At 63.3% G+C, this 56005-nt stretch carries 52 protein-coding genes and 1 rRNA gene (1 of these 53 cut by a window edge); 35 read left to right on the top strand and 18 right to left on the bottom strand.

The features are described 5' to 3' along the window. From rnr to PG900_RS09355, 6 genes are all read left to right on the top strand, one after another. Nucleotides 1-1433, top strand: the 3' portion of a protein-coding gene (gene rnr, locus PG900_RS09380; protein WP_270798068.1) for a ribonuclease R. Its footprint begins 961 nt before the window's first position; 1433 of the gene's 2394 nt are visible here — the last part of the coding sequence; its start codon lies beyond the left edge, outside the window; it ends in the stop codon at nt 1431-1433. Next, a complete protein-coding gene (rlmB, locus tag PG900_RS09375) occupies nt 1430-2179 on the top strand; it encodes a 23S rRNA (guanosine(2251)-2'-O)-methyltransferase RlmB (RefSeq protein ID WP_270798067.1) in 750 nt (249 codons plus the stop codon). The genes rnr and rlmB overlap by 4 nt, the downstream gene beginning before the upstream one ends. Nucleotides 2180-2189: 10 nt before the next feature. Beyond that, nucleotides 2190-2756, top strand: a complete 567-nt coding sequence (locus PG900_RS09370) for a Crp/Fnr family transcriptional regulator (RefSeq protein WP_168968049.1) — start codon at nt 2190-2192, stop codon at nt 2754-2756. A gap of 57 nt (nt 2757-2813) precedes the next feature. Then, on the top strand, nt 2814-3263 hold the full coding sequence (locus tag PG900_RS09365; RefSeq protein WP_011704664.1) for a GNAT family N-acetyltransferase: 450 nt from the start codon (nt 2814-2816) through the stop codon (nt 3261-3263). Between the two features lie 218 nt (nt 3264-3481). After that, on the top strand, nt 3482-4342 hold the full coding sequence (locus PG900_RS09360) for a DMT family transporter (RefSeq protein WP_029301975.1): 861 nt from the start codon (nt 3482-3484) through the stop codon (nt 4340-4342). Between the two features lie 120 nt (nt 4343-4462). Next, on the top strand, nt 4463-5299 hold the full coding sequence (locus PG900_RS09355) for a DMT family transporter (RefSeq protein ID WP_270831345.1): 837 nt from the start codon (nt 4463-4465) through the stop codon (nt 5297-5299). A gap of 33 nt (nt 5300-5332) precedes the next feature. On the opposite strand, the gene PG900_RS09350 is transcribed toward PG900_RS09355, so the two are convergent. Further along, on the bottom strand, nt 5333-6223 hold the full coding sequence (locus tag PG900_RS09350; RefSeq protein WP_196245949.1) for a hypothetical protein: 891 nt from the start codon (nt 6221-6223) through the stop codon (nt 5333-5335). 63 nt (nt 6224-6286) lie between these two features. Next, the gene (locus PG900_RS09345; RefSeq protein WP_016349448.1) at nt 6287-7510 is read right to left on the bottom strand and encodes an Nramp family divalent metal transporter; all 1224 of its coding nucleotides are present in this window, start codon (nt 7508-7510) and stop codon (nt 6287-6289) included. 237 nt (nt 7511-7747) lie between these two features. Between PG900_RS09345 and rpsF the strand changes: the two genes are divergently transcribed. From rpsF to PG900_RS09325, 4 genes are all read left to right on the top strand, one after another. Then, nucleotides 7748-8134, top strand: coding sequence for a 30S ribosomal protein S6 (gene rpsF / locus PG900_RS09340; protein ID WP_005308887.1), 387 nt, complete (start codon nt 7748-7750; stop codon nt 8132-8134). 30 nt (nt 8135-8164) lie between these two features. Beyond that, nucleotides 8165-8395, top strand: a complete 231-nt coding sequence (gene rpsR / locus PG900_RS09335; RefSeq protein WP_005308890.1) for a 30S ribosomal protein S18 — start codon at nt 8165-8167, stop codon at nt 8393-8395. 52 nt (nt 8396-8447) lie between these two features. Continuing rightward, complete coding sequence (gene rplI / locus PG900_RS09330) at nt 8448-8894, top strand: 50S ribosomal protein L9 (protein ID WP_011704669.1); 447 nt, start codon at nt 8448-8450, stop codon at nt 8892-8894. 101 nt (nt 8895-8995) lie between these two features. Continuing rightward, entirely contained in the window at nt 8996-9736 is a 741-nt protein-coding gene (locus PG900_RS09325) for a ferredoxin--NADP reductase (protein WP_270798064.1), read from the top strand. A gap of 52 nt (nt 9737-9788) precedes the next feature. On the opposite strand, the gene PG900_RS09320 is transcribed toward PG900_RS09325, so the two are convergent. Continuing rightward, the gene (locus PG900_RS09320; protein ID WP_270798063.1) at nt 9789-10100 is read right to left on the bottom strand and encodes a hypothetical protein; all 312 of its coding nucleotides are present in this window, start codon (nt 10098-10100) and stop codon (nt 9789-9791) included. 302 nt (nt 10101-10402) lie between these two features. On the opposite strand from PG900_RS09320, the gene PG900_RS09315 reads away from it, so the two are divergent. Continuing rightward, nucleotides 10403-11401: a Preprotein translocase subunit SecY gene (locus PG900_RS09315; protein ID WP_270798062.1), complete on the top strand. Its 999-nt coding sequence runs from the start codon at nt 10403-10405 to the stop codon at nt 11399-11401. Nucleotides 11402-11450: 49 nt separating this feature from the next. On the opposite strand, the gene PG900_RS09310 is transcribed toward PG900_RS09315, so the two are convergent. Continuing rightward, on the bottom strand, nt 11451-11618 hold the full coding sequence (locus PG900_RS09310; RefSeq protein ID WP_005308905.1) for a hypothetical protein: 168 nt from the start codon (nt 11616-11618) through the stop codon (nt 11451-11453). Nucleotides 11619-11674: 56 nt separating this feature from the next. On the opposite strand from PG900_RS09310, the gene PG900_RS09305 reads away from it, so the two are divergent. The 5 genes from PG900_RS09305 (at nt 11675) to PG900_RS09285 (ending at nt 19044) form a co-directional block, all read left to right on the top strand. Next, nucleotides 11675-12649: an NADP-dependent oxidoreductase gene (locus PG900_RS09305; protein ID WP_270831344.1), complete on the top strand. Its 975-nt coding sequence runs from the start codon at nt 11675-11677 to the stop codon at nt 12647-12649. Further along, nucleotides 12646-13083 carry a YqaA family protein gene (locus PG900_RS09300; protein WP_029304641.1) on the top strand — a complete coding sequence of 146 codons (438 nt, stop codon included), beginning with the start codon at nt 12646-12648 and terminating at the stop codon, nt 13081-13083. The genes PG900_RS09305 and PG900_RS09300 overlap by 4 nt, the downstream gene beginning before the upstream one ends. A 19-nt stretch (nt 13084-13102) precedes the next feature. Then, on the top strand, nt 13103-15916 hold the full coding sequence (locus PG900_RS09295) for a M16 family metallopeptidase (RefSeq protein WP_270831343.1): 2814 nt from the start codon (nt 13103-13105) through the stop codon (nt 15914-15916). Between the two features lie 60 nt (nt 15917-15976). After that, complete coding sequence (gshA, locus tag PG900_RS09290; RefSeq protein ID WP_270831342.1) at nt 15977-17575, top strand: glutamate--cysteine ligase; 1599 nt, start codon at nt 15977-15979, stop codon at nt 17573-17575. Nucleotides 17576-17829: 254 nt separating this feature from the next. Beyond that, nucleotides 17830-19044, top strand: coding sequence for an aldose 1-epimerase family protein (locus PG900_RS09285; protein WP_270831341.1), 1215 nt, complete (start codon nt 17830-17832; stop codon nt 19042-19044). A gap of 82 nt (nt 19045-19126) precedes the next feature. Here PG900_RS09285 and PG900_RS09280 read toward each other — a convergent pair whose 3' ends face one another. Then, a complete protein-coding gene (locus PG900_RS09280) occupies nt 19127-20917 on the bottom strand; it encodes an AMP-dependent synthetase/ligase (RefSeq protein WP_270831340.1) in 1791 nt (596 codons plus the stop codon). A 186-nt stretch (nt 20918-21103) separates the two neighbouring features. Here PG900_RS09280 and PG900_RS09275 point away from each other — a divergent pair, with 186 nt between their 5' ends. Then, nucleotides 21104-21649: a hypothetical protein gene (locus PG900_RS09275; RefSeq protein WP_103827797.1), complete on the top strand. Its 546-nt coding sequence runs from the start codon at nt 21104-21106 to the stop codon at nt 21647-21649. Between the two features lie 37 nt (nt 21650-21686). On the opposite strand, the gene rimI is transcribed toward PG900_RS09275, so the two are convergent. Continuing rightward, the gene (gene rimI, locus PG900_RS09270; RefSeq protein ID WP_024944545.1) at nt 21687-22136 is read right to left on the bottom strand and encodes a ribosomal protein S18-alanine N-acetyltransferase; all 450 of its coding nucleotides are present in this window, start codon (nt 22134-22136) and stop codon (nt 21687-21689) included. Nucleotides 22137-22186: 50 nt separating this feature from the next. Beyond that, a complete protein-coding gene (locus PG900_RS09265; RefSeq protein ID WP_270831339.1) occupies nt 22187-22666 on the bottom strand; it encodes a DNA polymerase III subunit psi in 480 nt (159 codons plus the stop codon). A gap of 238 nt (nt 22667-22904) precedes the next feature. Between PG900_RS09265 and PG900_RS09260 the strand changes: the two genes are divergently transcribed. Further along, entirely contained in the window at nt 22905-24512 is a 1608-nt protein-coding gene (locus tag PG900_RS09260) for an ATPase RavA domain-containing protein (RefSeq protein WP_270831338.1), read from the top strand. A gap of 52 nt (nt 24513-24564) precedes the next feature. After that, nucleotides 24565-26019 (top strand): ATPase RavA stimulator ViaA, encoded by a 1455-nt coding sequence (gene viaA / locus PG900_RS09255; protein ID WP_016349461.1) that lies wholly within the window; start codon nt 24565-24567, stop codon nt 26017-26019. A gap of 9 nt (nt 26020-26028) precedes the next feature. Here viaA and PG900_RS09250 read toward each other — a convergent pair whose 3' ends face one another. Then, the gene (locus PG900_RS09250) at nt 26029-27033 is read right to left on the bottom strand and encodes a sensor domain-containing diguanylate cyclase (RefSeq protein ID WP_270831337.1); all 1005 of its coding nucleotides are present in this window, start codon (nt 27031-27033) and stop codon (nt 26029-26031) included. Between the two features lie 223 nt (nt 27034-27256). Here PG900_RS09250 and PG900_RS09245 point away from each other — a divergent pair, with 223 nt between their 5' ends. The 3 genes from PG900_RS09245 (at nt 27257) to PG900_RS09235 (ending at nt 31471) form a co-directional block, all read left to right on the top strand. Next, nucleotides 27257-29119, top strand: a complete 1863-nt coding sequence (locus PG900_RS09245) for a diguanylate cyclase (protein ID WP_333563442.1) — start codon at nt 27257-27259, stop codon at nt 29117-29119. Nucleotides 29120-29374: 255 nt separating this feature from the next. After that, nucleotides 29375-30964, top strand: coding sequence for a peptide chain release factor 3 (gene prfC / locus PG900_RS09240; RefSeq protein ID WP_085946238.1), 1590 nt, complete (start codon nt 29375-29377; stop codon nt 30962-30964). 168 nt (nt 30965-31132) lie between these two features. Continuing rightward, the gene (locus tag PG900_RS09235; protein WP_270831335.1) at nt 31133-31471 is read left to right on the top strand and encodes a nuclear transport factor 2 family protein; all 339 of its coding nucleotides are present in this window, start codon (nt 31133-31135) and stop codon (nt 31469-31471) included. A gap of 66 nt (nt 31472-31537) precedes the next feature. Here PG900_RS09235 and PG900_RS09230 read toward each other — a convergent pair whose 3' ends face one another. Beyond that, nucleotides 31538-32032, bottom strand: coding sequence for a MarR family winged helix-turn-helix transcriptional regulator (locus PG900_RS09230; RefSeq protein WP_270831334.1), 495 nt, complete (start codon nt 32030-32032; stop codon nt 31538-31540). A gap of 62 nt (nt 32033-32094) precedes the next feature. Between PG900_RS09230 and PG900_RS09225 the strand changes: the two genes are divergently transcribed. After that, nucleotides 32095-32553, top strand: a complete 459-nt coding sequence (locus PG900_RS09225; protein ID WP_194759116.1) for a carboxymuconolactone decarboxylase family protein — start codon at nt 32095-32097, stop codon at nt 32551-32553. A 59-nt stretch (nt 32554-32612) separates the two neighbouring features. Here the strand turns inward: PG900_RS09225 and PG900_RS09220 are convergent, their stop codons facing one another. Further along, nucleotides 32613-33551, bottom strand: a complete 939-nt coding sequence (locus PG900_RS09220) for a bifunctional helix-turn-helix transcriptional regulator/GNAT family N-acetyltransferase (protein WP_029301998.1) — start codon at nt 33549-33551, stop codon at nt 32613-32615. 204 nt (nt 33552-33755) lie between these two features. Next, the gene (locus PG900_RS09215; RefSeq protein ID WP_270831333.1) at nt 33756-34793 is read right to left on the bottom strand and encodes an alkene reductase; all 1038 of its coding nucleotides are present in this window, start codon (nt 34791-34793) and stop codon (nt 33756-33758) included. A gap of 188 nt (nt 34794-34981) precedes the next feature. Here PG900_RS09215 and PG900_RS09210 point away from each other — a divergent pair, with 188 nt between their 5' ends. Then, nucleotides 34982-35548: a TetR/AcrR family transcriptional regulator gene (locus PG900_RS09210; RefSeq protein WP_270831332.1), complete on the top strand. Its 567-nt coding sequence runs from the start codon at nt 34982-34984 to the stop codon at nt 35546-35548. A gap of 196 nt (nt 35549-35744) precedes the next feature. Here PG900_RS09210 and PG900_RS09205 read toward each other — a convergent pair whose 3' ends face one another. After that, a complete protein-coding gene (locus tag PG900_RS09205) occupies nt 35745-36698 on the bottom strand; it encodes a LysR family transcriptional regulator (protein ID WP_270831331.1) in 954 nt (317 codons plus the stop codon). A gap of 153 nt (nt 36699-36851) precedes the next feature. Between PG900_RS09205 and aguA the strand changes: the two genes are divergently transcribed. Both aguA and PG900_RS09195 read left to right on the top strand, forming a co-directional pair. Continuing rightward, entirely contained in the window at nt 36852-37949 is a 1098-nt protein-coding gene (gene aguA / locus PG900_RS09200; protein WP_270831330.1) for an agmatine deiminase, read from the top strand. A gap of 126 nt (nt 37950-38075) precedes the next feature. Continuing rightward, nucleotides 38076-39779 (top strand): amidase, encoded by a 1704-nt coding sequence (locus tag PG900_RS09195; RefSeq protein ID WP_270831329.1) that lies wholly within the window; start codon nt 38076-38078, stop codon nt 39777-39779. 201 nt (nt 39780-39980) lie between these two features. Here PG900_RS09195 and PG900_RS09190 read toward each other — a convergent pair whose 3' ends face one another. Further along, a complete protein-coding gene (locus PG900_RS09190) occupies nt 39981-40826 on the bottom strand; it encodes a DUF5677 domain-containing protein (protein ID WP_270831328.1) in 846 nt (281 codons plus the stop codon). A 409-nt stretch (nt 40827-41235) separates the two neighbouring features. On the opposite strand from PG900_RS09190, the gene cphA reads away from it, so the two are divergent. Then, entirely contained in the window at nt 41236-42000 is a 765-nt protein-coding gene (cphA, locus tag PG900_RS09185) for a CphA family subclass B2 metallo-beta-lactamase (RefSeq protein WP_442866155.1), read from the top strand. Between the two features lie 165 nt (nt 42001-42165). After that, nucleotides 42166-43458: a lipopolysaccharide biosynthesis protein gene (locus PG900_RS09180; protein ID WP_270831326.1), complete on the top strand. Its 1293-nt coding sequence runs from the start codon at nt 42166-42168 to the stop codon at nt 43456-43458. Nucleotides 43459-43532: 74 nt separating this feature from the next. Here PG900_RS09180 and PG900_RS09175 read toward each other — a convergent pair whose 3' ends face one another. Beyond that, entirely contained in the window at nt 43533-44783 is a 1251-nt protein-coding gene (locus PG900_RS09175; protein WP_270831325.1) for a DEAD/DEAH box helicase, read from the bottom strand. Between the two features lie 102 nt (nt 44784-44885). Next, entirely contained in the window at nt 44886-45755 is an 870-nt protein-coding gene (locus tag PG900_RS09170; RefSeq protein WP_270831324.1) for a LysR family transcriptional regulator, read from the bottom strand. Between the two features lie 219 nt (nt 45756-45974). On the opposite strand from PG900_RS09170, the gene PG900_RS09165 reads away from it, so the two are divergent. Continuing rightward, nucleotides 45975-47207: an MFS transporter gene (locus PG900_RS09165; protein WP_270831323.1), complete on the top strand. Its 1233-nt coding sequence runs from the start codon at nt 45975-45977 to the stop codon at nt 47205-47207. Nucleotides 47208-47213: 6 nt separating this feature from the next. Here PG900_RS09165 and PG900_RS09160 read toward each other — a convergent pair whose 3' ends face one another. After that, on the bottom strand, nt 47214-47615 hold the full coding sequence (locus PG900_RS09160; protein ID WP_270831322.1) for a hypothetical protein: 402 nt from the start codon (nt 47613-47615) through the stop codon (nt 47214-47216). A gap of 171 nt (nt 47616-47786) precedes the next feature. Between PG900_RS09160 and PG900_RS09155 the strand changes: the two genes are divergently transcribed. Beyond that, the gene (locus PG900_RS09155; protein ID WP_039216060.1) at nt 47787-48695 is read left to right on the top strand and encodes an SAM hydrolase/SAM-dependent halogenase family protein; all 909 of its coding nucleotides are present in this window, start codon (nt 47787-47789) and stop codon (nt 48693-48695) included. Between the two features lie 193 nt (nt 48696-48888). Then, nucleotides 48889-51939 (top strand): cytochrome c peroxidase, encoded by a 3051-nt coding sequence (locus tag PG900_RS09150; protein ID WP_270831321.1) that lies wholly within the window; start codon nt 48889-48891, stop codon nt 51937-51939. Nucleotides 51940-52007: 68 nt separating this feature from the next. On the opposite strand, the gene PG900_RS09145 is transcribed toward PG900_RS09150, so the two are convergent. Further along, nucleotides 52008-52301, bottom strand: a complete 294-nt coding sequence (locus PG900_RS09145) for a hypothetical protein (protein WP_270831320.1) — start codon at nt 52299-52301, stop codon at nt 52008-52010. 145 nt (nt 52302-52446) lie between these two features. After that, a complete protein-coding gene (locus PG900_RS09140; RefSeq protein WP_005309014.1) occupies nt 52447-53007 on the bottom strand; it encodes a carbonic anhydrase in 561 nt (186 codons plus the stop codon). 230 nt (nt 53008-53237) lie between these two features. On the opposite strand from PG900_RS09140, the gene PG900_RS09135 reads away from it, so the two are divergent. The 4 genes from PG900_RS09135 to PG900_RS09120 form a co-directional block, all read left to right on the top strand. Further along, entirely contained in the window at nt 53238-53885 is a 648-nt protein-coding gene (locus PG900_RS09135; RefSeq protein ID WP_039216063.1) for a ribonuclease T2 family protein, read from the top strand. Nucleotides 53886-53953: 68 nt separating this feature from the next. Then, nucleotides 53954-54238, top strand: a complete 285-nt coding sequence (locus tag PG900_RS09130; protein ID WP_270831319.1) for a helix-hairpin-helix domain-containing protein — start codon at nt 53954-53956, stop codon at nt 54236-54238. Continuing rightward, nucleotides 54235-55296 (top strand): NAD(P)H-dependent flavin oxidoreductase, encoded by a 1062-nt coding sequence (locus PG900_RS09125; RefSeq protein WP_270831318.1) that lies wholly within the window; start codon nt 54235-54237, stop codon nt 55294-55296. The genes PG900_RS09130 and PG900_RS09125 overlap by 4 nt, the downstream gene beginning before the upstream one ends. 492 nt (nt 55297-55788) lie before the next feature. Further along, nucleotides 55789-56005 (top strand): 16S ribosomal RNA (locus tag PG900_RS09120); the annotation flags it as partial.

The raw sequence follows: 56005 nt of genomic DNA, 5'->3' as shown, positions 1-56005 counted from the left end.
GCAACTCGGTCTACTTCCCCGAATTCGTGGTGCCTATGCTGCCGGAGGTACTCTCCAACGGCCTCTGCTCGCTCAACCCGCAGGTTGACCGCCTCTGCATGGTGTGCGAGATGACCATCTCCGCCGCCGGCCGCATGTCCGGCTACAAGTTCTACGAAGCGGTGATGAACTCCCATGCCCGCATGACCTACACCAAGGTGGCTGCGATCCTGGAAGGGGATCCCAAGCTGCGCCAGCAGTACGAGCCGCTGGTGGGTCACATCGAAGAGCTCAACAACCTCTACAAGGCGCTCAAGCATGCCCGCCATCAGCGCGGTGCGGTGGAGTTCGAGAGCGAAGAGACCCGCTTCATCTTCAACGCCCAGCGCAAGATCGACCGCATCGTGCCGCTGGTGCGCAACGACGCCCACAAGATCATCGAAGAGTGCATGATCCAGGCGAACGTGGCCGCGGCCCGCTACATCGAGAAGAACGAGGCCGCCGCCCTGTTCCGGGTGCACGACCGCCCGGGCGAAGAGCGTCTGACCGGCTTCCGTGACTTCCTCGCCGAGCTGGGTCTGGAGCTCAAGGGGGGCCTGGAGCCAGAGCCGAAGGATTTCGCCGACCTGGCCGCCAAGTTCGAAGGCCGCCCGGATGCGGAGCTGCTCTCCACCATGCTGCTGCGCTCCATGCGTCAGGCCATCTATCAGGCCGACAACATCGGTCACTTCGGTCTGGCGCTGAAGTCCTACGCGCACTTCACCTCGCCGATCCGTCGCTACCCCGACCTCATCCTGCATCGTGCGATCAAGTATCAGACCGCCAAGGAGCAGCAGGCCAACCTGCGCCACAAGTGGACCCCGAGCGGTGGCTACCACTACCAGCTGGAAGAAGTGGACCCGATGGGCGAGCACTGCTCCATGACCGAGCGCCGTGCCGATGACGCCACCCGTGACGTGGCAGACTGGCTCAAGTGCGAGTACATGCTGGATCACGTAGGTGACGAGTTTGACGGCGTCATCGCCAGCGTCACCGGCTTTGGCTTCTTCGTGCGTCTGGCTGAGATCCACATCGACGGTCTGGTGCACGTCAGCACCCTCACCAACGACTACTACCAGTTTGACCCGCTGCACCAGCAGCTGATCGGCGAGAACTTCCGCCGCCGCTACCGTCTGGGTGACAAGGTGCGGGTCAAGGTGATGGGCGTGAATCTGGACGATCGCAAGATCGACTTCGTGATGGTGGAAGAGCCTCTCAAGATTACCGGCAAGAACGCCAAAGAGATGGCGCGCAAGCAGGCCGAGATCAAGAAAGAGAAGGCCAAGAGCGCACAGCGTCACGAAAAACGTAAAGAGGGCAAGGATCACGGCAAATCCGACAAGGGCGGCCGTGCCAAACCCAGCAACAGACGACCGAGCAAAAAAGCTCGCGACAAGGCCAAGAGCACTAAATGAGTACTGAACTGATCTACGGCATTCACGCTGTATCCGCGCTGCTGGAGCGCACCCCGGAGCGTTTCATCGAAGTGTGGGCCCTCAAGGGGCGCGATGACGACCGGCTGCAACCCCTGCTGGCCGAGCTGGATGCGCTCGGCCTCAAGGTGCAGAGCGTGAACCGCAAGACGCTCGACGACAAGGCGGAGGGCAACAATCACCAGGGCATCATGGCCCGGGTGAAAGAGGCGCCCAAGCTGGCCGAGCACGACCTGGCCAGCCTGCTGGACAAGTTGACCGAGCAACAGACTCAGCCCTTCCTGCTGGTGCTGGACGGGGTGACCGATCCGCACAACCTCGGCGCCTGCCTGCGCAGCGCCGATGCGGCCGGAGTGCATGCGGTGATCGTGCCGCGCGACAAGGCCACCGGCCTGACTCCGATCGTGCGCAAGGTTGCCTGTGGCGCCGCCGAAGTGGTGCCGCTCATTCAGGTCACCAACCTGGCCCGCAGCCTGCGCGAGCTGCAGGAGCGTGGTGTCTGGATCGTCGGTACTGCCGGCGAGGCGGATCACGACGTGTTCCAGGCCAAACTCACTGGCCCGATGGCGCTGGTGATGGGTGCCGAGGGCAAGGGTATGCGCCGCCTCACCCGCGAGCACTGCGACGAGCTGGTGAGCATCCCGATGGCAGGGGCTGTATCCAGCCTCAACGTCTCGGTAGCGACCGGCGTCTGCCTGTTTGAAGCCGTGCGTCAGCGTCGTGTCTGAGGCGAGCTGAATGGACAGACCCCCGTTTTGCCGGGATCGGGTCACGGATGAGCAGGAGGCCGCGCGCCTCCTCTCTTTTGCCCGGCCGCTGACCCTGAGCCCCCGTGCCTGCCTCTGGCATGCTGGCGATCGACCCGATCTGCTGGTCATGGTGGAGCAGGGGCTGCTGCGGGCCAAGGTGGTGCTGGCGGATGGCCGCGAGTACATCAAGGAGTTCTACTGGGAGGGGGACGAGTTTCTCGACTTCCACCACCTGCTCAGTGGCGAGCCGGCCCGCTACAGCGTGGAGGCGCTGGAGCCCTGTCGGCTCTTGCTGTTCAATCTGGCCGACCTGCACACGCTCTCCTGCTGGCCCGCCTGGTATCAGCATCTGCTGGCGGTGCAACTGCGCATCAAGGAGGAGAAGGAGCTGCTGCTGCTGACCGAAAGCCCGCAGGCCCGCTATCAGCACTTTCTGCGCAGTTTTCCCGCGCTGGAGGCCAGGGTGCCCGATCACCAGATCGCCGCCTACCTCGGCATCACCCCCATCAGCCTGAGCCGCATTCGCAAACGGCTGAAGGATCTTAACAAAGGTTAATGCCGGCTCGCGTGCGGCTGGCTATGCTGCCCTTCTCATCATGAGCAAGGAACCCCCATGAACTGGTCTCTCAAGTCTTTTGAACAACTCGACGTCAACGAACTCTATGAACTGCTCACCCTGAGATCCCGGGTCTTCGTGGTGGAGCAGACTTGTGTCTTTCTCGATCTGGACGGCGTCGACAAGCGCCCTGACGTGCTGCACCTGCTCGGCTGGCAGGATGGGGCTCTGGTGGCCTACGCCAGGCTGATGGCGCCCGGTGTGGCCAAGGCGCAGCAGGTAGTGATCGGCCGGGTGGTGACCGCCCCCGAGGCGAGAGGCGATGGTCTGGGTCATCGGCTGATGCAGCAGGCGTTGCAGGAGTGTGCCCGGCTGTGGCCCGGGGTCAGCATCTATCTGGGGGCCCAGGCACACCTGCAAGGTTTCTACGGTCGTCATGGCTTCACCGCCGTGGGTGAACCCTATCTGGAAGATGACATTCCCCACATCGGCATGAGCTCCTCTTAATACCTTTTAAGCATAACAATGAAATTATTATGTCTTGAGGTAGTAAAGAAAACGGGTGCTCGGCGCCATGTTAGTGGGTACCCTCTGAGTGATTAATCGGCAACAGTTGATGGATAGGTTTTAAAAATGGTCTTTTACCCCATTAATTCAGAACAAGATTCAGCGATTGAGCCGTTGAGCCATTTTATTAGCGTTCGCCACTCGAGCGGCTGTCGCTGATGGAGTTGTTGCGCAAGCGGTTCGCACTGGACCTGCAAACCTTCGCCATCATCACCCTGGTGCTGGGCAATCTGGCCCAGGCCTTCTCCGATGTGCTGGTCAAGCTGATCGGCCCCGGCTTCAGCCCCTTCCAATACATGTTCCTGCGCCAGCTGCTGACCCTGTTGGTGCTACTGCCCTTCATGTTGCGGGTGCCGCGCTCGGCCTGGGGGCTGGGTGCCTGGAAGTGGCACCTGCTGCGCGGCCACCTCTGCCTGCTCGGCGGGGGCGGCATGATGCTGGCACTGACCCAGCTGCCGCTGGCCACGGCCAACGCCATCTTCTACGTCTCCCCGTTGCTGACGCTGCCGCTGGCGGCCTGGTTGCTCAAGGAGAAAATCAACTCCCGCGTCTGGTTGCTGGGAGGTATGGGGCTGCTCGGCGTGGTGTTCGTGTTGCGGCCGGGGGATTTCCATCTGGCCGGGCTGGGCGCCCTGGTGACCGCCTTCACCCTGGCGCTGTTCAACATCACGGGGCGCAAGTTGCCAGCCGGGATCTCGGTGGTGGCGACCCTATTCTGGGCCAATCTGCTGGCCCTGCCGTTGACCGCCGGGCTGGCGGTACATCAATGGCAGCCGGTGGACTGGCGACTGCTGGTGCTGATCGGCGGCAGCGGCGTCATGCAGTTGCTCTATCACGCCAGCTGCTTCTACGCCTATCGCCAGGTAGAGGCCAACCGCATCGCGGCGACCGAGTACTCGGGCCTGATGTTCGTGGTGCTGCTGGGGGTCTGGCTGTTTGGCGAGATCCCGGCGTGGAACCTCTGGGTCGGGGTGAGTTTTATCCTGCTGGCCATTCACTGGCAGCGCCGGCTGCGCTGATGACATACCCATCGGCTGCAGGCCGATGGGTGAGAAAAGCAGGCATCTTATGAGGCTGCTCTCTGTCATCGCCGGGCAAACCGGCTATGCTGGGCGGCCTGTTGCTATCGGAACCCTGTCGTGACCCCTACCATCTTTGCTGCCATCCTGCTGGCCGCCCTGCTGCACGCGCTCTGGAATGCGCTGGCCAAACGCCAGGCCGAGGGGCGAGTCAGCGTCTTGCTGGTCTCTCTCTGCTCCGGCCTGTTTGCCGCCCCCTTGCTGCCCTTGGTGGGGTGGCCGGTGGCGGCCGAATATCCCTGGTTGGCGCTCTCCATTCTGCTGCACTGCGGCTACTGTCTTTTTCTCGGTCGAGCCTACCGGGTGGGTGAGTTCGGCCAGATCTATCCGCTGGCCCGGGGCAGTGCCCCTCTGGTGACCCTGCTGTTCGGTGCCCTGCTGCTGGGTGAAGTGCCGGGGATGGTGGCGGTGACGGGGGCCCTGGTGCTGGTGAGCGGCGTGCTGCTGATGGCGTGGCGCGGCGGTCTGCGGCTGGCGCCGGCAGCGCTGCAGGCGGTGCTCATCACGGCACTGTTTACCGCCTCCTACACCCTGTCCGATGGGGCGGGAGCCCGCTCGGCCGGTGAGCCGATACGTTACACCCTCTGGCTGTTCGCCCTCACCGCGCTGATGATGCCGCTGCTGATGCGCTGGCAGAGTCGCACCGCCTGGCGCGAGCTGGGGCCTGCGGCGTGGCGCAGCGGCGCCATCGGTGGCGCCCTGTCGCTGTTGGCCTACGGGATCGTCATCTGGGCCATGACCAAGACGCCCATCGGCCTGGTGGCAGCCCTGCGCGAGAGCAGCGTGCTGTTTGCGGTGCTGCTCTCCTGGGGCTGGCTGAGGGAGGCGCTGGGGTGGGTCCGGTTGCTGGCCGCCCTGGTGATCCTGAGTGGCATCCTGCTGATCCGTCTCGGCTAGGGGGAGGCGGCTTAAGGCATCCGGGCCGGCCGGTCAGGGAGTGACCCGGGTCGTGAGGGTGAACCCTTCCTCACAGGAGGCCAGTTGCACCTGGACCTGCCCCAGTTCGGCCAGGCTGCCCACATGGGTGCCGCCACAGGGGATGGTGACCTCCCGGCCTTCCAGCGAGCAGTGCCAGTAACGGGAGTCGATGATCGCCTCGCCGGCCCGGCTGCGGTGGATCTCACCACCGGCCGCCAGCCAGTCTGCCAACTGCTGGTTGATCCTCTCTTCTATCTGCGCCAGGTCTGCCAGCAGTGCCTCGCTGTTGACTCCCTTCTTGCGCAGGCTCTTGCCGATCCGGTACTGCTCGCGCGAACCCATGGGCTCGACCCGCGAAGTCTGGATGGCGAGGCGATCGAAGTCCGGCTGATCCAGCGCATCCCGCTCGCTGACCTCTTTGCGCCAGTAAGGCATCAGCGCCCGGTTGAGCGCGAGGGCTGCCAGATGACAGCCGCTGTGGCCCAGGCTCAGGGCGTGGCGGGCCTCGGCATCCACCCGCAGTGTCACCTGGCTGCCAGCAGGCAGCGCACAGTGACCGGCCAGCGGGTGCACCACCACGAAGCGCCACCCTTCTGCACCCCGCTTGACCGGGATCGCCTGATCGACGAACAGCGCCCCATCCGGGCTGATGGCCCCCATGCGGCAGGGGCCGACGGTCGTGTCGCCGCCCTCCCAATGCACGGTACCCACGTCACCCGGCTGATCGGGCCAGAGGTGGCTCTGGGGATGAAAGGGGGTGAGGTCGGTGACCAGCAGGCTGGTGTCGCCGCTCTGGCAGCAGATGACGCTGGCCTGCTCCTGATGGTGGCCCAGCACGAAGCTGGCTCGGGTATGTGGCATGGATGGCTCCCGCAAATCGAAGAGGAAGAGAGCCGCCAGCATACGCCAAAGCGCAGGCCGGCTCATTAACCTCGGTTAACGAACCGGCCTGAGGAGGGGGGAGGGCTAGATCATGGCGACCAGCAGGTAGGCGTTGAGCCCGATCACCAGGGCGACGATGAGGCGGCCGACCGCCTGTGTCACCGGGTGGTTGCGATACTCCCCCATCAGGGCGCGATCGCCGGTCAATATCAGCAGCGGGATCAGGGCCAGCGCGATGCCGAAGCTCAGCACCACCTGGCTCAGCACCAGGATCTCGGTGGTGTTGAGGCCCATGGCGATCACCACGAAGGCGGGAGCCATGGTGATGGCGCGGCGCAGCCAGAGCGGGATGGTGAAGCGCACGAAGCCCTGCATCACCACTTGGCCAGCCAGCGTGCCCACCACGGTAGAGCTGATGCCGGAGGCGACCAGCGAGAGGCCGAACAGGGTGGCGGCCGCCTGTCCCAGCAGCGGGGTCAGGGTCTGGTAGGCCGACTCCAGCTCCGCTACCTGCTGGTTGCCGGAGCTGTGGAAGGCGGCCGCTGCCATGGCCATCATGGCCAGGTTGACGAAGCCGGCGATGGTCATGGCGATGGCCACGTCGACCCGGGTGGTGTGCAGCCGCTGGGGTACCGAGCCCTGATCCTGGGTGTGCTGGGTCAGTGCCGAGTGCAGGTAGATGACGTGGGGCATCACGGTGGCACCGAGCACGCCGGCCGCCAGATAGACGGCGTCGCTGTTGGGCAGGCCGGGGAAGAGGGCGCCCTCCAGTAGGCTCGGCAGGTGGGGGCGGGAGAACACCAGTTCGACAATGTAGGCCGCCGCCACGAACAGCAACAGGCCGCCCACCACGAACTCCAGCGGTTTCTGGCCGCGGGACTGCAGCATCAGAATGCCCCAGGTGACCACGGCGGTGATGCCGGCCCCTTCCAGCAGGGTGACTCCGAGCAGCAGCTTGAAGCCGACCGCTGCACCGATGAATTCGGCCAGATCGGTGGCCATGGCGATGATCTCCGCCTGTACCCAGTAGGCCCAGACAGCCGGCTTGGGCAGTCGGTCGCGAATGTGTTCCGCCAGGTTCTTGCCGGTGACGATGCCGAGCTTGGCCGAGAGGGTCTGCACCAGCATGGCCATCAGGTTGGCCCACACCACCACCCACAGCAGCTGGTAGCCGAAGGTGGAGCCAGCCTGAATGTTGGTGGCGAAGTTGCCCGGATCTATGTAGCCGATGGCGGCGATAAAGGCCGGCCCGAGCAGGGTCAGTTTGAATTTGCGGGCCGGGATGGCCGTGGTCAGCGCGGGTTGCATGGTATCAGCCTCCATAAGTGCATGGAGATAGAATAGATCTAAATGATAATTATTATCAATTGAAGTTTTGTATTGTTCTCATAGATAAAAACATCGGTGGCGGCTGGTTGCAGTGGGGGATGGGATTTTGTACAATACGCCGCCCTAGAAAAGCAGCGTCTAAACACCATTATGTTCCTTGCCTCCGAGGTCTGGCTGCACCTGGGCGGAGGCTGAATTAATCCGTAAGGAGCTAAAATGCGTCATTACGAAATCGTCTTCATGGTTCATCCGGACCAGAGCGAGCAAGTACCTGGCATGATCGAGCGTTACACCGGCGCCATCACCACCTCCGGTGGTACCATTCATCGCCTGGAAGATTGGGGCCGTCGTCAGCTGGCTTACCCGATCGACAAACTGCACAAAGCCCACTACGTTCTGATGAACGTAGAAGCAGAGCAAGCCGTTATCGATGAGCTGGAAACCAACTTCCGCTTCAACGATGCCGTTATCCGCAACATGATCATGCGCACCAAGCACGCCGTGACTGAAGTTTCTCCGATGGCCAAGGCCAAGGAAGAGCGCTTCACCCGTCGTGACGACGAGCGCCGCGAAGAAGCTACTGAAGCTGCTTCCGAAGAGTAATTCTGGATCACTGACTAGAGGATAAAGGCCATGGCACGTTATTTCCGTCGTCGTAAGTTCTGCCGCTTCACCGCCGAGAACGTTACCGAGATCGACTACAAAGATATCGTTACTCTGAAAAACTACATCACTGAATCTGGCAAGATCGTACCGAGCCGTATCACCGGTACCCGCGCCAAGTATCAGCGTCAGCTGGCACGCGCCATCAAGCGTGCTCGTTACCTGGCTCTGCTGCCGTACACCGATCTGCACAACAAGTAAGAATCGGTCCGGCGCTTAAGCCTAACTCAACGAAATTTATAGAGGAAAGGTAATGCAAGTTATCCTGCTCGACAAAATCGCCAAACTGGGCGGTCTGGGTGACCAAGTTTCCGTGAAAGCTGGTTATGCCCGTAACTACCTGATCCCGCAAGGCAAAGCTGTTATGGCTACCAAGGCCAACATCGAGACCTTCGATGCTCGCCGTGCTGAACTGGAAGCCAAACTGGCTGCCGGTAAAGCTGCCGCTGAAGAGCGCGCTGCCAAGCTGGGTGAACTGGCTGCCGTTGTTATCGCCTCCAAGTCTGGCGACGAAGGCAAGCTGTTCGGTTCCATCGGTACCCGTGACGTGGCTGAAGCCATCACTGCTGCCGGCGTAGCCGTTGCCAAGAGCGAAGTCCGCATGGGCAACGTTCTGCGTAACACCGGTGACTACGAAGTTGTTGTTCAGCTGCACGCTGACGTCAAAGCAACCGTACAGATCCAGGTTGTTGCCCTGTAATAGCGACTCGCTTTTGCAGAAAAAACCCGCGCACTTGCGCGGGTTTTTTATTTTCAGGCCCGGGGTTAGAGTAAGGATCCGTTCTTCTGGAGGAGATCCCTATGGCCTGGGTCGAAGGTCGCGTCCTTGAGCGTATCGAGTGGACGCCCACCCTGTTCTCCCTGCGTGTGGCGGCCGAGCTGGCCCCCTACAAGGCGGGGCAATTCACCAAACTGGCCCTCGAGCAGGGCGATCGCCGCGTCCAGCGGGCCTACTCCTTCGTCAATCCTCCGTCAGCACCCTATCACGAGTTCTATTTCGTCGAGATCCCCGATGGGGAACTGACTCCGTCCCTCGGCTCCCTGCAAGCGGGCGACAGCCTGCTGGTGCAATCCCTGGCGACCGGTTTTCTGACCCTGGACGAGATACCGGCCGGGCGCGATCTCTGGCTGCTCTCCACCGGTACCGCCATCGGCCCCTTCCTCTCCATGCTGGCCGACGGGGAAGCCTTCGCCCGTTTCGAGAATCTGGTGCTGGTGCACGGGGTGCGCAAGGGGGAAGAGCTGAGCTACCGGGAGCTTATCGCGGGTTTTGCCGCCCGCCACGGCGAGCGTTTTCGCTATGTGCCCTTCGTCAGCCGGGAGGAATGGTCCGAGGCGATGGCGGGGCGGATCCCGGCAGCCATCGCCGACGGTCGGCTGCAGGCGCGGGTCGGGTTGGAATTCGCCCCCGAGCTGAGTCAGGTGCTGATCTGCGGTAACCCGGCCATGGTGAAGGAGACCCAGCAGACCTTGCTGTCATTGGGGCTGGCCAAGAACCTGCGGCGGGCGCCCGGCAACATCAGTGCGGAGAACTACTGGTAGAGAAATGGACACAGGGGCCTCGGCCCCTGTGTCAGGGTGACGGGGATGACGATCAATTCTTCTTGCCGTTGCCTTTCTGCTTGTTGTGGCCCTGGCCCGGGTTGTTGCCGCTGTGGATGCTGCGGTTGTAGTGGTCCCGGTATTTGCCGTCCATCTTGTCGCAGTTGAGCTGGATGCGGCTGTCGCCGATGCCGAGATCGAAGCAGTTATTTTGCCACCAGTCGTACTCTTTCTGATCCCAGTTAATGTCCAGCTTGATGTCGTCGGTGGAGAGTTTGACACCATCGTTGTTCTTGGAGGGGGGCGCCGCCATAGCCACGCCTTGGACGAGCAGCAGGGAGAGCAGCAGTATGGATTTGTGCATGATGACCTCGAGTGCGGAAGGATTGGTCTCAGTGTAGAAGCTGGCGCCTTAACCGGGCCGGAACCGGGCTCGACATCAGTTGGCGGGCATGTCATGCCGGCTTGCCGCGGGCGGGCATGCGATCAGGCTGGCGGGGATTGCAGCGGCAGACAACGGGGAAGCGTCGACAATTTGCCCAATCTGGTCGCAGCCTGTCCGTTTGTGAAGGTATCGGAGTCAATTCAAATGATTAGCCTTCATTCTGTGGCTCGGCTGACTATAATCGGCAGCCAACTTTTCCTGCATATCGCACCCCCTTCATCATGACTACACAGGCTTCTACCGTGCTGCGCTACCCCAAGGGGTGGTTCGCCTTGACCACGGTGTACAGTTTTACCGGGCTGGCCATTCTGGCCTCCATCGTCTTCTCCCTGCTGCTGTTTCTCTCCATCGACGAGAACCCCCTGATGAAGTGGCTGTTCGGCGGCCTGGCCATCATCTTCGAGCTGGGCAAGTTCTACGTCTGGTACGAGTACGGCGAGTGCAAAGCGCGGCGGGAGCTGAGCGGGGCCTTCTGGTCGCTGCTGTTTTACAGCGTGCTGGCTGCCATCTCCATCGGTGGCAGCATCGGCGGCATCAACAGCGCCACCAACACCATCCTCAACCAACAGGCGCGCCATGAGCGGGAGATCGCCCGCTTCGACGAGCAGATCGCCAGCATAGAGCGGCAGATCCAGCTCAACGAGGAGGCGGCCCGCAAGTATATCGAGATGGCGCGCATCTCCAGCGGTGTCAGCGGGTTGCAGCAGGCCAACACCAAGCTCAGGCTGCGTCAGGATGAACTGCGTCAGGAGCGCGATGCCAAGCCCATCAACGAGCAATCCTCCATGCTGGGGCTGATGAGCAGCCTGGCGGACGGGGTGGGAATGAGCATCAGCCAGGTGCAGTTTCTGCTGGTCTGCTTCCTCTCCGTGCTGCTCGACGTGTTTGGTGCCTTCTTCGTCAGCCTGATCGGCGAGGAGAACCGCTTTCGTCGCAGCTGGCTGTGGCAGCAGGCCAGGGAGCAGACCCTGGCCCGCCAGGCGCAAGCGGCGGCCATGGTGCCCGCCGTGATGGCCAGACCGGAGCCCGAGCCGGAGGTGGTGGCTCAGGTACGCAGTGCGCTGGAGAGCGGCGAGCTCAAGTGCAGCAAGCGGCGAGTCGCAGAGGCGCTGTCGCTGTCGCTGGAGGAGGTGGATCGGGTGTTCCAGCATCTGCTGGCCCAGGGGGTGCTGGGGCAGGGCAGCAACCGCCACTACCATCTCAGCTCGCAGGGGAGTTGATCATCAGGCCACCGCAGGGTGGCCTTTTTATTGCCGCGTGGGGGCTGTGCTAGTGGGTCAGCACCATCATCAGGCTGAGGAAGGCGGCCAGCCCGCCGCCGATGCCGATGATCCAGTAAAAGCCCTTGGCCCCCTGCTTGAGCGGGATGCGGAAGTAGAGCAGAAACGCCCACCACCCCAGGGCCAGCAACAGAGGAATAAGAAACATTCGAGCCATGGTGTCCTCGCTGTTATTCTGTTGACCCTTGATCAATCAACAGGATGGATTGTGCAATGACGCAGCTACAGATTACCGCATTCGGCGACCCCTCGGTACTTCGGCTCAACCCTTCCCTGGACAAGGTGCCAGCCGACGGCGAAGTGCGGGTGCGCATCTGTTTTGCGGGGGTCAACCCCATCGATGCCAAGACCCGGGCCGGCCTCGGCTGGGCGGCGGCCCAGAACAAGGACAAGCTGCCCTGGACGCCGGGCTATGACGTGGCCGGGGTGGTGGAGAAGATAGGCCCTGGTGTCGACTCGCTGGCCGAGGGGGACAGGGTGTGCGGCATGGTGGGCTTTCCCCTCGCCGCCGGTGGCTACGGCGAGTCCGTGGTGGCCCGCGAAGAGGAGCTGGTCAAGCTGGAGGATCTCGCTCTGAGGCAGGGTGCGGCGCTGCCGCTGGCCGGCCTCACCGCCTGGCAGGGGTTGTTCGAGCACGGCGCCCTCAAGGCGGGGCAACGGGTGCTGATCCTGGCTGGTGCCGGCGGCGTCGGCCATCTGGCGGTGCAGTTTGCCAGCGCCTATGGCGCCGAGGTGGTGGCGACGGCGAGCGGTGACAACCACAGCTTCCTGCACGCGCTGGGGGCCAGCAAGATGGTGGATTACCACGATGCGGACTGGGCCGCCCAGGTGGTGGCCGACGGTCTGGTCGATCTGGTGCTGGATCTGGTGGGGGGCGAGAGTGGCCAGGCGGCGCTGGCCTGCGTCAAGCCGGGTGGCCGGCTGGTGACGGTACCCACCATCACCGCCCAGCAGATCAAGGATGCCGCGGCCGGCAGCGCCATCGAGGTGCTTGGCATGCTGGTGCATCCTGACCGCCAGCAGTTGAGCCAGATGCTGATCCTGTTGCGTCAGGGGGAGGTGCAGATCACCGTCTCCGGCGAATTCCCGCTGGCGGAAGGGGCACTGGCCCATCAGGCCATCGAGCAGGGCCACGTGCGTGGCAAGCTGTTGCTGCGCATGCCCGCCGCGGACGCTCTGGCCGGATGAACGGCATCACCGAGCTGGGGCTCGGCTGGCTGTTTCTGAGCGCCTTCACCTCCGCCACCCTGCTGCCCGGCAGCTCGGAAGTGCTGCTGGGAGCCATGGCGACCAAGGGGGAGTGGAGCATGGCCAGCCTGCTGCTGTGGGCGACGCTGGGCAATACCCTCGGCTCCATGACCACCTGGTGGCTCGGCTGGCTCGCCACCTTCAAGAAAAAACCGGAAGATTTTCAAGGCCGTGGGGAACAAAAAGCCCTCGGCTGGCTCAAACAACATGGCCACTGGTGTCTGCTGCTGGCCTGGACGCCGGTGATCGGCGATGGTCTCTGTCTGCTGGCCGGCTGGCTGCGTCTCTCCTTCTGGCGCTCTCTCATTCTCATCGGGCTCGGCAAATTGTTGCGTTATGCCCTGGTCTTTCTGCTGGCCAGGCAGATCTTCTAGCTTCACTCACGAGGTAACTGTGAACAAACTCATTCCATTAAGCATGCTTCTGGGCTTCTCCCTGCCCGTGCTGGCGGCACCCACCCTGGTGTCGGAACAGGTCAAGGAAGAGGGCAAGCTCGGCATTCCCTACCAGATGTACAAGCTGGACAACGGCCTGACCGTCATTCTGGCGCCCGACAAATCCGATCCCCTGGTGCACCTGGACGTCACCTACCACGTGGGCTCGGCCCGCGAGCAGGTGGGCAAGTCCGGTTTCGCCCACTTCTTCGAGCACATGATGTTCCAGGGCTCCAAGCATGTGGGGGATCAGGAGCACATGCGGATCATCAACGAAGCTGGCGGTGACATGAACGGCACCACCAGCAGGGACCGCACCAACTACTACGAGACCGTGCCGGCCAACCAGCTGGAGAAGGTGCTCTGGCTGGAGGCCGACCGCATGGGCTTTTTGCTCGACGCGGTGAGCCAGAAGAAGTTCGAGATCCAGCGCGCCACAGTCAAGAATGAACGAGGTCAAAATTATGACAACCAACCCTATGGTTTAAAGCTTGAGAAGGTGGGCGAGGCGCTCTACCCGCGCACCCACCCCTACTCCTGGCTACCCATCGGCTATGTGGAGGATCTCGACCGGGTCGACGTCAACGATCTCAAGCAGTTCTTCCTGCGCTGGTACGGCCCCAACAACGCCACCCTGACCCTGGGCGGCGACTTCGATACCAAGCAGGCGCTGGCCTGGATTGAGCAGTATTTCGGCTCCATCCCGCGCGGCCCGGACGTGGCCGAGCCGACCCCTGCGCCCGTCACCCTGCCCGAAACCCGTTACGTGACGCTGCAGGACAAGGTGCACCTGCCGCTGCTCTACATCAGCTACCCGACCGTGTCGCTCGGCGATCCGCAGGAGCCGGCGCTCGACATGTTTGCCGACGTGCTGGGCGGTAGCGCCAGCTCCATGCTCTACCAGTCGCTGGTCAAGAGCGGCAAGGCGATTGATGCGGGCGCCTACCACAACTGTGAGGAGCTGGCCTGTACCCTGACCGTCTACGCCTATTCCAACCCGGCGGTGGACGGCAGCCTGAAGACCCTCAAGAGCGAGGTGGACAAGGTGATCGGCGAGTTCGCCGGTCGCGGCCTCAAGCCGGAGGATCTGGAGAAGGCGATCAACAGCTATCGTGCCTCGGCTATCTGGGGGCTGGACAGCGTCTCCGGCAAGGTGAGCCAGCTCGCCATGGGTCAGGTGTTCGCCCAGGACCCCAACTATGTGTTCAAGCGCCTGGATGCCATCGGCAAGGTGACCCCGGAGCAGGTCAAGACCGCCTACGACAAGTTCATCCTGAACAAGCCGGCGGTGGTGTTGAGCGTGGTGCCCAAGGGCAAGAGCGATTGGCAGGCCGCCAAGCCCAACTTCACCCCGGCCAAGCGTGAGCTGCCGGATTACAGCAAGCATGATCAGGTGCTGGCCGAGCGACCGGTGAAAGACGATTTTGATCGCAGCGTGCAGCCCAAGGCGGCCGATGCGGTGAGCGTCAAGGTGCCGGCTATCTGGCGCGGCAAGCTCGACAAGGGGATCGAGATCATCGGCACCCAGAGCGATGAAATCCCTGCGGTTTCCATCATGGTTGCCCTGCCGGGCGGCATGCGGGCCGAAGGCAAGGGTGAGTTGGGGCTGGCCAGCCTCACCGCCAGCATGATGGGACAGGGCTCGGTGCGTCTGACCGAGGCCCAGCTCAGCGACGAGCTGCAAAAGCTCGGCTCCAGCGTCAGCGTCTCCAGCGCCCAGTACAACAACCTGGTCACCATCAGCAGCCTGGCCGACAAGCTGCCGCAGACCCTGGCGCTGGTGCGCGAGGTGTATGAGCGGCCCGGCATGCGCGAGGCCGACTTCGAGCGGGTCAAGGCGCAGATGCTGCAGGGGATGAAGCAGAGCGAGCAGCAGCCGGAGTGGCTGGCCGGTCAGGCCTTCCGCGAGCTGGTCTACGGCAAGCAGAACCGCCTCGGTCAGCCGGGTGACGGCGTGCTGGCCGATGTCGAGAAGCTGACTCTGGCGGACGTGAAGCGCTTCTATCAGAACTACTACAACCCGACCAACGCCAAGGTGGTGGTGGTGGGTGATGTGACCCAGTCCCAGGTGGAGGATCAACTCGCCTTCCTGACCCAGTGGAAGGGGGCCGAGCCCTCTCTGGGCAGCCTCAAGCCGGCGGGTGAGCAGGCCAAGCCGGGCATCTATCTGGTGGACAAGCCGGGGGCGCCCCAGTCGGTGATCCGCATCGGTCGCCGCGCCATGCCGTTCGATACCACGGGTGACTATTTTACAGCCGCATTGATGAATTTTAATTTCGGGGGAAGTACAAGCAGTCGCATTAACCAAAATCTTCGTGAAGACAAGGGCTACACCTATGGTGCCAGTTCGGGCTTCTCCGCCAACCGGGAGGCGGGTACCTTCGCCACCGGCGCCGACGTGCGGGCCGATGCGACCGTGGATGCCGTCCGCCAGTTCCTCAAGGAGATGGACAACTACCGCAAGAACGGGCCGACGCCGGTGGAGCTGGCCTACATGCGCAGCGCCGTCTCCCAGCAGGATGCCCTCTCCTACGAGACCCTGGGCCAGAAGGCGGGCTTCCTGCTGCAGATGATCATGTACGACCTGAAGCCGGACTATGTGCAGGCCCAGAACAACCTGATCAAGACGGTGTCGGCCGAGACGCTCAAGGCCAGTGCGGCACGCTGGCTTGACCCGGCCGAGATGGTGATTGTGGTGGTGGGGGACAAGCAAAAGCTTGAAAAACCCTTGAAGGAGCTTCATCTTCCCATCTATCCGCTGCAGCTGCCCTGAGGGCGCTACATAATAAAGAGTGCCGCCCCCCTGTGGGGCGGCCACACATGAGCCGTGAATATGACTACGACAAGCTTGTCACTCACCGAGTTGTTGACCGCCCTGGGTTCGCCGGAACGGCTGACCGCCCTCAAGGGGATCCGGCGCGGGATCGAACGTGAATGTCTGCGCATCACCCCGGAAGGAACCCTGGCCCAGACCGATCACCCCCGCAGTCTGGGCTCGGCGCTGACCCATGCCAACATCACCACCGACTACTCGGAGAGCCTGCTGGAGTTCATCACGCCGGCCACCGACTCCATCGACAGCCTGATGGAACAGCTTGGCGACATCCACCGCCACACCATCCACCATCTCGGTGATGAGCGGATCTGGCCGCTCTCCATGCCCTGCTTCGTCGGCGACGAGGAGAACATCCGGCTGGCCCAGTACGGCAGCTCCAACATCGGCCGGATGAAAACCCTCTACCGGCAGGGGTTGAAGAACCGCTACGGCAGCCTGATGCAGGTGATCGCCGGGGTGCACTTCAACTTCTCCATGCCGGACAGCTTCTGGTGCGAGTGGCAGGAGCTGGTGTGCGAGGGGTGCTGCAGCCAGCGCTTCATCTCCGACAAGTACATGGGGCTTATTCGCAACGTCTACCGTTTCGGCTGGCTGGTGCCCTATCTGTTCGGTGCCTCGCCGGCCATCTGCGACTCCTTCCTGAAGGGGCGCAAGAGCAATCTGCCGTTCCAGAAGACCGGCAAGGGCACCCTCTACCTGCCCTACGCCACTGCGCTGCGGCTGTCGGATCTGGGCTACACCAATAGCGCCCAGGCGGGGCTCAAGATCAGTCACGACAGCCTGCCGGCCTATGTCAGCAGCCTGCGTCGCGCCATCAACACCCATGATCCCGACTTCGCCAAGATCGGCGTCAAGGTGAACGGCGAGTACCGCCAGCTCAACGACAACGTGCTGCAGCTGGAGAACGAGCTGTACGCCCCGATCCGGCCCAAGCGTACCCCGCGCAGCGGCGAGAAGCCGTCGGATGCGCTGGAGCAGCGCGGCATCGAGTACATCGAGCTGCGCACCGTGGACGTGAACCCCTTCACCCCGTACGGCATCGAGGTGGATCAGATCCGCTTCTTCGACCTGTTCCTGGTCTGGTGCCTGCTGCGCCCGTCCCCGGTGCTGGGCGACGAGGAGATTGCCCGCAATCGCCGCAACCAGACCAAGGTGGTGCTGGAGGGGCGTCGTCCCGGCCTCGAGCTGGAGGACGAGCAGGGTCATGCCATCGGCCTGAAAGAGTACGGCCTCAAGCTGTTCGACGAGCTGGCCGAGGTCGCCGCGCTGCTGGATCGCTGCTGCGGTCGCAACCGCTACCGCGAGACCCTGGCGATGCACCGCGAGAAGCTGCTCAACCCCGAGCTTACCTACTCCGCCCGCCTGCTCAAGCAGTTGCTGGAGAGCGGCCAGGACAACGGCTGCTTCGGCGACGAGCTGGCCAACCGCTACCGGGAAGAGATGCTGGCCGGTGAGCTGCAGTACTGGGACGAGGCCTATTTTGCCGGCGAGGCTCGCGACTCGCTGGCCAAGCAGCGGGAACGCGAGCGCAGCGACTGCCTGTCGTTCGACGACTTCCTGGCCGACTACTTCGGGACCAGCAAGACCCCGGCCTGACGGGATCCACTTCTGCTGCAAGCCGCTCTTCGGAGCGGCTTTTTTATTCGCGCTTCCCAGTAGGCGGTTGGCCGTCACGGGCCCGAAAATAACTGTGAGTCAGCCTTCACTTCAGCAGAGCGATTGGCGGTTTTATTGTCAATCGGCTCACATTTTCCTCTTTTGCAGCTTGAGTCTGATGGGCTTGCCGCCTAATTTCTCGATCACTGAAACGATTCAGCTTAAACAAAAACAAGAGACACGAGGATAAATCCATGTTGAAGAGACTTTCCATTGCCGTACTGTTCGCGCTGGGCGCCAGTTCGGGCCAGGCTGCCGAATTCCTGCTGACCGACTCTCAGCAGGGGCTGGATGCGGGGGACTGGAAGATCACCAGCGACAAGCTGGGGATCAAGAGTCCGGCACCGTTCAGCATCGAGAAGAAACGGCTGCATGGCGGGCGTCAGGAGGGGGTGGACCTGCTGATTGTCGACAACGGGGTGATGAAGATAACCCTGATCCCGACTCGTGGCATGGGGATCAAGGAGGTCAGAGCCGCCGATTTGCGTCTCGGCTGGGATTCGCCGGTCAAGGAGGTGGTCAATCCGGCCTTCATCGATCTGGAGAGCCGCGCCGGGCTCGGCTGGCTCGATGGCTTCAACGAGATGCTGGTGCGCTGTGGCTACGAGTGGACCGGTCACCCGGGAGTGGATGACGACGGCCGCCTCAAGAGTCTGCATGGCCGGGTGCAGAACATTCCGGCCTCCGTGGTCAGCGTGACCATAGACGAGGAGCCGCCTTATGCCATTCACGTGCTGGGCCGGGTGGACGAGCGCACCTTCAAGATGAGCGAGCTGGTCACCTGGACCCAGCTCAGCGTCGTGCCCGGTCAGGCGGAGTTTGCCCTGCAGGACAAGCTGACCAACCACGCCGACTACGAGAACGAGTACCAGATCATCTACCACGGCAACTTCGGGGCCCCCATCCTGGAGGAGGGCGCGCGCGTCAGCACCCCGGTGAAGCAGATCTCCCCGTTCAACGACTACGCCAAGGGGGGGCTGAAGAGCTGGCAAACCTATCTGGGGCCGACCAAGGGCTTCGACGAGATGGTGTTCAACCTGGTGCCCTACAGCGACGCCGAGGGCAACACCCTGGCGGTGCTGAACAACCGGGCAGGCAGCGCCGGGGTGGCGGTGGGCTACAACACCAGGCAGTTGCCGGTGCTGACCCTGTGGAAGAACACCGACACCCGGGCTCAGGGCTATGTGACCGGCATCGAACCCGGCACCAGCTATGCCTACAGCACCAAGTACCAGCGCCCGCTGGGGCTGGTCCCCAAAATTCAGCCGGGGGAGACCAAGACCTTCGACCTGACCTACCGCCTGCTGCAGAATGCCGACGAGGTGAAGCAGGCTCTGGCCAGCGTGGAACAGATCCAGGCCGGCCGGCCTACCGAACTGCGTGACCAGCCGCTGGTCAAGCTGCCGTAAGCAACGGACAAACAGCAAAAAGCCGCTCTTGAAGCGGCTTTTTTATTTCCCTGAACCCGAGCGGTCTCAGACGTGGTTGTACTCAGACATGGTTGTACATCGCCTCGATTTCGCTCTGGTACTTGGACTCGATGATCTTGCGGCGCAGCTTCATGGTCGGGGTCAGTTCCCCCAGCTCCATGGAGAAGGCGCTCGGCAGCAGGGTAAACTTCTTCACCTGCTCGAACTTGGCCAGCTCTTTTTGCAGATCCTGGATGCGTGCCTCGAAGAACTCCACCACCTTGGAGTGGCGCAGCAGTTCGGTCTTGCACTGGTACTGCAGGTTGATGGAGCGGGCGTACTCTTCCAGCGACTCGAAGCAGGGCACGATCAGCGCCGACACGAAGTGGCGGGCATCGGCGACGATGGCAATCTGCTCGATGAAGCGATCCTTGCCGATGGTACCTTCCACCAGTTGCGGGGCCACGTACTTGCCGTTGGAGGTCTTCATCAGCTCCTTGAGGCGCTCGGTGAAGTAGATGTTGCCTTCGCTGTCGAGCTCGCCAGCATCGCCGGTACGCAGGAAACCATCCTCGGTCATCACCTCGGCGGTCGCTTCCGGCTTGTTGTAGTAGCCGCGCATCACGGTCGGGGAGCGCACCAGCAGTTCGTTGTTCTCACCCAGTTTCACCTCGATGCCGCAGAGCGCCGTGCCGATGGAGCCCAGCTTGAACTGGCTGTCTTCGTAGCAGCAGACGGTGGCGGTGGTCTCGGTCATGCCGTAGCCGTACTTGAGGTTGAGCCCCATGGCCTGGAAGAAGAAGTTCACCTCGTCGGCGAGGCGGGCGCCAGCCACCGGCAGGAAGCGGGTGCGGCCGCCGAAGCGGGCGCGCAGCTTGCGAAACACCAGTCGTTCGGCGAGCCAGAGCTGGCCGTAAAGCAGGGGGGAGGCGGTCTTGCCCGCCTGGCGGGTGGCGACCATCTGCTTGCCCACTTTGGTGGCCCAGCCGAACAGGGCCTGACGCAGGCGCGGGGCCTGGGCCACCCTGGCCTGGATCATGGCGTAGGCCTTCTCGTAGAGGCGCGGCACGGCGCACATCACGGTGGGCTGTACCTCGCCGATGACATCCATCACCTTCTGCGGATCGCGGATGTAGACGTTCTCGGCGCCGCAATAGAGCACGTAGTAGCTCCAGGCCCGCTCGAACACGTGGCTGAGCGGCAGCATGCAGAGCGACACATCCTGCTCGTTCAGATCGAGGCGGCTGTTGTGCATCTCGAAGCAGGCGGCGATGTTGGCGAAATCGAGCATGACCCCCTTGGGCTCACCGGTGGTGCCCGAGGTGTAGATCAGGGTCAGCAGGTCATCCATCCGGTACTGGCTTTCGCGCTCGCGCAATACCTGCTCGCTGGGCTGGTGATTGCCGGAGACCAGAAACGTCTGGAAGTGGCTCGCCTGCGGGCAGCCGCGCAGGTTGACGCTGCCGTCGAGGGCGACCAGCTGGCGGATCTCGCCGCTTTCAATCAGTTGCAGCGCCTGGTCGAACTGAGGCTGTTCGCCGACGAACAGCACCTTGATGCCGGCATCTTTGACGATGTAGCGCAGCTGCTCCAGGGTGCTGGTGGGGTAGATGGGGACACTGACGCCGCGGGCGGCCAGGATGCCGAGATCGGCCTGGGTCCACTCCGGCATGTTGCGGGCATAGATGCCGACCATCTCGGTGGGCTGGTGGCCGGCGCGGATCAGCGCCTGGGCACAGTAGTCCATGGCCTGTCCCAGAGTACGCCAGCCGATGGCACGCCACTGGCCATCCTGTTGTACGCGCAGGGCGGCCTTGTTGCCAAGCCGGGCGATACGCTCCCGCATCAGTCGAACCAGGTGGTGTTTCGGCATCAGTCAGACATCCTCAAGTAACAGTTGTACGCCCTAAGGGGCACTGAAAAATCGCGCTGGAGTTTAAACTCTAAGATTACAGCTTACAAGTGTTCGCCATTTGTCTTGGATCACAAAGTCGTCAATTAGGGTGAGCTTGAGGCATGATGGGAGCTGACATGCGGAGCCATTCAGGGAGGGTGAACAATGAGTGTCGGCATCAAGGGGGTGGTGACCGGGGTATTGCTGTTATTGGCGGGGGCCGGCGGGCTCTGGTTTACGCTGGGTGGCACGGGGAGCGAGGAGGACAACCCCTGGCTGAGCGGCGCCGAAGGCTATGCGCAGGCGCAGCAGCTGGCCCTGCACAAGGGCTATCCGCTGCTCTACGTGATCGAACGCGCCAAATGCCGGCGCTGCAAGCTGCTGGATACCAGCCTGTGGCAGTCAGAGGAGATGGCGCCGGTGCTGGCCCGGCTGGTCAAGGTGCGCCTCAACCCGGATGCGGGGGATGGCAGCGAGCACATACTGCGCCGCTTCCCGCAGGTGGCGACGCCGCCCGGCATCTATGTGCAGCAGCCGGGCGAGCCGCTCAAGCCCATCAAGATAGTGGTGGATATCCAGCAGATCTGGATGCCCGGGGTGACCTGGCAGCGCGGCTTCTTCATGCCGCTCTCCGCCGCCGGGTTCGAGGCGGTGCTGCACACCACTCAAAGCCTGCAGGATCCGGCCCTCGACAACGCGCCGCTGCTGTAGTGCTGCAGATGTAGTGCCGCAGATGTAACGCGGCGGCCTAGCCGAAGTCGAACAGGCGGGACATCAGCACGGCATCTTCCCGATCCTGGCCGGTGCCGTAGTAGTCGGCGCGCCGGCAGTACTCGGCAAACCCTTCGCTCTCGTAGAGGCTGATGGCGGTGCTGTTGCCGGCCCGCACCTCGAGGAACCAGGCCTCGGCCTTGTTGGCCTTGCTGCGGCTGAGGTACTCCTTGAGCAGCGCCCGCCCCAGCCCCTTGCCCTGAAAGTCGGGGTGCACGCAGATGTTCATCAGCGAGCTGTCGCCCGCCACCAGATCCGAGATGTAGAAACCGGCCGGCTGGCCGTCGACCAGCAGCAGGCCGTTGAGGTAGCGCGGCCCGAAGCAGGAGAGCAGGTTGGCCTGGCTCCAGGGCTCCTTGTGGGCAGCCTGTTCGATGGGGTAGATGAGCTCGAAGTCGGTCTCGAGCAGGGGACGAAATTGCACCATGGTGGCTCCGGGTCGGGGCGGCTGAACGAAGAGAGGGTGGGGCGCGGCGCTCAGCCGAGGCGCCCCTTGAGCTGCTGCCACAGCGCCCGTTTCTGGGCCGGGCTGGGCGCGAGCGGGCAGATCAGGGCCTCTGGCCAGGCGGGGTCGGCCGCCTCCAGCCAGAGCAGGGGCGGGGTGTGGCCAACGGGCAGGCTGCTTAGCAGGCTGACTTCGTCGCTGCCGATGCCGAGCAGCTGGCAGAGATCCGCCAGCAGGCCGGGGGCGGGCAGCCGGCTCGCCAGGATCCAGAGCTTGCCGCTTGGCGGCTCGCTTGGCACGGCGGAGGCGGGGGCCGCCTCCTGCTCGCTTGCCGGGCTCTCATTGGCCGGCGCGGGCGCAACCTGATGGCCCGCCAGCAGGGCTGGCCGGCGCAGTTGCCAGCTCGGGATGCCCATCCGGGCCAGCAGGTGTTGCCGCAGGCGACCGGATGCCTGGTCAGGTTGCGCGGGGGTGGGCTCCCGCGCTGTGGTCAGCTGCACTGGATCTTGCATGGACGATGACTCAGTCTTGATCTGCATTGATGAAAAAAGCTCTGCGCAGGGTACACTCGAACGCGTTTTGCTGCATCTTTTGCGGTATGTTTTAGCCAGGTGAGGCGGCCCGGCGCTCGGCAACCGGCTGGAGCGAGCCACAGGCGGCCTCCCGACAATCCAATAAGCAGGACAGGGAACCTTCGATCGCGTCGCGGGTGTGCCGGTTCCAGACAACCCCAGTATCGGAAGTGTGCCTATGCCACCTTTAGCATCACAGAATCTTCGTCTCGCCCCCATTCACGAGCGCCTGCCACGCCTGCTGTCGGCCCTCGGCGAGGGGCTCTACGAGCGCCAGGATGCCCTGCGGCTCGGCCTGCTGGCGGCCCTGTGCGGCGAGAGCGTGTTTCTGCTGGGCCCGCCCGGCATCGCCAAGAGCCTGATCGCGCGGCGCCTCAAGCTGGCCTTCTTCGATGCCCGCCACTTCGAGTACCTGATGACCCGTTTCAGCACGCCGGAGGAGGTGTTCGGCCCCCTCTCCATCCAGGCGCTGAAGGAGGATGGCAAGTATCTGCGGCTCACCGCCGGCTACCTGCCGGAGGCCGAGGTAGTGTTCCTCGACGAGATCTGGAAGGCGGGCCCCGCCATCCTCAACACCCTGCTCACCGCCATCAACGAGCGGCAGTTTCGCAACGGCGACAGTCAGCACCCCATCCCCATGCGGCTGCTGGTGACCGCCTCCAACGAGCTGCCGGCCCCCGACAGCGGGTTGGAGGCGCTCTACGACCGCATGCTGGTGCGGATCTGGATGGACCGGGTGCAGGAGAAGGCCAACTTCCAGGCCATGCTGGCCAGCGACGGCCAGTCCCACCAGAATCTGCCGCCCTCGGTGCAGATCCACGGCGAGGAGTACCTGGAGTGGCAGGAGCAGATCGACCGGATCCGGTTGCCGGATGACTGCTTCGAGCTCATCTATCAGCTGCGCCAGCAGCTCGACAGCCAGCTGGCCCACAGCTGCTACGTGTCGGATCGGCGCTGGAAGAAGGCCGTCAGGCTCATCAAGGCGAGCGCCTTTTTCAATGGCCGCGACGAGGTAGCCCCGCTCGATCTGCTGCTGTTCAAGGATTGCCTCTGGCATGACGAGGCCTCGCGCACCGCCCTGCTGGAGATGATGACCGAGTTCTCTCGCCTCTACGGCTATCAGCAGCTGGCCATGACCCGTCAGCTGATGGGACTGCGGGAGCAGTTCAAGCAGCTCAGGCAGAGCGTGGCCCAGCGCCTGTGCTGCAAGGCCAGAAAGCGCCAGCAGTGGTTCGGGCGCCGCGCCCGCGGCATCCAGATCCCGCTGGCCAACGCCCGCCCGTTCGGCAAGCTGGCGCACTTCCACCTGCTCACTCCGGCGGCGCTGGATGGCGACGATCCGGAGCGGCTGGTGGAGACGCTGGTATTCGACCGCACCCTGCTCTCCCACTGGCATCCCACCGGCGAGGCGCTGGTGGGCTGGCCGCTCGGCAACCCCAAGGAGGGCCACTACGAGCTGGTGCTGGACGACGAGCTGCGCCTGCACGTGCTGGACTTGCAGCGCCAGCAAATTCCCCTGGTGCTGGTGGAGCGCAATCCCATCCCCGAGGTGGTGATCGCCCCCTGGCAGGCCGCCCTGACCGGGCTGCTGGCTGAGGCCGGCGTGCTGGCGCAGGAGCTCAAGCGCCAGCGCAACCTGTTCGAGCGCCATCAGCAGCATCTCTTCATCGGTCGCCACTGGCTGCAGCAGGTGGAGGACAGCTTCTTCGTGCTGAACCGGGATCTGGACCAGTTGCGCGCCGACCTCAGCCACTGGCATGACCGGCTGCCGCAGCTGGACGCCTGAACCATGGCGAGCGCGAAAGGGACCGTGGTGAGCCTGGTCGGTGGAGGTCGCCATGCTTGAGATCGGCATGATGGATCTGGGGCTGCTCATCGGCGAGGGGGAGCTGGCGGGCGAGATGGCGCTGCTGCTGGCCTCCACCCCCAAGATCTCCGAGTTCATCAAGCGCTCCCCGTTGCAGGGCAAATTGTTGCAAAAGCGGATCCGCCGCTGGAGCGAACAGCTGGGGGAGGAGATGCGCCACAAGCCGGTGCCGGTGGCGCTGGAGCAGGAGTATCGCCTCTATCAGGCCCACAAGGGGTTGCCGCTGGCCGAGCTGATGGGACGCCTGCCGGCCCTGCTGGACGGGCTGGAGCAGTACAGTCCCTTCGCCGGCGAGGCGCGCAGCCTGGTGCGCCAGCTGATGGCCCACCCCACCGACAGCCAGCGCCAGCTGCTGATCGAGAAGTGGCGCACCAGCCTGGTGGGCAGCCTGCTGCAGCTGCAGCAGCAGATCGCCGAGGCGGAGCGGGAGAAGCAGCGCCAGGAGATCGAAGATCAGCTGCTGGCGAGCCGCACCCTGGCCGATGCGCTCGATCCCAACCAGATCTCCGCCGGCGGGCTGTGGGATCTGGCGCAGGGCAGCTGGCACAAGCGCAGCCTGGTGCTGGTCAAGCAGTATGCCCGCATGCTGCAGCGCGAGCCGCTGCTGGCGGAGATCGCCAACCTGCTGGGGCGCAGCCAGCAGGACAACCGGGCCAACGACTCGCCGGTGCCGCCGGTGCAGGTGCACGAGCTGGAGGAGGTGCAGACCGACGACGTGCCGGACGATCTGGTGGGCATTCATCCGGCCAGCGATCTGATGCGACTGTTGCCGAGCGAGGCGGTGATGCTGGCGCTGCCGGAGCTGGAGCTGGAGTTCTACCGCCGCTATCTGGAGCGGCGCCTGCTCAGCTACCAGTCGCGCGGTACCCTGCCGCGTCAGCGCATCATGCTGCGCACCCCGGAACTCGGCGGGCGGCAACTGCAGCAGCGGGGGCCCTTCATCGTCTGCATCGACACCTCGGGCTCCATGGGGGGATACCCGGAGGAGTGTGCCAAGGCGCTGTTTCTGGCGCTGCTCAAGGTGGCGATGGACGAGAAGCGGGGCTGCTACCTGATGCTCTTCTCCACCGAGGTGGCGACCCTTGAGATCACCGCCGACACCGGGCTCGACAAGGCGGAGCGCTTCCTCTCCATGAGTTTTCACGGCGGCACCGATCTGGTCCCCTGCCTCGAGAAGGCCCTGATCAAGCTGGATGACCCCGCCTTTGCCAAGGCGGACGTGCTGGTGGTCTCCGACTTCATCGCCCAGAGCCTGCCCCACAGCCTGCTGGAGCGGATGAACCGCCAGCGCAAGCAGCAGACCCGCTTTCACGCGGTGGCCATGTCCCGCCATGCCAAGCCGGCGCTGTTGCGGGTGTTCGACAACAGCTGGCTGCTCGATTGCGGCCTGCGCGGGCGCCTGCTGCGGCGCTGGCAGCGCAGCTGAGACAGGCCGTCAGCAGCTAGGCTGGTGGCCGAGTCCCCGTTCGTTGACCTGCTCCTGATCCAGCAGCGGCTGGCCGCTTGGCTGGGAGACGTAAAAACCCTGCTTGCCGCTGCGCTTGACCCGATACATGGCCTGGTCGGCGCGAGCCAGCGCCGTACTGAAATCATCCTGCGGCCGGATCGCCGCAATCCCCATGCTCAATCCCACCGAGGCGTCGCCGTTGGGCAGCTCGAACGGGGTGGAGATGGCGTTGATGCACTGGCGGGCCAGGTGGCTGGTGCGGGGATCGTCGCTGCTCCAGGGCAGCAGCAGCACGAATTCGTCTCCGCCGAGCCGGCCTATCTTCACCCCCTCCTCGCAGCAGTCGCGCAGCCGGCGGGTGAGGGCGATCAGCAGCTCGTCGCCGGCGCGATGGCCCAGGTTGTCGTTGACCTGCTTGAAGTCGTCGAGATCGATGAAGCAGATCGCCCGGTACTCCTGCGGGAACTGGCGCTGCAGTGCGGTGCGGTTGAGCAGGCCGGTGAGGGGATCCCGGTGGGCGAGCTGGGCCAGCTGCTGCTCGTACTCCTTCTCGTGGGTGATGTCGATGTGGGTGCCCATCACCCGTATGGGATTGCCCTGTGCGTCCCGCTCTACCACCCGGCCCCGGTCCAGCACCCAGGTGGTCTTGCCGTCCTTGGCGATCATCCGGTGCATCACCTGATAAAACGGGCTCTTGCCGTTCAGGTGATCGAAGAAGGCTTGCAGCACCCGCTCCCTGTCTTCCGGATGCAGGTGTTCGCGCCAGACGTCGAAGTGGGCCGACAGCTCCTTGGGCTGGTAGCCGAGCATGGCGCCCCAGCGGCGGTTGAAGATGATGAGCTTGCCGGTGGGCACATGGTTCTGCCAGATGCACAAGCCGGTGCCGTCCATGGCGGCTTCCAGCTTCTCCCGCGCATCCTCGGCGACCCGCTTGAGCCGTTCGTTCTCCTGCAGCAGCTTGTCGTAGGCCGCCTGCAGCTCCTGGTATGTCATCAACCCGCGCTTCCCTGTAGTGGATGGCGCTTATAGTCGATGCTGATTTTCCATCTGTAAAGAGGCACGAGGGGTCAGTGTGAGAGCCCGCCAGATCTGGCTGATTTTCTCTCTTTCTCCCTGGTGGCTGTGTGCTTGAACAAGGCAGGATATGATGGTCATAGTGAACACACCTGCCTAGCTGCACCACCAGAGGGGAAACCGAACCGGCATGAAACGCATCATGACCCTGATCCTGCTGACGGGATTGTGCACGCCCCTCGCCTGGGCGGCCCGGGCGCCGCTGACCGAACCCCAGCTCTCCCGCGAGCTGCAACTGCTGGAAGAGGGCTTCCAGCCCGACCGCATATTCCGGCTGCGCATCGCCGCGCTGGTGGCGAGCAAGGATGAGTATCCCCTCGACGTGCAGGGGCGCATCGTGCGCCTGCAGTGCTGGGCCATGCCCGCCGAGTGGGATAGCGAGTATCGCGCCGTGGTGGCCTTTGCCGATCAGCAGCTGGCCATCGCCCGGGCCCGCAAGGACAGGATCACCGAGACCGGCCTGCTCACCTGTCGCGGCTTTCACCAGCAGCTGCTCGGCAACATGGATCAGGCCAAGGCCGACTACCAGCAGGCGCTGGTACTGGCCCGCCGACTCGGCGATCGGCTGCAGGAGGCCGACATCCTCAGCTTTCGCGGCGACATGTACGCCTATCAGGGGGAGCTGGCGGAGGGGCTGATGGAGCTTATCGAGGCGCACAAGCGCTTCGAGTCGCTCGGGCAGGACGGCAAGGCGCGGGAGGTGCTGGCCCAGATCGCCAACGCCTACCGGCGGATGGGGCTCTACGAGCGGGCCGAGGGCTATTTCAAGGAGCTGGAGCACGACTATGGCACCCTGGGGGATCAGGAGCGGCTGGTGGACATCCGCTCCCAGCAGGGGCTGCTCTATGCCGAGATGGGGGAGTATGAACGGGCCCTGCCGCTGATGATCCAGGCCGAGCAGCTCTACCGCTCCCAGCAGAAGGAGGGGCTGCTGGCCTGGATCCAGATCGAGATCGCCACCATCCTCCTCAACCAGAACAAGGTGGCCGAAGCGGTGAGCAAGCTGCAGCAGGCCGATGCCATCCTGCGCAGTGGCGAGAGCTCCGACAGCGTGACCCTGGGCCACTGGCAACTGGTGATGGGGATGGCGGAAGCGGCGCAGAGCAACCCGACCAAGGCGCTCTACTACCTGGCCCAGGCCGAGCCCATCTTCGTCAAGGAGAAGAACCAGCGCTTCCTGGCGCGGGTCTACGAGGTGCGGGCCCGGATCCTGGAGCAGCAGGGCCAGATCAACGGGGCGCTGGCCAGCCTCAAAAAGTACGTCGAGACCAAGCACTCTCTGGAGCGGGTACTCAGGGAGCAGCGTTCGTTGCAGATGCGCTTCGAGTTCGATCTGGCCCGCAAGGAGCTGGAGAACCAGGCCCTCAAGACCAAGCAGCTGCTGCAGGAGGCCAAGCTCAAGCAGCTGCAGGAGCGGCGCCACTGGCAATATGCGGTGGTCATTTTGTTGCTGCTGGTGATGGGCATGCTGGCGCTGCATCAGTTCAATCGCTCCCGCAAGATGCGCCGGCTCGCCATGACCGACGACCTGACCGGGCTGCACAACCGCCGCCAGATCCAGGCCAAGGGGCTGGCCTGGTTCAAGCAGGCGCGAGAGCATGGTCGGGCCTTGTCGGTGCTACAGCTCGACATCGATCACTTCAAGCAGGTAAACGACACCCTGGGCCACCACATGGGGGACAAGGTGCTGGCCGAGGTGGCCAGCTGTGTCGCCGCCCAGCTGCGCTCCCTCGATCGGGTGGGGCGCAACGGTGGCGAGGAGTTTCTGGTGCTGCTGCCCGACACCTGTCTCGACGAGGCGGTCGAGGTGGCGGAGCGGATCCGCCATCGGGTCGCCCAGCTGCGCATCGACGGGATGCCGGAGGGGCAGCCGGTGCACGTCAGCATCGGCTGTGCCCAGTACAGCCCCCTCGACGAGAGCTTCGGCGATCTGGTGCAGCGGGCCGACGAGGCCATGTACCGGGCCAAGCAGGCGGGCCGCAACCAGGTGATGCGGGCCGAGTAGGGGGGCGCAGGCTCCCCTGCTCGTCTGCAAAGCCGGGCTGGGTATTTTTCACTCGCGCGGGTATAATGTCGCGCAATTTTGCTTTGGCTCAGGTGAGAAGACCCATGTAACGCAACCCTCTTCCTCTCTCCACCGGTTGGTCTGATGCCAGCTTGGTGTGGCTCGTTGCGTATCCATGCCGGACCGTGAGTCAATGCGGCACTCCGGAATTATCCCACGGTGGCTTAAGGCCGCCGCCCAATAGAAGAACGTTGAATTATGTCAGCTGAATTTCTGAGTGAAGTCTCCAAGAGACGCACTTTTGCGATCATCTCGCACCCGGATGCGGGTAAAACCACCATCACCGAAAAAGTCCTGCTGTTCGGACAGGCCATTCAGCGCGCCGGTACCGTCAAGGGCCGTGGCTCAGGCCAGCACGCCAAATCCGACTGGATGGAGATGGAGAAGCAGCGTGGTATCTCCATCACTACCTCGGTGATGCAGTTCCCCTATGCCGATTGTCTGGTCAACCTGCTCGACACCCCGGGTCACGAGGACTTCTCCGAAGATACCTACCGTACCCTGACGGCGGTCGACTGCTGCCTGATGGTCATCGACGCCGCCAAGGGTGTTGAAGACCGGACCCGCAAGCTGATGGAAGTGACCCGGCTGCGTGACACCCCCATCCTCACCTTCATGAACAAGCTGGACCGCGAAGTGCGCGATCCGATGGAGGTCATGGACGAGGTGGAGCGCGAGCTCAACATCATGTGCGCCCCCATCACCTGGCCCATCGGCTGCGGCAAATCCTTCAAGGGTGTCTACCACCTCTACAAGGACGAGACCTATCTCTATCAGAGCGGCCAGGGCCACACTATCCAGGAGAAGCGGGTGGTCAAGGGGTTGAACAACCCCGAGCTGGATGCCGCCATCGGCGAAGATCTGGCGGCCCAGCTGCGCGGCGAGCTGGAGCTGGTACAGGGTGCCTCCCCCGAGTTCGATCACGATGCCTTCATCGCCGGCGAGATGACCCCGGTCTTCTTCGGTACTGCACTGGGTAACTTCGGTGTGGACCACATGCTGGACGGCCTGACCGACTGGGCACCGTCGCCCATGCCGCGCAAGGCCGAGAGCCGTGAAGTGGCCGCCACCGAGGAGAAGTTCTCCGGTTTCGTGTTCAAGATCCAGGCGAACATGGACCCGAAACACCGCGACCGTATCGCCTTTATGCGCATCGTGTCAGGCACCTACTCCAAGGGCATGAAGATGCGCCACGTGCGCATCGGCAAGGACGTGAACATCTCCGACGCCGTGACCTTCATGGCCGGTGACCGCGAGCAGGCGGAAGACGCCTTCGCCGGCGACATCATAGGTCTGCACAACCACGGCACTATCCAGATCGGCGACACCTTCACCCAGGGTGAGGATCTCAAGTTCACCGGCATCCCGAACTTCGCGCCGGAACTGTTCCGCCGTATCCGCCTGCGCGACCCGCTCAAGCAGAAGCAGCTGCTCAAGGGGCTGGTGCAGCTCTCCGAAGAGGGTGCGGTGCAGGTGTTCCGTCCGCTCATCAGCAACGATCTCATCGTCGGTGCGGTCGGTGTGCTGCAGTTCGACGTGGTGGTTTCTCGTCTGAAGAGCGAATACAACGTCGAGGCGCTGTACGAGGCGGTCAACGTCTCCACCGCCCGCTGGGTGGAAGGGACCGACGTCAAGAAGTTCGAAGAGTTCAAGCGCAAGAACGAGGTCAACCTGGCCCTCGATGGCGGTGACAACCTCACCTACATCGCGCCGACCATGGTCAACTTGCGCCTGGCCCAGGAGCGTCACCCTGACGTCCAGTTCCGCCAGACCCGCGAGCACTGATAAGTGCTTGCCCGCTAGGCAGACAAGATAAAAAAAGACCCCGCCCAGGCGGGGTCTTTTTTTGCATGGCGATCAAGGCGCAGATGGGGGCTGAGCCCCCGTCACCCGTCGACAAGGGGGGCAATGCCCCCTATAAAGGAGGATGTTACATGATTCAGGGAGTGATGCATGTCGGTCGAACTGCCCGTCGAGGCACAATTTAACGCTTACAACGCCCATGATCTCGAGGCCTTCCTGGCCTGCTTCTGCGAGGCGTTCAAGGGATACCGGATGCCGACGGAGAGCCCGAGCACAGTGGGCAAGGGGGCGCTCCGGACCTTCTATGCCGAGCACAGATTCAATAACCCGCAGCTCAGGGCCGAGCTGCTGTCGAGAACCGTCATCGGCAACAAGGTGTTTGATCACGAGTTGATCTATGGCCTCTCCCCCGAGCCGCTGGAGAGCATGGCGGTCTTCGAAGTGGAGGCGGGTCTGATCAAGACGGCCTGGTTCTACTTCCCCACCTGACAAGCGCCCAGCACCCCTGTCTGCCTCGGCCTGACTGCAAACCCCGTCCGCTAACACCGGCTGGCGTCAGGCCTCGCCCTCCATGCCGCTGGCGAGGTTCGCCAGCCAGCGTTTGACCAGCCGCAACTCCTCCTCGGCCAGCGGGGCGGCCAGCTCCTGCTCCAGCCGGGCGACCCTGGCCTTGGCCTGCGCCAGCAGTTCAGCCCCGGCGGGACTGAGGCTGAGCTGCTGGATGCGGCCATGGACCGCGTGAGGGGTGCGGGCCAGCAGACCGCTGCGCTCCAGGCTGGTCACCATGGGGCTCACTGTCTGGGGGGTGAGCAGGGTGAGCCGGGCGAGCTCGGCGTTGGAGCTGCCGGGATAGGCATCCAACATGGTGAGCAGGGCAAACTGGGGCGCCGTGATGGGCAGGTCCGCCAGTGCCCGCTCCATGCGCAGGCGCTGGGCGGCCGCGGCCTGGCGCAGCAGATAGCCGAGGTGACCCGCTTCGCCGCGCTTGCCTTCGCCTGGGGCGGGCAGGGGGATGGGCAGCTCTGTACTCAAGGGGGGCTTGTTTATCATGTTAGGGTGCTGATATGTTGTTCGTGCCCTGATATTAAATCATGCCCAAGGAGAACACCAGAATGAGCACCCGCATCGATTACCCCGACTTTCGCCAGCTGCTGCCGGCGGCTCACGACGCCCTGATCGCCGCCGGCAAGGCAGTGGACGAGGCTGGCCTCGACAAAAGCCTGAGCGAGCTGGTGAAGCTGCGCGCCTCCCAGCTCAACGGTTGCAGCTTCTGCCTGCAGTATCACCTGAACATTGCCCGTCGCAGCGGGGTGGGGCAGGCCAAGCTGGATCAGCTGGCAGCCTGGCGGGATGCCACCGTGTTCAGCGCCCCGGAGCGGGCGGCCCTGGCCTGGACCGAGAGCCTGACCCTGCTGCCGCCGGACGGCGTGCCCGACGCACTCTATGGCGAGCTGCGCGAGCACTTCAGCGAGGCCCAGATAGTGCAGCTGTCGGTGACGGTGGCCACCATCAACAGCTGGAACCGGCTCGGGGTGGCGCTGCGCTTCGTGCCGCCCGCCGCCCAGCTCTGAGCAACAGGCAAACAAAAGGGCGGCATCGCTGCCGCCCTTTTTCATCCTGAGCTGATCGCTCAGGCTGGTCGCTGGCCATCGTCGGCGCCAAGCGTCAGCACCATGCAGATCTCGCAGGCATCGTGGCCGGTGCAGCCAAGCGGGCCCGGCAGGTGTTCGAAGCCCAGGGATTCGTAGAGCGCGGTGGCCTCGCGCAGCACGGCGGTGGTCTCCAGATAGCAGCGCTGATAACCGAGCGCGCGCGCCTCGTCCAGCGCCTGCAGCACCAGCCGGCGTCCCAGCCCCAGCCCGCGCAGGGAGGGCATGAAGTACATCTTCTGCAGCTCGCAGACTTGCCCCTCTTCTCCCGCCAGCGGCGCTATGCCGCCCCCGCCGAGAATGGTGCCGTCCGGCCCCTCGATCACCCAGTAGCGGCTCTGCGCGCCCTGATAGGTCTCATGCAGCCGATCCAGATTGGGGTCGGCCACCCCGTAGCCTTTGTCGGCGGTGAGGCCGTATTCGGCGGAGACGGCACGGATCACGGCGGCGATATGGGGGTTGTCGGCGGCTGTGATGGGACGGATGCGGTAACCCTGCTGGCGACGGGCGCGGGAGAGGGCGCTGCGATAGAGGCGCAGACCGGTCCACAACTGCTCGCGCTCGGCGAGGGTGAGCTGGGCCAGGGTCTCTTCCATGGCGCTGTCCATCTCCTGATGCAGATCCAGCAGCTGGGCCTGGCCGGCGATGGTGAGGCGCGCCTCCTTGCTGCGACCATCGGACGGATGGGGGTGCCAGCTGATGAGCTCGCGCTCGGCCAGGCGGGCCAGCGGGCGGCTGGCGTTGGACTTGTCGATGCGCAGCCGCTCGGCCAGTTGCTGGTTGGTGGCGGGGCCGCTCTCCAGCTCGATCAGCAGATGGGCTTCGAGCGGACTGAGCGCCAGTTCGCCGCACTGCTGGGAGAGCATGCCGAGTTCGCGAACCAGATCGCGCGACAGGGCGCGCAGGGGGCGGGGATCCATATCAGGGCTTCCTATTTGGTTGTCATCAACAACCAATATAGCCAACTAGTTGTTACTAGCAACTTTTTTATTGCACTGGCGAGGGTTGGGAAACGGCGGACATGACAAGCGGGCACAAAAAAGGGCCCGGGAGGGGGCCCAAACATTGGAAACCCGCGCGAGGGCGCGGATCCCATCCTTGGTCAGGCAAGGTGCCGGCGAGCGTTAGACCAGCTCGGCCAGCATGGTGTCGGTATAGGGCACCAGGGCGTCGCCCTGTTTCACTTTGGCGAGGTAGTCCGGGTTGGCGATGAGCGGGCGACCGATGGCGACGAGGTCGAAGCGGTCGGCCTTGATGGCCTCGGCGGCGGTCTCGGCGCTGTAGTTGCCCACCCCCACCAGATGGCCATCGTAGCGGGCGCGCAGGTAGTCGGAGGCGCGGCCGTCCAAGTAGTCGAAGGTGAGGCTGTCATCGAAGATGCCGAGGTGCACATAGGCCAGGTTGCGCTGGTTCAGCTCGGCCAGCAGGTGGTCGAACACGGCGCGATCCCGGGCATCCCCTTCAAGGTGCACGTAGGCGCCGGGGGAGAGGCGCAGGCCCACCCGATCCCCGCCGATGCGGGCATTGATGGCATCCACCACCTCCAGCGCGAAGCGGCTCATGTTCTCGGGGCTGCCGCCGTAGTTGTCGGTGCGCAGGTTGCTGGCGTGGTGCAGGAATTGATCGATGAGGTAGCCGTTGGCACCGTGGATCTCCACCCCGTCAAAGCCCGCTTCGATGGCGTTGGCGGCGGCCTGGGCGTAATCCTCGACCAGCTGGGCGATTTCGCTCTCGGTCAGGGCGCGCGGCACCTGATAGACCAGCTCGCGCATGCGCGGCACCGTGCCCTCATGGGCGACGGCAGAGGGGGCCAGCACTTCGGCATGGTGGAAGAAGGGGTGGGAGAGACGACCCACGTGCCACAGCTGGGCGAAGATCTTGCCGCCGTTGGCATGCACGGCGCCGGTCACTTTCTTCCAGCCGGCGATCTGCTCGGCGCTGTAGATCCCAGGAGTATTGGGGTAGCCCTGACCGTCCGGCCGGATGATGGTGGCTTCGGAGATGATGAGGCCGATGTCGGCGCGGCGCGCGTAATAGGCGGCCATCTGCTCGGTGGGCACCAGGCCTGGGCCTGCCATGCAGCGGGTGAGGGGAGCCATCATGAAACGGTTGGCGAGGGTGAGGGTGTCGTTGAGGCGATAGGGCTGAAACAGGGTATTCATGATCGTCTGTCCTGAGGGAGTGATTCTTGAACGTGCATTCAAGACGTTTTTTGTTTTGTGTGCAAGTCTTTTTTGAACGAGCATTCAACATGGGTTGGTGTTGCGGTCCCGCTGGGGTAAACTTGCCGCCCTCTTATTTCCCCTCGCCGGCCCCAGGCCGGTGAATCCGCTTTTTCAACGGAGAAACCATGCGCAGCGCCGAGTTCAACCGGGACGACGTCTTGCGAAATGCCATGGAAGCATTTCGGGCCAAGGGTTACGCCAAGACCACCATGCAGGAGCTGGTGGCGGCGACCGGGTTGCATCCAGGCAGCCTCTACGCGGCGTTTGGCAACAAGCGCGGCCTGCTGCTGGCGGCAGTTGATCACTATGTGCAGGAGAAGAGCGCCCTGCGGCGCAGCTTCTTCGCCGCCGCGAGCCCGCTGGCGGGGGTGCAGGCCTACCTCGAGCAGGTGGTGAACGACGCCCTCTGCGGCACCTGTCTGGTGACCCGCACCCTGATGGAGCTGGCGGAGCAGGACGAAGAGCTGCACCTGAAGCTCAAGGCCATCTATGGCGAGCTGGATGCCGATCTGGCTGCGGTGCTGAGCCTGGCCCTCGAGCGCGGCGAGCTGGCGGCCGGGCGCGACATCCCGACCCTGACCGCCTTTTTACTCATCAACATTCAGGGCCTGGTCACCTTCGCCCAGTGCCGGCCCGAGCCCGCCCTGCTGGGTGGCGTGGTCACCCAGTTGATGATGGCCCTGAGGGCGTAATGCGCCGCCCAGAAACAACCATGGCTCCCGCGGGAGCCATGGTTGTTTCTGGGGATGCCACACGCAGCCGAGTTGTTTGCTCCCTTCTCCCCTTGCGGGAGAAGGGTTGGGGATGAGGGGGAGGTCACGGCTCAGCGCAATTCTCCCCTTGCGGGAGAAGGGTTGGGGATGAGGGGGGGCTGCCTGCCACTGCCGCTTATCCCGGATTCACCAACTCCTTCATCAGCGCCTTTAACCAGATCAACGCCGGCTGCTGCGCATGCACCGGATGCCAGACGCAGTTGAGGTGATAATCCGGCACATCTTCGGGCAGCGGCAGGCTTTTCAGCGGCCAGTGGCTGGCGAGCAGCTCGGCCACCATGCTGGGCAGCACCAGCAGGTGATCGCTCTGGCTGACGATGGCGGCGGCGGACATATAGCTCTGGCTGTTGACCGAGATGGTACGACTGAACCCCAGCGTCTTCAGATAGCGATCCAGACTCGCCTCCGAGGTTCCGAGCGGTGAGTGGAACACGTGGGGCATCTCGATCAGCTGCGCCAAGCTGATGCGCTCGCCCTGCAGCGCCGGGTCATCCCCACTCTCTGCGAGCGCCGGGGCGGTCATCGGCAGATCGGCGCGCACCAGCCCGGCCAGCGGCTCGGTGAGCCAGGTCTCCTTGCCGAGATACCCCGGCACTTGCATGTATTCGTCAAAGCCCAGCACGAGATCTATCTCGCCGCTCGCCAGCTCGGCTTCGGGCAGGGTGTCGCGCAAGATGCGGATCTCGATGGTGACTCCGGGCGCCAGCCGTTTGAGGCGCTGGATAAGCGGCGGGATCAGCACGCACTCCACGTAATCCGTGGTGCAGAGCACGAAGCGGCGCTTCGACTGGCTCGGCTCAAACACCTCCTCATCGCTGAGCTGCTGCTCCAGCAGTCGCAGCGCCTGCTGTACCCCCAGATGCAGCCGCTGGGCGCGCGGGGTCGGCAGCATTCCTTGCGGGGTACGCACCAAGAGCGGATCGCCAAAGAAGGTGCGCAGGCGATTGAGCGCATGGCTCATGGCGGGCTGGCTGATAAAGAGGGTTTCGGCGGCGCGGGTGACGCTGCCCTGCGCCATCAGGGCGTCAAAGGCGAGCAGCAGGTTGAGGTCGAGCTGGTGCAGTTTCATCAAGATTATTTGCCTAGCTTATGGGACAATCCATCCTATTCATTTGATGGATGTGAGCGCAACTTCTTACACTGCGACCACTGTTATTTTTCCAGGATCCCCGCGCCGCGTTTTCACGCCTGCGGGGTCTCAATCCATGCAAGGAGCCTTGCGATGAGCATCAAGACCATGAACACCACGCCGGCCGCTGACGGCTTCACCATGCCCGCCGAGTGGGCACACCAGCAGGCCGTCTGGATGATCTGGCCGTTTCGCCCGGACAACTGGCGTGAGGCCGGTCGCTTCGCGCAAGCCACCTTCGCCAAGGTGGCGGATGCTATTGGGCAAGCCACCCCGGTCTTTATGGGGGTACCGGCCCAGTTTATGGAGCAGGCTCGCGCCATCATGCCCAGCCATGTCACCCTGGTCGAGATGAACAGCGATGACTGCTGGGCCCGCGACAGCGGCCCCACCATAGTCACCAACGCGGCCGGCGAGTGCCGTGGGGTGGATTGGGGCTTCAACGCCTGGGGCGGTCACAAGGGCGGTCTCTACTACCCCTGGGATCAAGACGAGCAAGTGGCGGCCCAGATGCTGGCACAGCACGGCATGGCCCGTTACGACGCGCCGCTCATTCTGGAAGGGGGCTCCATCCACGTCGACGGCGAAGGCACCTGCCTGACCACCGCCGAGTGCCTGCTCAACGAAAACCGCAACCCGCACCTGAGCAAAGAGCAAATCGAAGCACACCTGCGCGACTATCTGGGTGTGCAGAGCTTTATCTGGCTGGACGAAGGCGTCTACATGGACGAGACCGACGGCCACATCGACAACATGTGCTGCTTCGTGCGTCCGGGTGAAGTGGCCCTGCACTGGACTGACGACCAGAACGATCCCCAGTACGCCCGCTCCGTGGCCGCCCTCAAGGTGCTGGAAGCCGCGGTCGACGCCAAGGGTCGCAAGCTGAAAGTGTGGAAGCTGCCCCAGCCGGGCCCGCTCTACTGCACTCAGGAAGAGTCTGCCGGTGTCGAGAGTGGTACCGGTGTGCCGCGCGAGGCGGAAGGCCGTCTGGCCGGCTCCTACGTGAACTTCCTCATCACCAACGATCGCATCGTCTACCCGCTGCTGGATGTCGCCACCGACGGCGAAGCTCAGCGCATTCTGGAAGAGATCTTCCCGGAGCATAAGGTCGTCGGCGTGCCGGCCCGCGAGATCCTGCTGGGCGGTGGCAATATCCACTGCATTACTCAGCAAATCCCTTCAGGTCAATAAGCTGGTCGAAGAGTGTAGAAATTCAAAACCCCACGCCGTGGGGTTTTCTCTCTTGATGATGTGATGGTCGCAGGTGCTGATGCGGCGATCATCATGACAAACCGTCACCCTTTACAGGAGATCCCCATGATCGAAGTGACCGAGGTTTCCATTGCCGAACTGCGCGGTGCGCTCGAATCAGGCCGCACCACCGCGGTCGAACTGGTCAAGGCCTATCTGGCCCGGATCGAGGCCTACAACGGCCCCGAGACACAAACCCGCCTCAACGCCCTTGTGGTGCCCAATCCCGATGCGCTAAAAGAAGCCGAGGCTTCCGATGCCCGCCGCGCCCGTGGCGAAACTCTGGGGCCGCTCGACGGCATCCCCTACACCGCCAAAGACAGCTATCTGGTCAAGGGGCTGACCGCCGCCTCCGGCAGCCCGGCCTTCAAGGATCTGGTGGCCCAGCGCGATGCCTTTACCGTTGAGCGGCTGCGCGCCGCCGGTGCCATCTGCCTTGGCAAAACCAATATGCCGCCGATGGCCAATGGCGGCATGCAGCGCGGCGTCTATGGCCGTGCCGAGAGCCCCTACAACGCCGACTACCTGACCGCACCCTTTGCCTCCGGCTCCTCCAACGGGGCCGGTACTGCCACCGCCGCCAGCTTCTCCGCCTTTGGTCTGGCGGAAGAGACCTGGTCGAGCGGCCGTGGCCCGGCTTCCAACAACGGCCTGTGTGCCTACACCCCGTCCCGCGGCGTGATTTCGGTGCGCGGCAACTGGCCGCTGACCCCGACCATGGACGTGGTGGTGCCCTATGCCCGCACCATGAACGACCTCCTGGAAGTGCTGGATGTGGTCGTGGCCGACGATGCCGATACCCGTGGCGATCTGTGGCGCTTGCAGCCCTGGGTCAAGATCCCCAAGGCCTCCGAGGTGCGTCCGGCTTCCTATCTGGATCTGGCTGCCAAGCCCGATGCCCTCAAGGGCAAGCGGCTCGGCGTGCCGCGCATGTTTATCAACAAGGATGAACTGGCCGGCACCAGCGAAAACCCCGGCATTGGCGGCCCGACCGGTCAGCGGATCCATACCCGCGAGACCGTGATTGCCCTGTGGGAACAGGCCCGCCAGGCGCTGGAAGCCGCTGGTGCCGAAGTCATCGAAGTGGACTTCCCGCTGGTCTCCAACTGCGAAGGGGACAGGCCCGGCGCGCCGACCGTGTTCAATCGCGGCATCGTGAGCCCGGAGTTTCTCAACGACGAGCTGTGGGAGCTCTCCGGCTGGGCGTTCGACGACTTCCTGCGCGCCAACGGCGATCCCAAGCTGAATAAATTGGCCGATGTGGATGGCCCGAAGATCTTCCCCCACGATCCGGGCACCCTGCCGAACCGCGAGGGCGATCTGGCGGCGGGCATGGACGAGTACGTCAAGATGGCCAAGCGCGGCCTCAAGCGCTTCGACGAGATTGCCTCGGTGCCGGACGGCCTGCGTGGTCTGGAGAAGACCCGCAAGCTGGATCTGGAAGACTGGATGGACGGGCTCAAGCTCGACGCCGTGCTGTTCCCCACCGTTGCCGACGTCGCCCCGGCTGACGCGGATGTGAATCCGGCCTCCGCCGATATCGCCTGGAGCAACGGCATCTGGGTCGCCAACGGCAACCTCGCCATTCGCCACCTCGGCGTGCCGACCGTCACCGTCCCCATGGGCGTCATGGCCGATATCGGCATGCCGGTGGGCCTGACCTTCGCCGGCCGCGCCTATGACGACAACAAGCTGCTGCGCTTCGCCTCGGCCTTCGAGTCCACCGGCAGCAAGCGTATGGTGCCGCCACGGACGCCGCCGTTGGGGTGAGTGCTGCCGTGAGTTAAATCTCTCTGGATCATTCTGAGATAATAAAAAAACCACCCGTTATACGGGTGGTTTTTACTTTTATTATTGGGTAATAGATATGTTCATTGAATATCCTGATCTTTCTTCTTTGATGAATAATATCATTGCATATTCGATAGTCTCTAGATGTGTAGAGATTATTAGGGATATAACAGATTTTCATTAACTCCATCGTTGGAGATTTTCTTCTTCATGTTCAAGTGTTATATCATGTAATTCATTTACTATGTTTGAGATGTTATGATTGGTTTTTAAAAGCTGACAAATACTATTTATAGTAAGTCCATAAAAGTAGACTGATTTTATCGATAGATAAACTGACATTGATAGACTTAATGCTCTGTAATTTCTTATTACATGCTCCTGTAACTCATCAGGATAATTGCTGACTGTACAGTAATTATAAGCATCTTCCGATAGGCTATGAACTGAATCTGAATTCATTGCATATAATGTAACATATTCTGCTTCATACCCACATTCTTCAAATCTTTTAAATGGACTGGGCCACTTACCAATGGAACGATCATATAGTCCAGAATGGCCCACTTTGAGCTCTTTAAGGAAATTGATTTTTTTTAGGGCAATATCAGCGGCTACATCATCGCAATTCTTTTGCGCAAATTTATACCAGAAATCAGATTTTTCTAATGTTGTTTCAATGTAGTGCTTAAGTAATTGCTTGGAACGTTCATTTTTTTTGCCTCTACTTAAATAAATGACATTTACCGAGTGCTCCATTGCCACCCTAGCTAATGGGTCTATACTCTCATAGTTTTTTTCATCAAGTAGGGTGATTATTGCCTCTAATAATTTTGTCAGGGTATTTAACAGGGTTCTAATCTGAATTCGTTGAATTGTATAACTAATACCTTCTCCCTGTTCAATGTCTAGTTCTAGGAAGATTTCCCTCAGTTTTAAAAAAGCACTCTTAATTATTGGTGCATGTGATGCGTGGGCTTCTTTTATTTGGGCTGCCTGGATTATTTTTTCAATTATTTTTTCCATAAAGACCTTGGGCTAGTATGTTGATGCCAGTTTTTTATGCCCATATGGGGCCATTTTGGAAGGGTATCACATCTAGTTTGATGAAGAACAACATAAGGTACGTGTAGGGCTGTAGAGCGACTGTGAAATGGGATCGCTGATTGGCCTTTGGCATCCAAGGTTGCTAAATAACTGATCCTAATAGGGCCGCAGGTTCGAATAGCGAAGCGTATTCGGACGTTCGCGAATAGGAGGTCGCTGCCGATTTTTCCGGACTTTCCCCAGACTTCACCTTCCCTTCACACAAGCCCATTTTCCCTTCACACAAGCCCATTTTCCCTTCACAAATCCCCCGTATTTTCTGCCCACTGATAAATGGGCCCGGCTTGTCACAGGGGTGGCGAGGGGCCGGTTGGTTCGAGGGAGCAAGATGATGAAAGGTTGGATAAAGTGCGGGCTGGCCGGCGCCGTGGTGCTGATGGCGAGTTTCTGGGGCGGCAGCGTGCGGGCGGCGGGGATCTCCCTCAAGCAGGTGAGCGGCCCTGTCTATGTTGTTGAAGATAACTACTACGTCAAAGAGAACTCCATGGTCTATTTCGGTGCCAAGGGAGTGACTGTGGTGGGGGCGACCTGGACACCGGATACCGCCCGCGAGCTGCACAAGCTGATCAAACGGGTCAGCCGCAAGCCGGTGCTGGAGGTGATCAACACCAACTACCACACCGATCGGGCGGGCGGTAACGCCTACTGGAAGTCCATCGGCGCCAAGGTGGTGGCGACGCGCCAGACCCGGGATCTGATGAAGAGCGACTGGGCCGAGATTGTCGCCTTTACCCGCAAGGGGCTGCCGGAATACCCGGATCTGCCGCTGGTGCTGCCCAACGTGGTGCACGATGGTGACTTCACCCTGCAAGAGGGCAAGCTGCGCGCCTTCTACGCGGGCCCGGCCCATACCCCGGACGGCATCTTTGTCTACTTCCCCGACGAGCAGGTGCTCTATGGCAACTGCATCCTCAAGGAGAAGCTGGGCAACCTGAGCTTTGCCGATGTGAAGGCGTATCCGCAGACCATCGAGCGACTCAAGGCGATGAAGCTGCCGATCAAGACGGTGGTGGGCGGCCACGACTCACCGCTGCACGGCCCCGAGCTGATTGATCACTACGAGGCGCTGATCAAGGCCGCACCCCAGTCATAAGCCGCCGCAGCGGCAGCCGAATGACGGGCTGGGCGCACGATAAAGGAGACGCCCGGTCGGGCGTTTCTGGCAGGGGATCGCCCTTGCCCCCTGTTTCGGGCTGTTCAAGGGCGGCCCCCTTTCATAAGATGGGCCTCTCTTCACGCAGTTAGCGGGCCTTTCGTGATGCACGCAATTCAAGACGAACAACCCGATTCACTTGGCCGCCTCAAGCAGGCTTTCATCACCGGCATGTGGGCGTCGCTTGCCAGCATCATCATCGGCTTCGCCTTCAAGGTGTGGCTGGCGCAGTGGGTGGCCAAGGGGGATCTGGCGCTGTTCAACAGCGTGGTGGATTTGATCTCGCTGTCCCTCATCCTGATGACCGGCTTTCGCTCATCCATGGTGGTGAGCTACTCCCAGACCAAAAACGATCGGGACATCATCAATATCTTCCGCTACTTCCTCATTGGCATGGTGCTGCTCACCTGGGGGCTGGTGATCCCCTACATCAAGCACGGGCTCCATATCCGGGTGGAGTATCTGGAACTGGTGGGGGTCATCTTCGGGCTCGGGTTCAAGGTCTACTTCACCAATCTGGTGGCCATGTACCGGATGTACGGGATCTCCAACCGGGTCACCTGGCTGGAGCCGCTGGCCAACGGTTTGCTGTTTATGGCCTGCTATTTCGGGCTGGGGATGGATGCGCTCGCTTCGCTCTTCTACGGACTGACCTTCTCTTCGCTTGGCATCGCCGGCTACATGTATCTGCATCGCCGTCGGGCCATCGCCACCCGGCCGCTGACCAAGGTCGAGCTTGGCCCCGAGATGCGCAGCTATGTGAAGAAGAGCTTTACCGCATCCCTCGAGGCGGGGGCCAGCATCCTGATGATCTACATCACGGTACTGCTCACCATCCGCCACTTCAGCCTCGACGAGCTGGGGGATTTTCAGGTGGTGGTGCGCCCCATCTTCACCTACATGACCACCCTGTTCGTCTTCCCCATCTACCGCTTCGTGCTGCCGGAGCTGGCGGTCAATCTGCGCAGCGGCGATCACCGCCAGATCCGCCTGATCCGGCGCTGGATCTTCCGCCTCAGCGCCATCGTCAGCCTGGTGTTCTTTCTGGTGATGCTGCTGGCGGGCAAGCCGCTGGTGTCGCTGCTGTTCCCGGCCGACTATCTGGGGGCCGTACCGGTGCTGCTGCACTTCTCCCTCTTCTTCATCTTCATGATGCTCAACGGTTACCAGCTTGCCTACATCAAGGCCCACGGCCACTTTACCCAGAGTCTGCTGATCCGCGCGGTGGGCATAGTGGCGCTGGTGGCGGCCTACTACCTGGTGGCCCGCTTCACCACCAACGTGGTGGCCATTATCGTGGCGCTGGGCCTTGGTTATCTGGTGATGTTCGTGCTCTCCACCCTGGCCGAGCAGCGCATCCTGCGGGCCTTGCCGCCGGAACTGGCGGCTGCGCCGTAGGAGTGGAGCAGGTGTGTATCGGATAACAAAAAACGCCCGACTGGGCGTTTTTTTATTGGCGGTGCCGGGGCGGCTTAGCGCCGGCCCTTGCCACCCTTGTTGCCAGCCAGTGCCTGCTTTCTGGCACGCTGCTTCTGGGCTGCCTTGCTGCTGCGGCGCGGCTCGGGCTCGAAGCGGGTCAGGTCTGGCTCAAAGCCCGGGAACCACTGCTGGGGCAAACGGGTGTCGAGCACCGCCTCCACCTTCTCCAGCAGCGGCGCATCTTCCGGGCTGAACAAGGTGATGGCGAGCCCCTTGTTGCCGGCGCGACCGGTGCGGCCGATACGGTGTACGTAATCCTCTGCCACAAATGGGAATTCCATATTGATCACGTAGTTGAGATCCGTGATATCTAGGCCGCGGGCCGCCACGTCGGTGGCAACCAGCGCCTGCAGGGTGCCGGCGCGAAACTCCAGCAGCACCTTCTCCCGCGCGCCTTGTGACAGATCACCGTGGAAGGCCAGTGCATTGATGCCCGCCTTGCCGAGCTGCTGGGCCAGCTTGTCGGCCCCCTGCCGGGTGCGGCTGAAGATCAGGGCCGGCGCCCAGCCTTTCACTTTGAGCATGTGTTCGACCAGCGCCAGTTTGCGATCGCCATCCACCGTATAGACCCGCTGCTCCACCTCGGCCGCCGTGGTGTTGCGCGGTGCCACTTCGATAAGTGCCGGGTCACGCAGCAGCACCTTGCTCAAGGCAAACAGGTTGTCATCGCAGGTAGCGGAGAAGAGCAAGGTCTGGCGATCCACCGGGATCTGTTTCAGCAGTTCCTTGATCTCGTCCATAAAGCCCATGTCGAGCATGCGATCCGCCTCGTCAAACACCAGATGGCGCAGCGCCGCCAGACTCAACGCCCCCTGCCGCAGATGGTCGAGCAGCCGGCCCGGGGTGGCGATCAGGATATCCACCCCGGCTTTCAACGCCTCCACTTGCGCCGCGATACTCACCCCGCCGTAAACTTGCGTGCTGGTGAGCTCGGTGCCCTTGGCGTAGCGCGTGACACTCTCATGTACCTGCACTGCCAGTTCGCGGGTCGGCACCAGCACCAGGGCGCGGATGGGGCGGGGGGCATCGTTGGTCGGGTTTTGCAGCAACTGCTCCAGCAGCGGCAGCACGAAGGCGGCGGTCTTGCCGGTGCCGGTCTGGGCGCCCGCCATCAGATCGCGCCCCGCCAGAATGACCGGGATGGCGCTGGCCTGCACCGGGGTCGGCGCGGCGTAGCCAAGCTCGGTCAGGGTCTGCTGCAAGCGGGGGGAGAGCGCCAGATCGGCGAAGGAGGCAATGGACATAAGGGTACCCGTCGGGATGGGCGCGGCCACGCCGCGCTGGAAACAGTCTTGATGGCCGGCATGGTAACAGATGCGGGGCCGTGGGCAGAAGGCGCCGCCGGCTCAGCGGCAGTGAAACACCTCTTCCAGTGCATCCACCACGGCGCGCACCCGGCTGGCTTTTTGCAAGTCGGGGTGGAGCACCAGCCAGATGTCGACCGGATCGCACAGGGTGGGCAGTACGCGCACCAGCTCCGGCTCCTTGTCTGCCAGAAAGGTGGAGAGCAGGGCGATGCCGAGCCCCTGGCGGGCCGCCGCCAGCAACAGCAACTGGGCGTTGCACTGCAGCACCACGTTGGGCTCGTGCAGCGGCTCCCCGCACAGGCTGTGCCAGTGGCGGGAGACCAGTTCCCTGGCAAACAGCAGCAGGGCATGCTGGCTGAGAGCGTGGCCGCTCTTGGGCGTGCCGTGGCGGGCCAGATAGTCGCGGGAGGCATAGAGCCCCATCTCTATGGTGGTGAGGCGCTTGATCACCAGCTCGTCGTTGTCCGGGCGCAGCCCGCGGATGGCGAGATCGGCCTCCCGGTAGGCGATGTCGCTGACGCTGACCGCGGTCTGCAGGCTGAGCCGGATGCCGGGGTGGCGCTCGCGCAGCAGGGTGAGGGCGGGCAGCACGAAGGCCTGGGCCAGGGTATCGGTGGTGGCGATGCGCACCTCGCCACACAGGCTCTGATCGCCGGCGCTCGCCTTGCGTTCGATGGCCTTGATGGCCAGCTCCATGGCGCTGGCATCCGCCAGCATGGCCTCGCCGAGGGGGCTGAGATCATAGAGCTTGGGGGTGCGGATAAAGAGCTTGGAGCCGAGGTTCTGCTCCAGCGCCGTGATGCGGCGCCCCACGGTGGCCTGATCGACCCCCAGTACGCCGGCGGCGCCGCGCAGGGTGCCCTGCCGTGCCAGTGCCAGAAAAAACCGCGCGTCGTCCCAGTTGATCATCGAGCCTCCCACTCAAAGTGCCCCGGCGGGGCGTGCCCATTAGAAGCCAGTGCCGGCGGGATCACAAGGCGAGAGTGCCCTTCTCGACATGCAGATAGATGCCACTGACATGCATTATTGAAGCAGGCTGATGCATTTGTGTCGCTGTCGAGGGGCCTCGACGGGCGCTATCATGGCGCCTCTCGTCAGCGGCCTTGCCCGCCCTCATCGGAGCCTTGCATGTCATCATCTCTTTGCGCCGCCGCCCCCTCTGCGGCGGCCACCTCCCATCGCGCCATCCTGCTGTTTCTACCGCTGGCGTTGATGTCGGCGCTGCTCAACAGCAGCGTGCCAACTCCCCTCTATCCCCACTATCAGCAGGCGCTGGCCCTGAGCGATGTCAGCCTCACCCTCATCTATGGCGGCTATGCGGGCGGGGTGCTGATCTCCCTGTTCGGGGTCGGCAATCTGGCAGGCAGGGTGAGCGATCTGCGCGCCATGATCCTGCCGGCCCTGCTGGCGGTACTGGGGGGCGCCCTGTTGTTCTCTCTCGCGGACTCCTTCTGGTCGCTGTTGCTGGCGCGGGTGCTGGCCGGGATCGGCACCGGCGCCCTGACCGGCGCCGCCAACGTGGCTCTGCTGCGCTTTGGCCCACGCGATGGCGGCAAGCGGGCCGCCCTCAGCGCGACCCTCTCCTTCACCGCCGGGCTGGCGCTCGGCCCGGTGTTCAGCGGGTTGGCGCTGCAGCTGGAGTGCTATCCAACCCAACTGCCCTTCCTGCTCATCATGGGGCTGGCGGCCTGTGCCATGGCGGGGGTGGCATTGAGCTGGCCCGCCCGCGCGCAAGGGGCGCCGGCTGCGGCAACGCAGCAGGGCAGGGGATCGCTGGGGGAGGGGCTCAAGGCCACCGGGGCGGCTTTCTTTATTTGTGCACTGGCGCTGTTTACCGCCTGGGCGGTGGCGGCCAGCCTGCTGGCCATCGGTCCCAAGGTGGCGAGTCAGCTGCTGGGGCTGCGGGATCTCGGCCTGTTCGGCTATCTCATCGCGGCCTACATGGTGCTCTCCGGCCTGTGCCAGCTCTGGGCCCGTCGGCTCGATGCCCGTCACACCCTGCAAAGCGGCGCCCTGGCGCTGGCGCTCTGCATGCTGCTGTTTGCCGGCGCCGTGCATGTCCAGTCGTGGTGGCTGGCAGTGCTCGGCTTGCTGGTGGCCGGTTACGCCCAGGGCGCGGTGTTCGTCGGCAGCGCGACCCTGGTCAACCGCATCGCGCCGGCTGCCAGCCACGCCCGGCTGGTGTCGCTCTTCTACGTGATCGCCTATGTGGCGAACTGGGTGCCGGTGCTGCTGGGCTGGGTCAGCGACGGGGCCGGCGTGCAGGCGGCGGTGGATCTGCTCACCGTCGGCAGCGTGCTGATCAGCCTGGGGCTGGCCTGGGCGGCCTGGCGCACCCGCTTCGAGCCGGCTGCCGGCTAGTGTGACTCAGTCGGCCAGCAGCACCCGCTCGGCTGACAGATGGTGCATCCATTCGCGCAGGATCAAGAGGACAGCGGCAAAGCGCCGGGTCTTGGGCAGATTGGCTGCGGCCAGCGGGTCACCCTCCACCATGGCGGCAAACTGGCCGAACAGCTGCTCCAGGCTCTCCCGGCTCAGTTCACGACTGCCGAGCACCTCGGCCAGCGGCATCAGCACGTCCTCCACCACCATGATGGCCTGCTCCAGCTCCAGCGCGCTCGGTGGATCCCGGCGAAACGGGCCCGGTGTCATGGCCTCGAGGCCGAAGCCCAAGTCGCGGGTGAAGTGGGTGCCGTCGGCCCGGGTCAGCTGCAGCTGGCTGTTGTGCTCCCCCAGGCTGAGCAGGATGGCGGTCTGGTTGCGGGTCATGGGATCTCCTTAGTGGCAGTCGCGACTCTGCCCTATCCATACACCCGCCGCGACCTGCTGGCGAGGGCTTTCGGCGCCCCCCATCCGGGGAATACGGCTTGCAATATATGGAAGTAATGGCATTCTGGATGTCTAGATGGTTGTCTTGTCGTTACCTTCAGGAGCTTAGATATGGATATTCGTACCGCCCCCCGTGCGCTTGCGCTCGCCCTGTTGCTGGCCAGCAGCCTTGCCACCGCCAACGAGGCGCTGGTGATCCAGACCGACTTTGGTCTCAAGGATGGCGCCGTCTCGGCCATGAAGGGGGTCGCCTTCGGGGTGGACCGCACCCTGCCGCTCTATGACCTGACCCATGAGATCCCGGCCTACAACATCTGGGAAGCCTCCTACCGCCTCTATCAGACCCTGCAGTACTGGCCCAAGGGGACAGTGTTCGTCAGCGTGGTGGATCCGGGGGTCGGCACCGATCGCAAGTCGGTGGTGCTCAAGACCAAGAGTGGCCATTACATCGTCAGCCCGGACAACGGTACCCTGACCCTGGTGGCGGAGCACTTCGGTATCGACACGGTGCGCCAGATCGACGAGAAGACCAACCGCCTCAAGGGCTCCGAGAAGTCCTACACCTTCCACGGCCGCGACGTCTACGCCTACACCGGCGCCCGGCTCGCCTCCGGTGCCATCAGCTATGAGCAGGTAGGGCCCAAGCTGCCGGCCGAGGTGGTGAAGATCCCCTATCAGCCGGCAGTGGCCGAGCAGGATGGCACCCTCAAGGGCACCATTCCGATCCTGGACGTGCAGTACGGCAACGTCTGGACCAACATCGACGACAGCCTGCTGACCAAGGCGGGGATCAACAAGGGCGACAACGCCTGCATCAAGATCAGCGAAGGGGATGCGCTGAAATACGAGGGCAAGGCTCCTTATGTCAGCAGCTTTGGCGATGTGCCGGAAGGCCAGCCTCTGGTCTACCTCAACAGCCTGCTGCAGGTGTCGGTGGCGCTGAACATGGACAGCTTCGCCGCCAAACATCAGGTGCAATCCGGCGCCAACTGGCATATCAGCCTGAAGAAGTGTTCCTGATAGCGAGCCGAGGTCGCCGGCTGACCGGTACACGGAGATAAAGAGGGCAGGCATCGACGGATGCCTGCCCTCTTGTCATGGTGCCCGCGACAGCGTGGTTGTTGTCAAAACACATATTTGCAAGGTGATATTGATAATGATTGTCATTTAACTGGATAATCACCGACTCCTCAGACCACTCACCCTTTGCACGATGAAAGCCAGCCTCTTACTGGTCAGCCTGCTGATCCTGACCGCCTGCAATGACAACCATAGCCAGACGCCCGTTCCCTCTGTGCCGGTGGTGACACCGCCCGTAGTAGAGCCGCCGGTGGAACCTCCGGTGGTGACGCCACCCACAGAGCCGCCGATTGAACCGGTACCGACCCATACCCGCAGCGAGTTGACCGTGCGGCTTGATGTGACGACCCGCCTGGGGCAGGGGGCCACCCTGCTGCTGCGCCAGGCCGCTACCGGCATCGCGGTGAGCGGAGAGGTGGGGGAGGAGCGCCCCCTGGTCATGACGCTGCCGGCCGGTTTGCTGCTGGATCAGCCGCTGGAGCTGATGGGGCGCGATGGCAGCTATATTCTGCGCGCCGCGACGGCCCGGGTGGCCGAACTCGGCGCCACGGCCCTGTCGGCCCGGCGCGCTGACGCACCTTCCTTGCGACTGGATGAAGAGGAGACGGCGCTGTTCCTGCTGGCCGACCGCAATGGGGACGGCACCCTCGATCAGGGCGAGTGGGGGCAACTGGCACAGATCCGTCTGCAACAGCAACCGCTCATTCAGGACTATGCGACCCTGTTGCTGGCCCAGCGCCAGCCGGGGGCCGAGCTCAACTATCCGGACAGCTGGCAGATGCTGCTGGCCCTGCGTGCCGATCAGGGGGAGCGCAGCTGGTATCGGCGCAGCAACAGCGGCCCCATCGAGGCGGCGAGGCTGCTGCTCTATCCCGCCCAACCCAGCCAGCCCGACGAGCCGGAGACGGCCGACCTGCTGCGCCTTGATGAGCAGGGTCGGCTGACGAGCGGCACTGACTGGCGTTGCCTGCACGATGTGCGCAGCACCGCCGGGGTCAAGGGCAGCCAGTATTGGCTGCACGCCAGCGGCAGCAGTGCGTTGCCGCAGGCCAGCCGTGCCGGGCTGGGGGTGGTGCCAACCGGCTGCGGACGCAGTGACTGGCGACTGCCTGGTCTGGCCGAATTCGAACGGCTGCTGGCGGCGGACAAGCAGAGTTGGCGCTACCCCCACACCTTTGCCCTGGCTGTGCCGACCCGGATCTGGCTGCAGGACGGCGCCGGCCGCCCCGCTCTTTATCAGCCCGCCACGGGCAGCTGGCTCGAGGAGGGGGAGGGCAGCGTGATCTGGTATGCGCTGGCGCCCTATCCGGTACGCCCTTCGGTCATCCGTGACGACAGCATGCCCGACATGGCCGCCCTGCGCGCCCGGTATGCCGGCCCTGCCGCCCAATGGCCGGCGGCCAGAGTTGATGAGGGGGTCGAGTGGCAGGAGCTGGGGCCGCTGCCGGCGGTGCCCTTCCCGGCTGACAACCCTTACAGCCGGGCCAAGGTGGTGCTGGGTCAGCAACTGTTCTTCGACAAGCGGCTCTCCCGGGCGCAAGACATCAGCTGTGCCAGCTGCCACGATCCGCAAAAAGGGTGGAGCGACGGGCTGAGCGTCTCGGTGGGCCATCAGGGGCAGAAGGGGACTCGCAACGCCCCCTCGATCATCAACAGTGCCTTCAGCAGCAGCCAGTTCTGGGATGGCCGGGTCGGTTCCCTTGAGGAGCAGTCTTTGCACCCCATCCAGAACCCGGTGGAGATGGCGCTGGATCACGACGAACTGCTGGCACGTCTGCAGGCCAGCCGCGACTACCCGGCGGCCTTTGCCACGGCGTTCGGTGACGAGGGGATCAGCCTGGAGCGGATTGCCAAGGCGATCGCCACCTTCGAGCGCACCATCATCAGCCGCGACAGCGACTTCGAGCGCTTCGTCCAAGGCGACGGGCAGGCCCTAAGCGACAAGGCGCTGTGGGGGATGCATCTCTATCGCACCGATGGCCGCTGCATGAACTGCCACTCCGGGCCGTTGCTGAGCCAGTACCGGTTCGAGAGCGTGGGGCTGGCTTACTATGGCCGCAATCTGGAGGACCGCGGCCGCTTCCTGCACACCCGCCAAAAGGCGGACATGGGGCGCTTCAAGACCCCCAGCCTGCGGGACGTGGCGTTTACCGCTCCTTATATGCACAACGGGGTCTTCCCCATCCTGGCGCAGCGCATCGGCAGTTCCGTGCAGGGGGTGGTGGCCATGTACAACTTCGGGGTGACCAAGTGGAGCAGCGGGGTGGGCTTCCCGACCGGGGTGGCGCAGTACGATCCCTTCTTCCCGCAAGCCTCCGATCACCTGCATGCGCTCGGTCTCTCCAACGACGAGCTGGATGCCATCGGCGAGTTTCTGCGCAGCGTGTCTGCCGAGCCGAGGCGCACTCCGGCCACGGTTACCGAGCTCGGATTGAGCGGGGTGGCTGACGAGGCGCCGGTGCCTGCCATCGTGATCGATCTGCAGGTGACGCCGGCAGCGCCCCGGCTGGAAGTGGGCCAGACGCTGGCTCTGCAGGCCGCACTGCGGCTCAGCGATGGCATGCTCAGTCCGGCGCAGGGCCCCTTGCAGTGGCGCAGCATGACGCCGGAGCGGGTCAGCGTCGACGGCGATGGGGTGCTCCACGCTCTGGCGCTGGGGCCTGCCCGGGTACAGGTGAGCACGAGCGAGCGGATGCTGGAAGTGGCGGTGCAGGTGGTGGATGCCCAGCCCGACTTCAGCCAGGGCTGCCGTCATCCCGAGCTGGCGGCGGGCGAGCTGATCTTCGTCTGTCCCCTGACTCGCGCGGAAGCGGACCGGCTGGCGCTGGCGTACAACGGCAGCGCCAGGGATGACGATGGGGATTACAACCCCTTCCCCCACGACTATGTGGTGATGAGTCAGGAACGGGCTCGCGACTACTGCCAGCAGCTGGTGGCGCGTGGCCACGATGATTGGCGCCTGCCGGCGGCCAGGGAGCTGACGGCGCTGTTTGCCGCCTATCATCAGCGCGGTGAGGAGCTGAAACTACTGACGGAGCAGGGCTGGCCGCTCTACAGCCGGCTCTGGAGCAGCGATGCCCCCAACGACGACGGGGAGGCTCCCCTGCTCGATCCGGGCAGCGGCGAGCTCATCACGGATCTGCCACAAGAGGCTCACGGCGTCGCCTGCGTGCGGGCACGTTAAGGAATTCGAGTCATGATCTCGACAAGGGCGCGGCGGCGCCCTTTTCATGGTTGGTCCAGTGGTGAGTCTTACTGCCCCTTGAGCGGGGCGGCGGCGGGTTGGAGCCGGATGGGCTGGGGCGGCAGCTCGCGCACGCTTACCACCACCTCATAGCGTTTGTCTGCTTCGGCCGGCGGAATGTTCTTGAACAGCGCCTGGGCGGTGGCCTGAGGATCCTGGCCTAGCTTGCTGGCGTGATAGAGGGGGGCGGGTAACGTCGGCGGGCGGGCGTCGGGACGACCGGCTGCTGAAGGTGGCAGCTCACAGGCCTGGGCCGACAGGCTGGCAAGCAGCAGAGTGAGCGCGAGGGGGTAACGTGACATGGGGATGACTCCATCCAGGGAAGATGGCCCATCAAACGCCAGGCGGGCCGCTAGCTCAACGGCTTTTACGCTCCCTTTTCACCCTCTTTACAGTCGTGACAACGGGCGCCTGGGCGCCCGTTGTGGATCCTGGCAAGCGCGGGACTCAGAACTCGTTGGAGAGCGCTTTGTACCCCTTGACCAGATCGATGTTGGTGTGGGCCACGTCCTCGGAGAACTCGGCGGCATCCACCGAGACCCGCGGGATATGGTCCAGATCGCTCTGCTGGTTGATGCGGGTGGTGGAAGGGACGTAGAACTCCGGCGGCAGATCGCAGCCGTCCACCACCGAGTTGTGGCGCACCACGGCGCCATCACCGATGTGGCAGTTGAACAGCACGCTGTTGAAGCCGATGAACACCCGGTTGCCCACTTCGCACGGCCCGTGGACTATGCTGCGGTGGGCGATGGAGGTGTACTCGCCGATGGTGACGGCGGCGCCGGACTTGGAGTGGATGACGACCCCGTCCTGAATGTTGGAGTTGGCGCCGATGACGATGGGCTCCATGTCGCCGCTGGCATCCACCTCGTCGGCGCGGATCACCGCATAGGGGCCGACAAACACGTTCTCCTTGATGATCACCTTGCCACAGATGATGGCTGTCTTGTCGATATAGGCTGACTCGTCGATGACCGGCAGATGGCCGGAGGGATTCTTGCGGATCATGTTACATCCTGTTGAAGAGGAAAGCGGACGGGAAGCAGGCCGGACGTGCGGGCCCGCCGGAGAGTCAGCTTACGCCTCGGTGCCGGGAGGGGAAACCCTTTACTGGTCTGACCCCGACATGGGCCGGCGCCCCGGCAGGGTGTTCCCTCTGGGCAAAATATGGGAGCATGGCCGTTCTCGAGGGCAAAACGGCCCGCTCGACATTATGTGCATAACCCTGGATACCCAAGATGAAGAAGATTGTTGTGCTGCTCGGCATGCTGCTGGCCCCCTGGTTCTCCTCCGCCGTGCAGGCCAAAGGGGAGGCCGGTGAATTTGACTATTACGCCATGGCGCTCTCCTGGTCACCGGAGCATTGCGCCATCAAGCCGGCCGACCGGGACCAATGTTCCCGCCAGCTGGGATTCGTGCTGCACGGGCTCTGGCCCCAGTATCAGCGCGGCTACCCGAGCAGCTGTAGCCGCGAGCGGCTGGATCCGGCGATGGAGCAGCAGTTTGCCGGCCTCTATCCCAGCCGCTTCCTCTATCGCCATGAGTGGGAGAAGCACGGTACTTGCTCCGGTCTGAGCCAGAGCGGCTTTCATCAGCTAGCCAGCGACCTGCGCCAGAAAGTGAAGATCCCGGCCGCCTATCAGTCTCCCGCCGAGCCGCTGCGCAAGAGCCGCTTCCAGCTCAAGGCGGATCTGGCCAGTGCCAACGACTGGCTGGCTCCGGACAACATCACGGTGGCCTGCGCCGACGGTGGCCGCTTCCTGCGGGAGGTCTATATCTGCATCAACAAGGAGGGGACGGCAGCCGTCACCTGTTCCGACGAGATGCAAAAGCGCGAGTTGCGCTCCTGCGGTCAGCCGGACTTCCTGCTGCGCAGCGTACGTTGACCACTTATCTTCATCAGGCCCCTCGCGGGCCTGATGTGCAATGAGGGTATGGGAAAGGAGTCTGATCAATGAAGAGCAAGCAAGGATTTTCGGGCGAGGAGCGGGGGCTGCTGCTCGGCGTGAAAGGGGTGGGGCCCACCGTCATCGGGCGGCTTGAACAGCTTGGCTACCACAATCTGGCGCAATTAGCCGCGGCCGACACCGGCCATATCGTGCAGCTGGTGGCCAGCATGCTGGGCTCGACCTGCTGGCTGAACAGCCCACAGGCCCGGGCGGCCATCGATGGGGCCATCGCCCTGGCACGCAGCCAGGTCGGAGGCGTCTCTACGGAGCAGCGAGAGGCGACATCATGACGCTGTTTGCCGAGCTGGGGCTGCGCTACCCCATTATTCAAGCCCCCATGGCCGGTGTGCAGGACAGCGTGCTGGCACTGGCCGTGACTCGGGCCGGCGCGCTGGGCTCATTGCCTGCGGCCATGCTGAGCCTCGCCACCTTGCGCGAAGAGCTGAGCAGGCTGGCGGCGAGCGCTGAGGGGCCATTTAACATCAACTTCTTCTGTCACCGGCAGGAGGCGCCGGATCCCGCCGCCCAGGCCCGCTGGTTGCAGCGGCTGGCGCCTTACTATGACGAATACGGCGTGCGTGACACGGCCAGCACGGCGGCTGCCAGTCGGGCCCCGTTCAATGCCGAGCATGCCGCCATGGTGGCCGAGTTCACACCGGCCGTGGTCAGTTTTCATTTCGGACTGCCCGAGCCCGAGTTGCTGGCCAGGGTGAAAGCCAGCGGGGCCAAGGTATTTGCCAGCGCCACCACGGTCGCTGAAGCCCGCTGGCTCGCCGACCATGGTGCCGATGCCATCATCGCCCAGGGGCTGGAGGCCGGCGGCCATCGCGGCCATTTCCTCGAGGACGATCTCAGCCTGCAGCAGGGCACCTTTAGTTTGTTGCCACAGATAGTAGAGGCGGTGAGGCTGCCGGTCATCGCCGCCGGCGGCATTGTCGATGGCCGCGGGATTCGCGCCGCACTGGCGTTGGGCGCCAGCGCCGTGCAGATGGGCACCGCCTTTCTCTGTTGCCACGAAGCGACCACCTCGGCCCTGCATCGGGCGGCACTGCACTCGTCGGCAGGGCGACACACGGCGCTGACCAATCTGTTCAGTGGTCGCCCGGCCCGCGGCATCGTCAATCGCCTGATGCGAGAGCTGGGCCCGCTGTCCGAAGATGTGCCTGCATTTCCTTATGCCAGTGGCGCGCTGGCACCACTGCGCAGTGCGGCCGAACAGCGGGGAAACACTGGGTGTTCGCCGCTCTGGGCCGGCCAGAATGTCTCTGGTTGCCGTGACTGGCCGGCTGCCGAGCTGATCTCGCGCTGGGTAGAAGAAGCTGGGTTGGCTGACGTTATGCCTATATAGGAAGTCAATGTGAGCGCTGGCTCAAGCGGGGGGATGGAAAACAGGGTAAAAGCAGACTCGGATCTCCCTGTTTTACTCGTTATCTGTGGATAAGTTTGTATAAAAGCTGTGCTTGGATATGAATAACTAAAAAAGTGCGCTTTTTTGCAATTTTATTGCATTCGCCCCCTTGCCAGCGTGATCAATCTCTCTATAATGCGCCCCATCGACACGGCAAGCGGCAACGCAAACAACCGGGTCGGTAACCTCGAAAAGCCTTTGAAAATAAGGCTTGACTCGAGAAGGCGGTTGAGTAGAATGCCACTCCCGCAGCAGCCAAAAGCTGTGTCGCTCTTTAACAATTTGAATCAAGCAATCTGTGTGGGCACTCATAGCATCGAGCATCAAAAACAATTTTTGATATCAATGTCTGATGAAGTGACCAAAGCAACTTTATAGTTGCAGCAGTTAATTCAGCAATTCATTGAGCCGCCTTAACAGGCAACCAAACTTAAATTGAAGAGTTTGATCATGGCTCAGATTGAACGCTGGCGGCAGGCCTAACACATGCAAGTCGAGCGGCAGCGGGAAAGTAGCTTGCTACTTTTGCCGGCGAGCGGCGGACGGGTGAGTAATGCCTGGGAAATTGCCCAGTCGAGGGGGATAACAGTTGGAAACGACTGCTAATACCGCATACGCCCTACGGGGGAAAGCAGGGGACCTTCGGGCC

Source organism: Aeromonas sp. QDB03 (assembly GCF_027707985.1).
Classification (GTDB): Bacteria; Pseudomonadota; Gammaproteobacteria; order Enterobacterales; family Aeromonadaceae; genus Aeromonas; species Aeromonas hydrophila.
This window is presented reverse-complemented; position numbering and strand designations above follow the sequence as displayed.

What these genes read in the sequence shown, in the direction of transcription:
- PG900_RS09135 (WP_039216063.1), top strand. Translation starts at nt 53,238, where the DNA reads ATGAAGAAGATTGTTGTGCTGCTCGGCATGCTGCTGGCCCCCTGGTTC.
- cphA (WP_442866155.1), top strand. Translation starts at nt 41,236, where the DNA reads ATGATGAAAGGTTGGATAAAGTGCGGGCTGGCCGGCGCCGTGGTGCTG.
- PG900_RS09235 (WP_270831335.1), top strand. Translation starts at nt 31,133, where the DNA reads ATGTCGGTCGAACTGCCCGTCGAGGCACAATTTAACGCTTACAACGCC.
- PG900_RS09250 (WP_270831337.1), bottom strand. Translation starts at nt 27,033, where the DNA reads ATGACATACCAGGAGCTGCAGGCGGCCTACGACAAGCTGCTGCAGGAG.
- rimI (WP_024944545.1), bottom strand. Translation starts at nt 22,136, where the DNA reads ATGGTGCAATTTCGTCCCCTGCTCGAGACCGACTTCGAGCTCATCTAC.
- PG900_RS09170 (WP_270831324.1), bottom strand. Translation starts at nt 45,755, where the DNA reads ATGATCAACTGGGACGACGCGCGGTTTTTTCTGGCACTGGCACGGCAG.
- PG900_RS09360 (WP_029301975.1), top strand. Translation starts at nt 3,482, where the DNA reads ATGGAGTTGTTGCGCAAGCGGTTCGCACTGGACCTGCAAACCTTCGCC.
- PG900_RS09345 (WP_016349448.1), bottom strand. Translation starts at nt 7,510, where the DNA reads ATGCAACCCGCGCTGACCACGGCCATCCCGGCCCGCAAATTCAAACTG.
- PG900_RS09325 (WP_270798064.1), top strand. Translation starts at nt 8,996, where the DNA reads ATGGCCTGGGTCGAAGGTCGCGTCCTTGAGCGTATCGAGTGGACGCCC.
- rplI (WP_011704669.1), top strand. Translation starts at nt 8,448, where the DNA reads ATGCAAGTTATCCTGCTCGACAAAATCGCCAAACTGGGCGGTCTGGGT.
- rpsF (WP_005308887.1), top strand. Translation starts at nt 7,748, where the DNA reads ATGCGTCATTACGAAATCGTCTTCATGGTTCATCCGGACCAGAGCGAG.
- PG900_RS09305 (WP_270831344.1), top strand. Translation starts at nt 11,675, where the DNA reads ATGACGCAGCTACAGATTACCGCATTCGGCGACCCCTCGGTACTTCGG.
- PG900_RS09190 (WP_270831328.1), bottom strand. Translation starts at nt 40,826, where the DNA reads ATGGAAAAAATAATTGAAAAAATAATCCAGGCAGCCCAAATAAAAGAA.
- aguA (WP_270831330.1), top strand. Translation starts at nt 36,852, where the DNA reads ATGAGCATCAAGACCATGAACACCACGCCGGCCGCTGACGGCTTCACC.
- rpsR (WP_005308890.1), top strand. Translation starts at nt 8,165, where the DNA reads ATGGCACGTTATTTCCGTCGTCGTAAGTTCTGCCGCTTCACCGCCGAG.
- rlmB (WP_270798067.1), top strand. Translation starts at nt 1,430, where the DNA reads ATGAGTACTGAACTGATCTACGGCATTCACGCTGTATCCGCGCTGCTG.
- PG900_RS09260 (WP_270831338.1), top strand. Translation starts at nt 22,905, where the DNA reads ATGCCACCTTTAGCATCACAGAATCTTCGTCTCGCCCCCATTCACGAG.
- PG900_RS09165 (WP_270831323.1), top strand. Translation starts at nt 45,975, where the DNA reads ATGTCATCATCTCTTTGCGCCGCCGCCCCCTCTGCGGCGGCCACCTCC.
- PG900_RS09150 (WP_270831321.1), top strand. Translation starts at nt 48,889, where the DNA reads ATGAAAGCCAGCCTCTTACTGGTCAGCCTGCTGATCCTGACCGCCTGC.
- PG900_RS09220 (WP_029301998.1), bottom strand. Translation starts at nt 33,551, where the DNA reads ATGGATCCCCGCCCCCTGCGCGCCCTGTCGCGCGATCTGGTTCGCGAA.
- PG900_RS09285 (WP_270831341.1), top strand. Translation starts at nt 17,830, where the DNA reads ATGTTGAAGAGACTTTCCATTGCCGTACTGTTCGCGCTGGGCGCCAGT.
- viaA (WP_016349461.1), top strand. Translation starts at nt 24,565, where the DNA reads ATGCTTGAGATCGGCATGATGGATCTGGGGCTGCTCATCGGCGAGGGG.
- PG900_RS09215 (WP_270831333.1), bottom strand. Translation starts at nt 34,793, where the DNA reads ATGAATACCCTGTTTCAGCCCTATCGCCTCAACGACACCCTCACCCTC.
- PG900_RS09350 (WP_196245949.1), bottom strand. Translation starts at nt 6,223, where the DNA reads ATGCTGGCGGCTCTCTTCCTCTTCGATTTGCGGGAGCCATCCATGCCA.
- PG900_RS09175 (WP_270831325.1), bottom strand. Translation starts at nt 44,783, where the DNA reads ATGTCCATTGCCTCCTTCGCCGATCTGGCGCTCTCCCCCCGCTTGCAG.
- PG900_RS09225 (WP_194759116.1), top strand. Translation starts at nt 32,095, where the DNA reads ATGAGCACCCGCATCGATTACCCCGACTTTCGCCAGCTGCTGCCGGCG.
- PG900_RS09300 (WP_029304641.1), top strand. Translation starts at nt 12,646, where the DNA reads ATGAACGGCATCACCGAGCTGGGGCTCGGCTGGCTGTTTCTGAGCGCC.
- PG900_RS09205 (WP_270831331.1), bottom strand. Translation starts at nt 36,698, where the DNA reads ATGAAACTGCACCAGCTCGACCTCAACCTGCTGCTCGCCTTTGACGCC.
- PG900_RS09195 (WP_270831329.1), top strand. Translation starts at nt 38,076, where the DNA reads ATGATCGAAGTGACCGAGGTTTCCATTGCCGAACTGCGCGGTGCGCTC.
- gshA (WP_270831342.1), top strand. Translation starts at nt 15,977, where the DNA reads ATGACTACGACAAGCTTGTCACTCACCGAGTTGTTGACCGCCCTGGGT.
- PG900_RS09280 (WP_270831340.1), bottom strand. Translation starts at nt 20,917, where the DNA reads ATGCCGAAACACCACCTGGTTCGACTGATGCGGGAGCGTATCGCCCGG.
- PG900_RS09265 (WP_270831339.1), bottom strand. Translation starts at nt 22,666, where the DNA reads ATGCAAGATCCAGTGCAGCTGACCACAGCGCGGGAGCCCACCCCCGCG.
- PG900_RS09210 (WP_270831332.1), top strand. Translation starts at nt 34,982, where the DNA reads ATGCGCAGCGCCGAGTTCAACCGGGACGACGTCTTGCGAAATGCCATG.
- PG900_RS09370 (WP_168968049.1), top strand. Translation starts at nt 2,190, where the DNA reads ATGGACAGACCCCCGTTTTGCCGGGATCGGGTCACGGATGAGCAGGAG.
- PG900_RS09365 (WP_011704664.1), top strand. Translation starts at nt 2,814, where the DNA reads ATGAACTGGTCTCTCAAGTCTTTTGAACAACTCGACGTCAACGAACTC.
- PG900_RS09315 (WP_270798062.1), top strand. Translation starts at nt 10,403, where the DNA reads ATGACTACACAGGCTTCTACCGTGCTGCGCTACCCCAAGGGGTGGTTC.
- PG900_RS09275 (WP_103827797.1), top strand. Translation starts at nt 21,104, where the DNA reads ATGAGTGTCGGCATCAAGGGGGTGGTGACCGGGGTATTGCTGTTATTG.
- PG900_RS09180 (WP_270831326.1), top strand. Translation starts at nt 42,166, where the DNA reads ATGCACGCAATTCAAGACGAACAACCCGATTCACTTGGCCGCCTCAAG.
- PG900_RS09130 (WP_270831319.1), top strand. Translation starts at nt 53,954, where the DNA reads ATGAAGAGCAAGCAAGGATTTTCGGGCGAGGAGCGGGGGCTGCTGCTC.
- PG900_RS09230 (WP_270831334.1), bottom strand. Translation starts at nt 32,032, where the DNA reads ATGATAAACAAGCCCCCCTTGAGTACAGAGCTGCCCATCCCCCTGCCC.
- PG900_RS09160 (WP_270831322.1), bottom strand. Translation starts at nt 47,615, where the DNA reads ATGACCCGCAACCAGACCGCCATCCTGCTCAGCCTGGGGGAGCACAAC.
- PG900_RS09310 (WP_005308905.1), bottom strand. Translation starts at nt 11,618, where the DNA reads ATGGCTCGAATGTTTCTTATTCCTCTGTTGCTGGCCCTGGGGTGGTGG.
- PG900_RS09155 (WP_039216060.1), top strand. Translation starts at nt 47,787, where the DNA reads ATGGATATTCGTACCGCCCCCCGTGCGCTTGCGCTCGCCCTGTTGCTG.
- PG900_RS09245 (WP_333563442.1), top strand. Translation starts at nt 27,257, where the DNA reads ATGACCCTGATCCTGCTGACGGGATTGTGCACGCCCCTCGCCTGGGCG.
- PG900_RS09320 (WP_270798063.1), bottom strand. Translation starts at nt 10,100, where the DNA reads ATGCACAAATCCATACTGCTGCTCTCCCTGCTGCTCGTCCAAGGCGTG.
- PG900_RS09125 (WP_270831318.1), top strand. Translation starts at nt 54,235, where the DNA reads ATGACGCTGTTTGCCGAGCTGGGGCTGCGCTACCCCATTATTCAAGCC.
- PG900_RS09140 (WP_005309014.1), bottom strand. Translation starts at nt 53,007, where the DNA reads ATGATCCGCAAGAATCCCTCCGGCCATCTGCCGGTCATCGACGAGTCA.
- PG900_RS09145 (WP_270831320.1), bottom strand. Translation starts at nt 52,301, where the DNA reads ATGTCACGTTACCCCCTCGCGCTCACTCTGCTGCTTGCCAGCCTGTCG.